Below are 51,953 nucleotides of genomic sequence, written 5' to 3' on the forward strand. Positions count from 1 at the left end.
CGGCGGCTCCGCGCCGGCCACGCAACTCGTCCGCGAGTTGGCGCCACTGCGCGGCGTTGCTCTCGAACTCCGGTGAAAAACGATCGACGACGCTCGATAGGACGGCCACGCGAAACTCCCTGCGCCCGGAGTCGCACCGGGCGCGCAGATCATGCCGCAAGCGGGCCGGAAGGCAATCGCGAGCGGATGCACACGGCGCCTTGGCGCGCCGTCACGAGCCTGCGGGGATGCGCAGCGGGCACAACGGATCGGGAACGCCCCTGCGCTAAACTCCGCTGCAGGAGGGCGGCATGACGCATCAGATTCTGGCGCTCGCGATGGCGGCGCTCTGCGGTTGGGCAGGCAGGTCCATGCGGCAGCCCGGGGCCGGAACGGCGTCGCGCGTGCTCGGCCTGCTCGCTTTCGGGGCGGCGACGGCCCTGGTGGACGACGCGCTCGGCGGCCTGCTGCTCGGCGCCCTCACCTCCGGGCCGGTTCCAGCCGGCGCGGAATCAACTCTCGAAGAGCTGCTCGGAAAGCTCTGAGCCGACTCGCGAAAGCGCTCAGCCCTTCGGTTTCGGTTGAACCGGCTCCACTGGGCCGCCAGCCTCCTTCCAGGCCTTAAAGCCGCCGCCCACATGCGCCACCGGCTTCAGGCCCATCTCGCGCGCCGTCCGGGCCGCCAGCGCCGAGCGCCAGCCGCCCGCGCACATGAAGACGAAGCGCTTGTCCTCGGCGAACACCGGCTTGTGGTAGGGGCTTTCCGGGTCAATCCAGAATTCCAGCATGCCGCGCGGGCAGTGCACCGCGCCGGGCACGCGCCCTTCCCGCTCCAGCTCGCGCGGGTCGCGGAGATCCACCAGCACCGTGTCGTCGCGGCCAAGAAGGCCGATCGCGTCGGCCGCCGGCACGGTGTCCACCACGGCGTTGGCCTCGGCGAGCAGGGCCTTGTAGCCCTTGCTGATGGTCTGCGGCATGCGTCTCTCCCCTGATGGGCCAGGAGGATGGGTCGGCGTCGCGACCCGCGTCAACCGCGCAAGCACGGCCTTGGCTGTGCGCCACCGCATTCACAACAACGAGGCGGCTTGCACGGCCCCGTCGCGCCGCGCCATTCTGCGGCATGATCTTTTCCAAGCTCGACCTCGCCGCCATCGCGTTTTTCCTGGTCGCCTGGGTCGGCTATGTGCTGCTCGTGGAGGGCAACCGGCTCGGCCGGCGCAGCCTCAACGGCATCATGCACGAGTTTCGCCGGCGCTGGATGGAGCGGATGCTGGCGCGAGACGTGCGCATCATCGACACCCAGATCATGGCCAGCCTGCAAAACGGCTCGGCCTTTTTCGCCTCCACGTCCCTGCTGGCGGTAGGCGGCTCCCTGACGCTGCTGCGCGCCGCCGACGACGTGCTGCGGGTGTTCGGCGACCTGCCCTTCGGCATCGAAACACAGCGCGGGCTCTGGGAGATGAAGGTGATCGGGCTCGCAGTGATCTTCGTCTACGCGTTTTTCAAATTCGCGTGGAGCTACCGCCTGTTCAACTACGCGGCGATCCTGCTCGGCGCGACGCCGCCCGTTGAGGCGGCCGACGATCCCGCCGCGCTGATGCACGCCCACAGCGTCGCCGGCATGACCACGGCGGCGGGGCGGCACTTCAACCGCGGCCAGCGCGCGTTCTTTTTCGCGCTCGGCTATCTCGGCTGGTTCTGGTCGCCGACGGTGTTCATTCTGTCGACCTTCGCGGTGCTGGTCGTGATGGCGCTGCGCCAGTTTCGGTCCGACGGCATGCGGGCGGCGCTCTCCGCGTCCGACGCTGGCGCGACTTGACCCGACCTGCGCTTGGGCGCACGCAAGCGCGATGACGACTCAGCCGACTGCCCCCGCCAAGATCCCCGCCGAAACCCTGGAGGCCACGATCCTGTCGCTCGCGGGCGACCGCGGGGCCGAGAAGACGATCTGCCCATCCGAAGTGGCGCGCGAACTCGGCGGCCCGCATCCGGACGGCTGGGGGCCCTTGATGATCCCGGTGCGCCGCGCGGCCGTGCGCCTCGCTCATGCGGGGCAGATCGTGATCTACCGCAAGGGCAAGCCGGTCGACCCGGACGACTTCAAGGGCGTCTACCGCATCGGCCTTCCCCGGCAGGATTAAGCCGAAACAGCCTCAGCCCGGGAACAGCTCCCGCGTGTGCCCGGCGGCGCGCTCCACCGCCAGGCCAATCCACTCCCGGGTTGCCGTTTCAAAGCGCTTCAGCCCGTCGCCGACCGCGAGCGCCATCTTGATGTCGCCGGGCCCCGCCGTACGATAATCGACCGGGAACGGCACGACGTCGAAGCCGGCCGCCCGGAACAAGCCCATCGAACGCGGCATGTGGTAGGCGGAGGTGACCAGCAGCCAGCGCTGGCCGCCCTGCGGCTTCACGAGATCGCGGGTGAACAGCGCGTTCTCGTAGGTGTTGCGGGAGCGCCGCTCAAACGTGATGCGCCCCGGAGCAAGGCCAAGCTCGCCGATATGCTGCTCCAGCACGGCGGCTTCGGTGCTGTCCTGGTCTACCAAGTCGCCGGATCCGCCGGTGAACACCACCGGCTTTTCCGGATATCGCCGGGCGAGATCCGCCATGGCGACGAGGCGCTCGGCTCCTTCGTTCATCAGCAATTGTCCGCGCCCGCGCGAGTTCGCCGGCTCCGGCGCGCCGCCGAGCACGATCACGCCCACAAACGGCTGGCCATCGTCTCGCCACGCTGGGAAGCGCTGCTCGAGCGGCAGGATCAGGAACGTGCCGACCGGCAGGAGGCCGATCACAAGCAGCAATGATGCGCCCGCAACGGTCAGCGCCCGGCCCGCGCGCCGGAAGCGCGTGAAGCCGAGCAGCCCGCCGGCGAGCGTCGCCAGGGCGAGCAGGTTCGTGGGTCCGGCCAGCAGCCAGAGGACCTTCGAGAGAACGAAATACATCTGGCCCCCTCGCCCGGCGCTGGTCCCGGCGGCTCAGCCCTTGTTGGCCTTGAACGCCTCGTAACGCGCCTTGGTCTCCGCATTGGCGGGGTAGAGCCCCGGCAGCGGCACGCCGCGGCCGACCTCGGTCATGATCCAGGCTTCGAGCCGCTCCTGCTCGGGGCCTTCCTTGAGCACGGTTTCGAGATAGGCGGCAGGGATGCACACCGCGCCGTCCGCGTCGGCCACGATGACGTCGTCCGGGAACACCGCGACGCCGCCGCAGGCGATCGGCTCCTGCCAGCCCACGAAGGTCAGGCCCGCCACCGAGGCCGGGGCGGCCGTGCCCTGGCACCACACGGGCAGGCCGGTCGAGAGCACGCCCGAGATGTCGCGCATAACGCCGTCGGTGATCAGCGCCGAAACGCCGCGCTTGGCCATGCGGAAAGCGAGGATGTCGCCGAAGATGCCGGCGTCCGTGACCCCCATGGCGTCCACCACCGCGATGCAGCCTTCGGGCATGTCCTCGATGGCTGCGCGGGTAGAGCGCGGCGACGACCAGGATTCGGGCGTCGCGAGGTCCTCGCGCGCCGGCACGAAGCGCATCGTGAACGCCTTGCCGGCGATACGCTTGCCCTGCGCGGTAGGCAGCGGCATCGGCCCACTCATCCAGAGCCGCCGCAGACCCTTTTTCAGCAGCACCGTCGTGATGGTGGCGGTGGAGATCTCCTGGAAGGCGGCAAGCGTGGCGGCGTCGAGAGACATGGCGGATCAATCCTGGATAATGGGCGGCGGAGAGTGGCGCCGGGCCGGCCGCCGCGCAAGGCGCGCCCGCGCGGGCTGGACGGCGCGGCGCGCATGGCTGCGGCTCAGCTATCCCACTGGGGCGCAAAGGCCGGGTTGATCATGCGCCCATCGGGCCGGGCCATCCGCGAGATGGCCGCCATTTCCTCGTCTCCGAGCGAAAAGTCCCAGATGTCGTAATTCTGCTGGATGCGGACCGGATGCGACGACTTCGGGATCGCGATCACGCCGTCCTGCTGCACGTGCCATCGCAGCACCACCTGCGCGCCGGTCTTGCCATGCGCGACCGCGATCTCCTGGACGACCTTCTCCTCGGTGTCTGTTCCCTTGCCGATCGGCGAGTAGGAGGTGAACGCCAGGCCGTGGCGGCGGGCTTCGGCGAGCAGCCGGTGTTGGCTCAGCGTGGGATGGTACTCGCATTGCAGCGCCACCAGCGGCTCGTCGCAGAGCCGCACGGCCTCGTCCAGCAACGCAATGGGGAAGTTGCACACCCCGATGTGTCGCGCCAGCCCGCGGCGCTTGGCGTCGCAAAGGGCGCCGAGAGAGTCGGCGAGCGGGATCTCGGGATTCGGCCAATGGATGTGCAGCAGGTCGACGTGATGCAGCCCGAGCTTCTTCAGGCTGGCCTCGGCCGACGCCTGGAGCGCGCCGGGCGCGATATCGGTCCACCACACCTTGGTGGTGACGAAAACCTCGTCGCGCGGCAGGCCGGCGACGCGCAGCCCCTCGCCGACTTCGGCTTCGTTGCCGTACATCGCGGCCGTGTCCACGTGCCGATAGCCGACGCGCAGCGCCTCCAAGACCGCGTCCACGCAGGCCTGGCCCTCCGACCGAAACGTCCCCAACCCGAGTGCGGGGATACGGGCGCCGTGGGCTTCGACGATGATGGGCTGGGACATGCGGCGATCCTCCGGGTTGTTGCGGGCCAATCTAGGCCGGCTCGCCCCGAAGTCACCCCACGCAGCGCGCAGGGCGCCCGTGCGGCTCAGCAGCGTGACGCTGGCCGGGCACGCGGGAGAAGGTTCACCTCGCCGTCATTGCGAGGAGCGAAGCGACGAAGCAATCCAGACGCCGGGCGGTAGGCTTCGAGCTACATGGCCCAGCATCAGCTGGATTGCTTCGCTTCGCTCGCAATGACGGGAGGGGAACGCACCGTCTTGTCCCGGCCATCCACGCCGGAGCCCAGCGCTTGGATCCCCGGGTCGAGCCCGGGGATGACGGTGGAGGGATTCTGCGAACCTGAGAGGCAGAGGCGCGCGACTGCTCCCATGACTGTCCCGAGTAGCTCCAAAGCTGGGACTTCGGCCCAGCGAGGGAGAGTGCGTCAGGCTGTGAGACCCGGTTACGTCAGAACGGCAGGTAGCTGCGCACCGAAGCGGTGGCCTCGACCTCCGCCACTGCCGCAGGCGGCATGAGGCCGGGAGGCGCGCCGGAGGGCGGCGCCATGTCGGGTGCGATGCGACGGGCGGGCGCAGCCCCGGGGCGCTGTGTGGAATCCAGGAACGCCATCCACTGCTTCTCGCTGCCGTGGAAGGCGTTGCGGTCCACGTCGCCGCGGATGCCCGGCACGCGGCCTGTGGTGGTCCACTGCCACAGCGCGTATTGGCGGTCCGAATAGCGCTCGTGCGGCTCGGCCGCGACGCTGCGGATCCAGAACGGGTACTCGTTCAACTCGCCGCGCAGCACCTCCTCGTGGAAGGTGATGTCCGTGTAGATGATCGGCCGCTTGCCGGTATGGCGCTCCAACTCGGCCAGCATGATCTTGATCTTCTCAAGCGCTACGTCGCGCGGCACCTTTTTCGGGCAGGTCTGCGAGTGGCCGTTCCATTCCACGTCCAGCACTGGCGGCAGCGCGTCCGGATCGGTCGGGATGTGCTGCACGAACCACTTGGCCTGCTCGGCCGCCGGCCGGCACCAGTACACGAAGTGATAGGCCCCAACCGGCACGCCCGCCGCCTTGGCGCCGGCCCAGTTGCGGTTGAACGCCGGGTCGAGATGGTCGCCACCCTCGGTCGCCTTGATGAAGGCAAACTTGGTGCCGGCATCGCGTACGGAGTTCCAGTCGACCTCGCCCTGCCAGCGCGACACGTCGATGCCGTGGATCGGCAACGTCTTCGCCCGCGCCACGCCGGGATGCGGCTTGACGTCCCCTTTGCGGGGATAGTGGTCGGGGGCCATCGTGCAGCCCGCGAGAAGGAGGGAGAAGGCGACAGCGACCGCGCCGAATACGCCGGTGGTCGGTCCGCGAGAAAGGATACGCATCAAAGCTCGCCGCTCGGTGGACGGGAACGCGATACCCAGCAAATCGACCAAAGGTCTTAAGAAACAGGAAACACCACACCGGAGCCGGTTGCAATCACCCCAGGCCGAACCAGAGCGTCGCAATCCCCAGAAACGAGAAAAACCCCACCACATCCGTCACCGTGGTGACAAAGACGCCGGACGACACGGCCGGATCGGCGCCGACCTTCTCAAGCGTCAGGGGGATGAGGATGCCGCCCAGCGCGCCCGCCACCAGGTTGACCAGCATGGCGATGCAGATCACCGCGCCGATGTTCCAGTCCTGGAACCAGAGCGACGCCACCGCGCCGGTGAGCAGGCCGAAACCGATCCCGTTCAGGAGGCCCACGAGGCTTTCGCGCAGCGTCACCCGGAAGGCGTTGCCGGCGCCGAGCTCGCGCACCGCCAACGCCCGCACAGCCACCGTCATGGTCTGCGTCGCCGCGTTGCCGCCCTGGCTGGCCACGATGGGGGCGAGCACGGCCAACGCCACCATTTTCTGGAGTTGCCCCTCGAACAGCCCCAGCACGGCCGAGGCCACGAAGGCCGTGATCAGGTTCACGAACAGCCACACGAACCGGCTGCGCGCGATGGTCATCACGGTGTCGGAGAGCTCCTCGTCCCAGCGCACGCCGCCGAGCGCCTTCACGTCCTCGTCGGCCTCTTCCTGGATCACGTCCACGACGTCGTCGATGGTCACGACCCCCACCAGACGCTCGGCCTCGTCCACCACCGGGGCGGACACGAGATTGTAGCGCTCGAACAGGCGAGCCACCTGCTCCTGGTCCTCGGTGGCGTGTACGCGCCGCCGATCCGTGCTCATCAGCGCGTCGACGCGCTCGATGCGCGGGCTGCGGACCAGCTTGTCGAGAAAGATTTGCCCGAGCAGCCGGTGGCCCGGATCCACCACGAAGACCTCGAAAAAGCTCTGCGGCAGATCCTCGGTGGCGTGCAGATGGTCCAGCGTCTGTCCGGCCGTCCAGAACGGCGGCACGGCCACCAGCTCCGTCTGCATCAGGCGCCCGGCCGAATCCTCCGGATAGTCCAGGCTCTTTTGCAGGGCGACGCGCTCGGAGGCGGGCAGGCCTTCGAGAATTTCGTTCTGCTCGTCCTTGTCGAGATCCTCGAGGATATAGACCGCGTCGTCCGACTCGAGGTCCTTCATGCCCTCGATGACGGTCTTGGTCGGCAGCTCGTCGAGCAGCTCCTCGCGGATGCTGTCGTCGACCTCGGTGAGCGCGGCGAAATCGAAGACGTCGCCGAGCAGCCCGATCAGGCGGGCGCGTGCGTCGGCCGGCAGCGCCTCGATCAACGCGCCCTGGTCGGCCTCGTGGAACGGGCGGACGAGATCGCGGACCTTCTCGGCGTCCCCGGCCTCAACGGCTTGCGCGACGGCGTCCACGTAATCGCGGCTGACGTCGCCCTCCTCGTCGCGAAACGCGAGGATCCGCTCAGCCGACTTGGCGCCGTCGTCGAGGTCCAGCATGCGCATCCGTCCCCGAGTCGGAGGTGGGCCCGGGGCCTTGTATCACTCGCGGCGCCCCGCGCAACGCGCCTCTCCGCCGCAAGAAGCGAGCTACGGATCCTTAGAGGATTTCGGGCAGCGTGATTGTCCTCGCCAGCCCGGACCCCGAAGGCCGATGTCCACACTTCCCAAGCACATGCCGGCGCTCGATGGCTTGCGCGGAGTGGCGATCCTGATGGTGATCCTCCATCACGCAGCCGAGGGCCGCTACGGCGCTCTCGCCATCTACGAACGTTCGGGGAGCCTGCCCATGTTGCAGTTGCCCGAATGGCTCTCTGCCATCGCCGAAAACGGCATGCATGGGGTGCAACTCTTTTTCGTCGTGAGCGCCTTCACGCTCACCTGCCGCATGAGCCAAAACGGCGGAAGCCTCGCTCACTACGCCCTGCGACGGCTGGCCCGGATCGGCCCAGGCTACTGGATCGCCCTGCTGGGCTACGGCGCATTGGCCGGCTTCGGTCCCACCCTGCGCGCGCCCGACGGGCTGAGCCCGATGGACCTGCTCATCGGCGCCCTGTTCGGAAGCGTCTGGCAAGGCGGCGCCGCATTGGCGGTTGTGCCTGGCGGTTGGTCGATCTCCTGCGAGGTCGCCTTCTACGTCGCGTTGCCGGTGATCCTCGTGGTTCTGGACGGACGATTGCTGCGTGCTCTTCTGCTTTGCGCGGTCGCGACTTTGCTGGCTCTTCAGCTCCAGCTCCGTGGCGAAGCAGCAGGAACCTGGACGTTCGAAGCGTTCGTGAACCCGTTGGCGCAAGCGCCGGTCTTTGTGTTCGGAGTCGCGGCCGCGCTGGCTGCGCGCCGCTTCGGGTGGAGGCCTCCGCCCGGGCTGGCGCTGGCGCTGGTCGCCATGTTGGCGCTGCTTCCGGCCGCGCACAACGTCGTGTTCGCCATGATCGCGGCCGCCGCCACTGCGCTCGCGGCCCGCCGACCGCCGGCGCTGCTCGCCAGCCGGCCGCTTCGAGCCGTCGGCGAAGTCAGCTACAGCATGTACCTCGTTCATTTCGCGCTGGCCCTGCCCTGCCTCGAAATCGCCGAACGAGTCGCGCCAAGGTCCGACTGGACGACGCTCGCGGTCTCGTTTCCTCTGCTCGTCATGGCCAGCTTCGCGGTCGCGCTCGTAACGCATCGGTGGATCGAGAAGCCGTTCATCATCTGGGCCGGGCGGTTTGGATCAGCGCCGGCGCCGTACGCGGCGAGCGGCTTTGCCGCGCCCCCGCCTTCAACTGTGCCGGAGGTCGGCCGCGCATGACGTTCCACCCATCCAGACGCGCGGTTGCGGCAGGCCTGCTCGCCTTGACAGGAGCCCGCCCGTCCCTCGCTTCGACGTGCGCTCCCGACCGCCTCGGAACCGCCCGCATGCTCCCGGTGGGGACGCGCGGCGGCCTGCAGGTTGGCTTGAAGACATACCCGGCCGCCTTGCCGCTCGGACCTCGCGAGGTTGTCCTGACGTTCGACGACGGGCCCTCCCCCGGAACCACCCCACAGGTGCTGGACGCGCTCGCCTGCGAGGGCGCCAAGGCGACGTTCTTTCTGATTGGCCGTAACGCCGAAGCCCATCCGGCGCTGGTGCGGCGCATCCGGGAGAACGGCCACACGCTGGCCTGCCACACCTGGTCCCATCCCTGGACCATGCGCAACCTGTCCGGCGCCGCACAGATTCGCGAGGTCGAGCACGGCTTCGCGGCGATCGCGGCCGCGATCGGCGCACCTGACGCCAGACCCGGCCAGGGCGGCGTCGCGCCGTTTCTGCGTTATCCGGGCTTTGCCGACACGCCTGCCGCCAACGCCTGGGCGGCCGAGCGCGACATCGGCGTTTTCGGCTGCGATCTGTGGGCCTCCGATTGGGTCCACATGACGCCGGATTTCCAGCTCGCACGCATGATGGACCGCCTGCGCCACGCCGGGCGCGGCGTGATCCTGTTTCACGACACGCAGGCGCAAACCGCCGCCATGCTGCCGGCGTTCTTGCGCGCGCTGAAGGCGGAGGGTTATGCGCTGGTTCACCTGCAGCCGGGATCAGGTCGAACCGAGACAGTCGCCGCGCCGGCGGGATGGACAAGCGAGACGGAACGCATCATCGCCGGGATTCGGCTGCACCGTGGGGTGTAGGACCCCAAAACGAAACGGCGGCCCGGACCTTTCGGTCCTGCCGCCGTTCGGAGCCCGGGGGCTCGAAGAGCACTGGTGCGGTCGAGAGGACTCGAACCTCCACAACGGTTAAGTTACTAGCACCTCAAGCTAGCGCGTCTACCAATTCCGCCACGACCGCAACGTGTTTCAGGTGGGCTTCCAAGGAGGTCGCCCGACCGGAACGGCGCTCCGTGTAACAGAAGGATTCCGGGTCCACAAGCGCCGTGTGTGCGGCGCGCCGGGAAAAGCGGGCTCCGATCAGGCCTGCTCTTTCTCGCTTGGCGGGCGACGTAGGAGCTCCTTGACCTCGACCGTGATCACCGCGCCGTTCACCACCACGTTGCCGCGCGCGATCGGCATGTCGTTGGCGAGGATCTCGACCTCGTCGCCTTCGGCCGAATCGAGCGCGATCACCGCGCCGCGGCCCATGCGCAGAAGTTGGTGGATCGGCATCCGGGAGCGTCCGAGAACGATGGAGATGTCTACGCCGACAATGTCGAGACCGTTGGTCACTCAGTTGCTCCAACTACGCGAACGAAACCGGGGCGGGGCGCTGGTGGAAGCGGCGCTCCGGGGTGCATAGATGACTGGCGCGGCCATGTTCGGGCCGGCGATCCCGTCACCTGGTCTCAATGAGCCAATAACAGGGTTAATGCGCGGTGAAGATCAGGGACGAACTGGTTGAGCGCTTCTGGCCGGCCGAGGGCGGGGCGCCCGTCGAGTGGGTCGTCACGCCGGGCCCCGTGGCCTACGAAGACGCCCTGCGCGTCATGGAGGCCCGCGCCGACGCCATTGCGGCCGGGACCGCGACAGAGTGCGTCTGGCTGCTGGAGCACCCTCCCCTTTACACGGCGGGCACGTCGGCGCGCGACGGCGACCTCGTGGACGAGCGGTTCCCGGTGCACCGGACCGGGCGCGGCGGGCAATTCACGTATCACGGCCCTGGGCAACGGGTGGCCTATGTGATGCTGGACCTGAAGCGCCGCCGGCCCGACGTGCGCGCCTTCGTGGCGGCGCTGGAGGCCTGGGTGATCGACACGCTTGCGGCGTTCAACGTGCGCGGCGAACGGCGCGAGGACCGCGTTGGCGTTTGGGTCCGCCGGCCCGAAAAGGCGCCGGGCGCCGAGGACAAGATCGCGGCCATCGGCATCCGTGTGCGGCGCTGGGTTACGTTTCACGGGATCAGCCTCAACGTCGAGCCGGACCTGTCGCATTTCGGCGGCATCGTGCCGTGCGGCATCGCCGAGGAACTCTACGGCGTGACCAGCCTCGTCGACCTCGGCCTCCCGGTGACGCTGCACGACGCCGACGTGGCGCTGCGGGCCGCGTTCGAAAACGTTTTCGGCCCGACCGCGACGTCGCAGGTCGGCTAGGGACGCTTGATTGCGCCTGCGGGCAACGCGGAATGGCATGACGCTTTTTTCCGCCGCGTCTTCGTCGTACATCTCCCCCATGGCTTCATCACCACGCACGACTCGCCCGGCCGCAGAGCCTGCGCCGGACGTCTTCGACGACGAGGCGCTCCAGGACGATCTCGACGCCGAGGCGGAGCTCGACCAACTCGGCGAGCAGGGCCTCGACGACGACATCGCCGAGCAGGCCGGGCTCGACATCGATTTCGAGGGCCCCACCGCCAATTCACGCGTGAAGCACGGCGTGGAGGTGATCCGCGCATTCTGGCAGACCCTTCCCAACGGCCCAGGCGTCTACCGCATGATCGATGCGGACGATGGCGTCCTCTATGTCGGAAAGGCCCGAAGCCTGAAGAAGCGCGTCGCCAGCTATGCGCGCGGCGTCGGCCATTCAACGCGCATCCTGCGGGTGATCGCCGAAACGGCGCGGATGGAGTTCGTCACCACGCAGACCGAGACCGAGGCGCTGCTGCTGGAAGCCAACCTCATCAAGCAGCTGAAGCCGCGGTTCAACGTGCTGCTGCGCGACGACAAGTCGTTTCCCTACATCCTGCTCACGGGCGACCACGTTTCCCCCCAACTCACCAAGCATCGCGGCGCGCGCAACCGGCCGGGCGATTATTTCGGGCCTTTCGCCAGCGTCTGGGCGGTGAACCGCACCCTCAACGCGCTGCAGCGCGCCTTTCTGCTGCGGTCCTGCACGGACAGCTACTACGAGAACCGCACCCGGCCGTGCCTGCTGCACCAGATCAAGCGCTGCTCCGGCCCGTGCACGGGCGAAGTCGGGCATGTCGAATATGCCCGCCTCGCCGCCCAGGCCCGCGACTTCCTGCGCGGCAAGAGCAAGGGCGTGAAGGCGCAGCTCGCCGCCGACATGCAGAAGGCCTCGGACGAGCTCGAATTCGAGCGCGCGGCGCGCTACCGCGATCGCCTCGCGGCGCTGTCGGCCATCCAGGGCTCGCAGGATATCAACCCGCAGAACACCGAGGAGGCGGACGTTTTCGCCCTCCACGAGGAGGCAGGGCAGTTTTGCGTCGAGGTGTTCTTTTTCCGGAATTTTCAGAACTGGGGCAATCGCGACTACTTTCCCAAGGCCGACAAAACGACGCCCGCCACCGAAGTGCTGGCCGCCTTCATCGCCCAGTTTTATGACGACAAGCCCCCGCCCCGGCTCGTTTTGCTGTCGCACGAGATCGACGAACGCACGCTGCTCGAGGAGGCGCTTACGGCGACTGCCGGCGGGCGCGTGGAGGTCAACGTGCCCAAACGCGGAGAGAAGCGCGACCTCGTGGAGCACGCCGCCAAGAACGCCCGCGAGGCGCTGGGCCGGCGGCTCGCCGACACCTCGTCGCAGCAAAAGCTGCTCGGCGCCGTCGCGCAGGCGTTCGGCCTCCCCACCGCGCCGCGGCGCGTTGAGGTCTACGACAACTCGCACATCATGGGGACAAACGCCGTAGGCGGCATGGTGGTGGCGGGCCCGGCCGGGTTTTCGAAAGCCCACTACCGGACCTTCAACATCAAGTCCGAAGAACTCACGCCCGGCGACGACTACGGCATGATGCGCGAGGTGCTGAAGCGCCGTTTTTCGCGGCTCATGAAGGAGAACCCGCGCGATGCTGCGGCAGCCGCACAAGCGCCCGAGCGCGAGCGTGACATCGGCGAGATGCCGGCGTGGCCGGACCTCGTTCTGATCGACGGCGGCCGTGGCCAGCTCGACGCCGCGCGCCAGACGCTGGAGGAGATCGGCCTCACGGACGTGCCGCTGGTGGGCGTCGCAAAAGGCCCGGACCGCGACGCCGGCCGCGAAACCTTCTTCGTGCCGGGCCGCGACCCGTTCAAGCTCGCGCCGCGCGATCCGGCGCTGTATTTCATCCAGCGACTGCGCGATGAGGCCCATCGCTTCGCCATCGGCACGCACAGGGCAAAGCGAAAGCGGGAGTTCACCAAGAGCCCCCTCGACGAGATTTCGGGCATCGGCCCGGCGCGCAAGCGCGCGCTGCTGCTGCATTTCGGCACCGCCAAGGCCATCGCGCGCGCATCGCTGGACGACCTCGCCCGGACGCCGGGCGTCAACGCCGCGACCGCCAAGGCGGTCTACGATCACTTCCACGAGGGGCGCGGTTGATGCCGACGAGCAACCCGGCGCGAGCGCGACAGCTAAACGCCCCGGGTCGGTTGACGCCCCTCCCCTCGGCATGTTTCCTCGGCCCCAACTGATGCTGGCGAGCGACATGCGGCGGGCAAACCCCCTCAATCTCCCGAACATCCTGACCTATGGCCGCGTGTTCGCGGTGCCAGTCGTCGTGGCCTGCATGTTCTGGCCCGAGGAATTCTGGATGCGGTGGACGGCGCTGTTCGTCTTCGCGGTCGCGGGAATCACCGACTTCTTCGACGGTTATTTGGCGCGCGCCTGGCAGCAGCAGTCGACGTTGGGCCGCATGCTGGACCCGATCGCCGACAAGCTTCTGGTGTCGGCGACGTTGCTGATGCTGGTGGCGGACCGCACCATCACGAGCTGGTCGATCTGGGCCGCCATCGTGATCCTTTCGCGCGAGATCCTGGTTTCGGGCCTGCGCGAATATCTGGCCGAATTGCGCGTCAGCGTGCCGGTGTCCACCGTGGCCAAGTGGAAAACCACGCTGCAACTGATCGCGATAGGCTTTCTGATCGTCGGCCCCGCAGGCGAGCACGTGCTGCCCGGCACGGTGGCGATCGGGCTTGGCCTGCTCTGGGTCGCGGCGATCCTGACGCTCTACACGGGCTATGATTATTTCCGCGCCGGCATTCACCACATCGTGGACCACGGCGCCTGAGGGCCGTTTCATGAAGATCGTCTACTTCGCCTGGGTCCGCGAACGCATCGGCAAGCCCGAGGAAGAGCTGACGCCGCCCGAGAACGTCAGGACGGTCGCGGACCTCGCAGCCTGGCTGGCGAGCCTCGGCGAGGAATACGCCTATGCGTTCGAGAACCCAACCATTGTGCGGGCGGCGATAGACCGCAAACACGTGAAGCCCGAGACGCCAATCGCGGGCGCCCGCGAGATCGCGTTCTTCCCGCCCATGACGGGCGGCTGAGATGGCGCAGGCGCCGCTCACCGTCCGCATCCAGGCCGAACCCTTCGACGTCGCGGCCGAACTGGCGGGGATCGCCGCAGGCCGCACGGATGTGGGCGCCGTGGTCAGCTTCACGGGGCTTTGCCGGGCCGAGGGCGGCGCCTTGGCCGCGCTGGAGCTGGAGCATTACCCCGGCATGGCCGAGGAGGAGATGCGCCGGGTCGCCGCCGAGGCCGCGGAGCGCTGGCCGCTGCAGGGCCTCGTCGCGATCCACCGGCACGGCAAGATCGCGCCGGGCGAGCCGATCGTCCTGGTCGTCACGGCCTCCGCCCACCGCGCCGCTGCGTTCGAGGCGGCCGAATTCCTGATGGACTATCTCAAGACCCGCGCGCCCTTCTGGAAAAAGGAGCATCGCGTCGACGGATCACAGGGCGATTGGGTCGAGGCCAAGGACGTGGACGACAAGGCCGCGGAACGCTGGGCGCGATAGCGCGGACCAGCGCGAAGCGCCACCCTCCCTTGAGGGGGAGGGTGTGGCTGCGGCCTTAATGTCCGAGCACCCGTCCGGCCACCGCGTCCAGCTTTGCGAGAAGGGCCGGATCCCGAGCCGACGGCGCAGTCATGATCGCGGTGTCCAGCGCCTTGTGCGATCCCGCCGGGCAGTCCTCGCGCTCGCGCGGGAAATCGGCAGCGAGCCGGGCCACCACACGGCGAGCCTTCTCGGTGTTGCGGTGCATCACCTTGATGACGTCGGCGACATCCACGGCGTCGTGCTCGGGATGCCAGCAGTCGAAATCAGTCACCATCGCAAGCGTCGCGTAGGTGATCTCGGCCTCGCGCGCCAGCTTGGCCTCGGGCATCGCCGTCATGCCGATCACGTCGTAGCCGAGGTGGCGGTAGGTGTTGGACTCCGCATAGCTGGAGAACTGCGGCCCCTCCATGCACACATAGGTCCCACCCCGGCGGCAGGCCACGCTCTCCTTCTCGGCGGCCGCGGCCAACCGCGCCACGAGCCCCGGACCGACGGGATGCGCCATGGACACATGCGCGACGCACCCCGCCCCGAAAAACGAACTTTCCCGGCGATGGGTGCGATCCACGAACTGGTCGACGAGCACGAACAGCCCCGGTTGCAGGTCCGGCTTGAACGACCCACAGGCCGAGAGCGACACCAGGTCGGTCACCCCTGCCCGCTTCATGGCGTCGATATTGGCGCGGTAGTTGATGTCGGACGGTGAGAGGCGGTGCCCGCGCCCGTGCCGTGGCAGGAACACGATTGACGTCTCGCCGATACGGCCGAAGCGGAGCACGTCCGACGGATCGCCCCACGGCGTCCCGACGGCTTCTTCGCGAAGGTCGGCCAAGCCAGGCAGGTCGTAGACGCCGGATCCCCCGATGATCCCGAGAACGGCCCTGCTCATGTGTCGGCTCCCTAAATCCAGCGCCGCACCCGGGCGGCGTAGTCGCGCCAGTCCTGGCCGAAGCGGCGCTCCAGATGCGCCTCCTCGCGCGAGATCGCGAGCCAGTTCACAGCCGCGATGGTGACAGGCACCAGCAGCAGCAGCCAACCCCAGCGCAACGCCAGCGCGAAGCCAAGAAGCGCGACCGTATTGGCCACATAAATTGGATTGCGCGACCACCGGTACGGCCCCGTCGTCACCAGCGCTTTGCTGGGCGCGTTGGGCAGCACGGTCGTCCCCTTTCGACGAAGGACAATGAAGCAACCGAGATCCGCCAGGATCGCGATCGCGAACAGCGCGACGCCGGCCCACTCGGGCACGATCCGCAGTTGCAGGTCGAGCCATATGAAGGGGTCGACCTGCTCCAGCCCCCAAGCCAGCAACATGGCGGCGGAATAAATCAGCGGCGGCCACGGGATCGTGTTGGGCCTTTCGCCGATGTCGTGCGCCATGCCCATCCCCCCTGCGGCTTTCGCCCAAACGCCTTGTGCGCGTCGCCCTCTACAAGCGGGCCGCGTCCGGGTTATCCTGCAGCAAACGGCTATCGCACAAGAGGAAACGCCAAGACCATGCTGGCCAACGCCCCACGTCCCTTCAACTTCGACCTTGGCGAAACCGCCGACGCCATTCGCGAAACGGTTGCGGGCTTTGCGCAAAGCGAGATTGCGCCCCGCGCCGACGCGATCGACAAGACCAACGAGTTCCCCCGCGACCTCTGGCCGCGGATGGGTGCGCTGGGCCTGCACGGCATCACCGTGGAGGAGGAATATGGCGGCTCCGGGCTCGGCTATCTCGAGCACGTCGTCGCCATGGAGGAAGTCAGCCGCGCGTCCGCGTCGGTCGGGCTGAGCTATGGCGCCCACTCCAACCTTTGCGTCAACCAGATGCGCCGCAACGGCTCCGAGGCGCAGAAGCGCAAATACCTGCCCAAGTTGATCTCGGGCGAGCATGTCGGCGCGCTGGCGATGTCCGAGCCCGGGGCGGGCTCCGACGTGGTTTCTATGCGCACACGAGCCGAAAAGCGCGGCGACCGCTATGTGCTCAATGGCTCCAAGATGTGGATCACCAACGGGCCGGTCGCCGGGACGCTGATCGTCTACGCCAAGACGGATCCTGACGCTGGCTCCAAGGGCATTACGGCCTTCATCGTCGAGAAGGGCATGAAGGGCTTCACCACCGCCCAAAAGCTGGACAAGCTCGGCATGCGCGGCTCCGACACGTGCGAACTCGTGTTCGAGGATTGCGAGATCCCCGAAGAGAATGTCCTCGGCCAGGTCGGCAAGGGCGTCAACGTGCTGATGTCGGGCCTCGACTACGAGCGCGCCGTGCTGGCCGCCGGCCCGCTGGGCATCATGCAGGCGGCGCTGGACGTGGTGATGCCCTACGTCCACGAGCGCAAGCAGTTCGGCAGGCCCATCGGCGAGTTCCAACTCGTGCAGGGCAAGCTCGCCGACATGTACGTCACCATGAACGCCTGCAAGGCCTATGTGTACGCCGTCGCCAAGGCCTGCGACCGGGGCGAAACCACCCGCGAGGACGCGGCCGGCGCTATCCTGATCGCGGCCGAGAAGGCGACCCTGATGGCGCTTGACGCGATCCAGCTGCTGGGCGGCAACGGCTACATCAACGACTACCCCACCGGCCGCCTGCTGCGCGACGCCAAGCTCTACGAGATCGGCGCCGGCACCAGCGAAATCCGCCGCATGCTGATCGGACGCGAGCTGTTCGCAAAGACGATGTGACCGCCAGCCCACCTCACCAAGGAAGCCCAAACATGCTCGTGATCTGGGGGCGTCTCAGCTCCGTCAACGTCCAGAAAGTCGTCTTTGCCGCCGATGCGCTCGGCCTTGTCTACCAGCGCAACGAGGCCGGCGGGGTGCACGGGGTAGTGGACACGCCGGGATACCGGGCCATGAACCCGAACGGCCTCGTCCCCACGCTGCAGGACGACGACACTGTGCTGTGGGAATCCAACGCAATAGTTCGCTACCTTGCCGCGAAGCACGGCGCGGGCACGTTGTGGCCCGTCGATCCGGTCGCTCGGGCCCGGGCGGATCGCTGGATGGACTGGCAGCAGACCACCCTGAATCCGGCTGTGGGCCCGGCGTTTGTGAACCTCGTACGCACGGCGCCGGAGAAGCGAGACATGGCGGCCGTTGAGGCTTCGCGGGTCAAGACCAATTCGGTGACCAAGGTTCTCGATGCTCACCTGGGCGAGCACGCATTTCTGGCGGGCGACTCGTTCACCATGGCCGAATGCGTCGTTGGTCCACAGCTGCACCGCTGGCTGAATATGCCCATCGAGCGCGAAAACCGGCCCAATTTGGAAGCTTGGTACAATCGCCTTACCGAAAATCCGGCTTCCCGAACCGCTTTTCCGCGTCCCATCACATGAGCTGTGGCGGGCATGGTTTCCAGACGTGCTTAGAGGGTTAACGGCCATCCGACTCCCTCGGGTAACCAAGTGAGATGATTGCAATCCGCATCCAGTAGAACAGCGTCAGTTGTGACTGGAACGGACGCGATGATTGTAAATACAGAAGATTTGATCACAGGCGTTGCAATTACGCTTGTCGGAGGACGCCACCTTAACGGAGCCGTCTACGGCTTTCCCATAGACGGGATGATGGAGCTGCTGGACCAGCCGGCTGATTTCATTCAACTCGTAGTGGAGGAGGGCGAGTTCGCCTATGTCAGCAAGAAGCAGATTGCCGTGCTGCGGTCGTCGAGCCGGCTGTCTGGGCTCAGGTTCCCGGCGCTGGCGGCGTCGCTGCACGAACTGCTCGACCTCCCAATCGATGCCACGCCCGACGTGGTCCGGCTCGCCTATCTGGACCGGGCCGCCCGCTACAACCCGGCGCAATATGGCGGACTAACCCTGCCCGAAGAGGTCAGGGATTACCTGGAAGCGATGCACGGCGCCCTGCGCGAAGCGTATCAGGTCTACATCACCCCGAGGCCGACGTAAGGATCCCTGCTGATCATCGTATCTAAACGTTCGTGGTCCAAGAATGCTGGACCTCAGACAGTGGTGACCGATGTTCGCAAAAGACAACAAGCGCCTGCCCGTGACCCTGACCCTTGCGGACGGGCGTACCCTCGTGGGGGCTATTACGGCGGGACTATCCGCCAGCATCGCATCGGCGTTGAACCGCGAAGGCTTGTTTCTCGAGTTCATCGCCGAGAACGGCGAACTGCTCTTCATCGGCAAGAACAGCATCATGATGGTTCGGGAAGGCGCAATAGGCAGATCCCTGGATGTCCCCGCCATCGCAATGGCCCCGGGCGCTTGATGTAAGACGTCAGGCGCGCACGGACGCGCGTGTATCTGGCGCTCAGATCGGCGCCCTGAACAGCGGCGCCCCAGGCTTGCGGGGCGCCGGCTCCCCATGCTCGAGCTCAAAGACATAGTCGGCCGGCAATCCGGCGGCACGAGCCGCCGCGACCACGCCCTCGAGATAGCCGGGCTTCGGCTTCCCGGGGCGATCCGTGCGGCCGACATACACCAGGGCGCGGCGTGCTCCGCCTGGCGTCACCACCGGTTGGTTGATCTTGGTGTAAAGGCCCGTATGCAGGCTCTCGTAGCGGTCGAGCGCCGGAATGTCCGAAAGCGCCAGATCCCACAGTACGCCGTGCACGGTTCGACGCGGGTCGCGCACCACCGACGCGTAGCCCTCCGCCATGATCATGAACCGATGCCGCGGCAGGCGGGCCAGGCCGACGATCGTCGACCGCGGACAGCGCTGCTCCATGGCGACGCGATCCATGTTGGAGCCATAGGCGAAATAAAGGGGCATGGATCAAGACTCGATGGAACGGCCAGTGGTGAGTCTAGAAGCGCTTGCGCCGTAATAGCGCGCAAGGACGGTAGGGACGAGGGTCCCTCCCCGAACCGGCGCAAACGCGCCGCCGAAGGCGGCGGCGCCACAACTCACTTGAATTCGATGATCACGGCGTCCACGGCCAGGCTGTCGCCTTCCTTGGCCAGGATCTTGGCCACGGTGCCGTCTTTTTCGGCGCGCAGCACGTTCTCCATTTTCATCGCCTCGACGATGCACAGCATTTCGCCGGCCTTGACCTCCTGCCCTTCCGCAACCGAGATCGCCTTCACCAGCCCCGGCATGGGGCACAGCAGGAACTTGCCGGTGTCGGCCGCGACCTTCTCGGGCATCAAGGCCGCGAGTTCGGCCTCCCGGCGCGTATAGACCCTCGCGGCCGCGTAGGCGCCCGCATGCGACAGCGCCACCCCGTTCAGCAGGGGCCGAACCTGCAGGGCGACCTCGTTGCCGTCGACCGTGCCCTGCCACACGGGCTCGCCCGGCCGCCAGCCCGACGACACCTCGTGCGAGTGGCCTTCACCGAAGCGCACCACCGTGGCGTAGCTCATGTCCTCGATGGCCACGTCGAAACGCTGGCCACCGAGCATCACCACCCGCTCGGTCTCGAACTGCACCGGCGCGGCGGCGCGTAGCTGGCCCGAAATGCCGCGCTTGCGTCCATTGAGCTTGTGATCGATCGCGGCCGCGACCGCGGCCATCAGGTGCGCGGTTTCGCCCTCCGGGGCGATTGGCTTGAAGCCCTCCGGGAACTCCTCGGCGATGAAGCCGGTCGAAAGGCGCCCAGCCTTCCAGCGTTCATGCGCCATCAACGCGGACAGGAACGGGATGTTGTGACGGATACCCTCGATCGCGAATGCGTCGAGCGCCCTGCCCTGCGACTCGATGGCCTCCAGCCGCGTCGGCGCATGTGTCACCAGCTTGGCAATCATCGGGTCGTAGTAGATCGAGATCTCGCCGCCTTCGTAGACGCCGGTGTCGTTGCGCACCATCACATCGCCGGTGCGGCCTTCGGCGGGCGGACGATAGCTCACGAGCCTGCCGGTGGACGGCATGAAGTTGCGCGTCGGGTCCTCGGCATAGACGCGGCTCTCCACCGCCCAGCCGTTCAGCTTCACGTCGTCCTGCGTGATCGAGAGCTTCTCGCCTGCCGCGACGCGGATCATCTGCTCGACGAGGTCGACGCCGGTGATCATCTCGGTGACCGGATGCTCGACCTGCAGGCGCGTGTTCATTTCCAGGAAGAAGAACGAGCGGTCCTGCCCGGCCACGAACTCGACCGTGCCGGCGGAATCGTAGCCCACCGCGCGGGCCAGCGCGCAGGCCTGCTCGCCCATGAGGCGGCGGGTCGCTTCGTCCAGCAGCGGCGACGGGGCCTCCTCGATCACCTTCTGGTTGCGGCGCTGAATGGAGCACTCGCGCTCGCCCAGATAGATGACGTTGCCGTGCTTGTCGCCCAGCACCTGTATCTCGATGTGGCGCGGGTCGACGATGAACTTCTCAACGAACACGCGGTCGTCGCCGAACGAGGACGCGGCCTCAGATTTGGCGCGCGCGAAGCCTTCCGCGACTTCATCGGCCGAATAGGCGATGCGCATGCCCTTGCCGCCGCCGCCCGCCGAGGCCTTGATCATCACCGGGTAGCCGATCTCGTCCGCGATCGTCACCGCGTGAGCGGGATCCTCGATTACGCCGAGATGCCCCGGTACGGTGGAAACCCGGGCGGCGTTGGCGAACTTCTTGGATTCGATCTTGTCGCCCATGGCCTCGATGGCCTTGGGATTGGGACCGATGAACACGATCCCGGCCGCCTCCAGCGCCTTCGGAAAAGCGGCGCGCTCCGACAGGAAGCCATAGCCCGGATGAACCGCCTCGGCGCCGGTCGCCTTGCAGGCTTCCACGATCTTCTCGATCAGCAGATAGGACTGGGCGGCGGCGGGCGGGCCGATATGGACGGCCTCGTCGGCCATCTCGACATGCAGCGCGTCCCGATCGGCGTCCGAATAGACCGCAACGGTCCTGATGCCCATGCGGCGGGCTGTCTTGATGACGCGGCAGGCGATTTCGCCGCGGTTGGCGATCAGAATTTTATTGAACATGCCCGTCCCGAGATCGAAGCCACGCTGGATTCGAGATCGTTTCTAGGCTGCGGGCGCGGGGTCGTCCACTCACCGAAGGACTGAGATGCAAACCGGCGCAGCCTCGCGGCCACGCCCGTCTACTCGTCAAAATCAGAGGAGGCGGCTCAGGCCGCGCGGCGCACCAGCGCGACTTCCGGGTCCTGCAGGGCCCTCAGGCCGCGATTCTCTTCGAGAGCGAGCGCGATCACCGCCTGGTCGACGCGCTCGGCTTCGCGAACCAGGTTGACCAGGAGCGGGCCTACGTTCAGAGCCGGGCCGCTACGAGCCATTTGCAGACACGTGATCAGCCAAGCGGCGTCCTCGTCGCGGATGTAGCCGGTGGGGCGACGCTCCCAGACCAGATGCGCGGTCAAGGCCTCGACGAAAAACTCGGCCCAGGCGTCGCAGGCTTGGCCCACCATCCGCTCCATGCGGATCAGCCCCTCGGCCTCTTCCTTGGAGATCCCTGCATCTTCGATCAGCCGCTGGATTTCGCGAACGTCATCCAGAGCAATCGATTGCTTCTCGATGGTCCGGATCACGACGTTCTGGATGCGGTTGGCGTTCATCTGTTTGACCTCCGCGGCTTTATTGTCGCCGCTCTTCTCTCTTTCGTGCAGTAATCATTGATCCACACGTATGGAGCGCAAGTTAAAGGTCTATGTCCTAACGAAAATTCAGGTTAAACAGGCCTGACCAGCCATACTTACTTGAGAATTAATCCGCGGGTGGGCTATTCACAGGGATCGTCCCGCAGGCTAGGCAGGAAGCCCGCCTGCGGAATGCGTCATGACCGCTCCCTTGCCCGTCTGCTTCACGCCGGACGCCCTGTATTTCCGCCCTGCGGTGTTCACGGCCGCGACGCTGCTGGCCCAGCCGGATGCCGAGGGGCTCGACATCCTGTTCCTCTGCGAGGACCGCGACGTCGCAAAGGGCTTTGAGGATCTCGACCCCGCCTTGCGCGGCCGCATCACCTTGCTGCCGGTGGATTGGACCCGGCACGTCGCGGACCTGCCGACACGCGGGCATTTCACCTCGGCGGTGAACCGGCGCCTCGCGCTGCATCGCATCCTGCCGGAGCGGTATGAGCGGTTCGTCTCGATGGACGCCGACATGCAGGTCGTCCGCCCGGGCCTCGCGCGCCTGGCCGGACTGAACCTGGACGGCCGCGCGCTGGCGGCGGCCTATGACATGATCTTCCTGAAGGACTTCGAGGACGGCCCGCTCACGGCCGAGTTCCGCGCCTATCGGGCCGAGCTCGGGCTCGCGCCGGACACGCCCTACTTCAACAACGGGCTGACGCTGATTGACCGGCACGCGTGGACGCTGGCCGGCGTCGCCGAGGAGGCTGCAGCAAGGCTACGGGCCGCGCCGGCGCGCTATCCGTTCCTGGAGCAAAGCGCGCTGAACAGCGTCATCCAGGGCGCCTTCGCGCCGCTCTCGCCGCGCTACAATTTCATGGGCGACTTTCTGCTGCTCGACCTCGAGGACGAGGTCGAGCCGGTGGTCCGCCATTTCGTGAACCGGCCGAAGCCGTGGGAAGCCGGCTACCCTGGCGCGCCCGCGCATGCCGAGGCTTACGCCAGCTGGTTCGCGGCGTCTCCCTGGCCCAGCTTCGCCGCCGAGCCTGCCGCGCCCCAGGCGGGCGATCCAACGCAAAAGGCCCGCATGGCGCCCTTCCGGGAGCGCCTGCGGGCCTTTCTTGAAACAGTGAGCTTCGCGGACGGCTGGCGCCCGCAAGCGTCGGCTTAGGCCGCCTTGGCGACCGCGCTTGCAGGCGTGAGGTCGCAGCACGGCTTCAACGCCGCGACCAGCAGCGCTTCCGCGCCCGAGAGCGCCGCGCCGCGCCGGCCGAGGCGCTCGGCGACCCAGCTGCGAGCCGGGTCCGCCGCCCGCGTGACGGCCTGCAATGTGGCCTCGGACGCGCCGCGCGCCACCCAGCCTTCGCAGGCGCTCACCCGCTCCTCGGTGAGAGCGGCGGTCACCACCTGCGCGAACAACGAGGGCGCCGCGACGCCGCTCTGCGCCGCCGCCAGCACGGTTGCGTCCAGCCAGAAGCTCCGGGCGAAGATCGACGCCTCCGCCGCGCCTGCGCCGGCCGAGAGCAGATGGTTGGCGACCGCCACCGCAAACAGCGCCGCGAAATCCTCGGAAGCGCCCTCGCGCGCGGTTTCGGCGATATCGAACAGCGCCTCCGCCTCCCGGCGCGTCACCGCGCGGTCGGCATGCGCCATCAGCACCTTGCGAACGCGGTGCGCCACCGCCGCACCATCGCGCGCCTCCATGCGGAGCGCCCTGAGCTCGGCCAGATGGACGGCCTCGGAATCGCCGGGCTCTTGCCGCTTGGGAATACAGAAATCGGGATCAAACGCCGCGAACACAGGCAACTCCACGCCAAAGGCCATTGCGGCCAATTTGGCGCTAATTGCTGTGAGCCGCCTTAACGAGAGGTTGCGATCGCGCCGGATGCTTGAGGGCCCGTAAAGGCCTGCACCCGGCAAAACAACCCATCCGAGCCTATCAGAGAGGCAGGTTGTCGTGCTTGCGCCAGGGCTGCTCGGCTTTTTTCTCCGCCAACATCGCAAGCGCGCGGGCCACTCGGCGGCGCGTGCCATGCGGCATGATGACCTCGTCGATGTAGCCACGCTCGGCCGCCACGAAGGGCGACAGGAAGCGCTCCTCGTATTCCTTGGTGCGCGCCGCGATCTTGTCGGCATCGCCGATGTCCTGGCGAAAGATGATCTCCACCGCGCCCTTGGCGCCCATCACGGCGATCTGCGCCGTGGGCCAGGCATAGTTCACGTCTGCGCCGATATGCTTGGACGCCATCACGTCGTAAGCGCCGCCGAAGGCCTTGCGGGTGATTACCGTGACCAGCGGTACGGTTGCCTGTGCGTAGGCGAACAGCAGCTTCGCGCCGTGCTTGATGAGGCCGCCATATTCCTGGGCTGTGCCGGGAAGGAAGCCGGGCACGTCCACAAGCGTCACGATCGGGATGCTGAACGCGTCGCAGAAGCGGACGAAGCGCGCCGCCTTACGGGAGGCGTCCGCGTCCAGCACGCCGGCGAGCACCATCGGCTGGTTTGCGACAACGCCGACGCTGCGGCCCTCGATGCGGGCGAAGCCGGTGATGATGTTCTTGGCGTAGCTCTCCTGAATTTCGAAGAAGTCGCCCTCGTCCGCGATCTTCGCGATCAGCTCCTTCATATCGTAGGGCTTGTTCGGATTATCCGGCACGAGGGTGTCGAGCGACATCTCGACCCGATCCTCGGCGTCAAAGCTCGGCCAGACCGGCGCGCCCTGCGTGTTGTTGGCGGGCAGGAAATCCATCAGGCGGCGAACCTGCAGGAGCGCCTCGAGGTCGTTGTCCCAGGCGCCGTCCGCTACGGACGACTTCGTGGTGTGAACCTTAGCGCCGCCGAGCTCCTCGGCCGTGACGGTCTCGTTGGTGACCGTCTTCACCACGTCCGGACCGGTCACGAACATGTAGCTCGTGTCGCGCACCATGAAGATGAAGTCCGTCATCGCGGGCGAATAAACGTCGCCGCCCGCGCATGGGCCCATGATCACAGAAATCTGCGGGATCACGCCGGAGGCCTGGACGTTCCGGCGGAAGACCTCGCCATAGCCGCCCAGCGCGGCCACGCCCTCCTGGATGCGGGCGCCGCCGGCGTCGAACAGCCCGATGATGGGAGCGCGCATCTTCAGCGCCATGTCCTGGATCTTGGTGATTTTGGCCGCATGCGTTTCCGACAGTGAGCCGCCAAATACCGTGAAATCCTTGGCGAAGATGAAGACCGTACGCCCGTTGATGGTGCCCCAGCCGGTCACCACGCCGTCGCCCGGCACCTTGTTGGCCTCCATGCCGAAATCCGTGCAGCGATGCTGCACGAAGGTGTCGAATTCCTCGAACGAGCCCTTGTCGAGCAGCAACTCCACGCGCTCACGCGCCGTCAGCTTGCCGCGCGCATGCTGTGCCTCGATGCGCTTCTGCCCGCCGCCAAGCTTGGCTTCCGCGCGCCGATCGTCGAGCCTTTCGAGAATGTCCTTCATGCGACCGTGCCTCCGTGGCCCGGCCGAGTCGGCCGCCCACAAAAAAACCTGCGTCCGGCTGCTTAGCATGCGCCGGACGCAGGTTGGAACTCGACGGATGGGGGAGACGGCGCAAAGCCCTCCCCCGCCCACGCTCACTCGACCGTCAGGCTGACTTCCACATTGTTGCGGGTTGCATTCGAGTATGGGCACACGATATGGGCGTCGTGCACCAATTGCTCGGCCTGCTGCCGTTCGATGCCTGGCAGCGAGATGTGCAGGTCGACCTTGATCGCGAAGCCGGTCGGGATCGGCCCGATGCCGACGTCAGCCGAGACCTTGGCGTCGTCCGGAACCTTGATGTTGCTCTTGCGGGCCACTGCCTTGATGGCCCCCAGGAAACAAGCCGAATAGCCTGCCGCGAAGAGTTGCTCCGGATTCGTGGCCTCGCCGCCGGCGCCGCCCATTTCCTTGGGGACGGACAGCTTCACGTCGATCACGCCGTCCGACGAAACGGCGCGGCCATCGCGGCCGCCGGTCGCGGAAGCGTGGGCGGTGTACACGACCTTCGGTTGGTCCATGGGGGGATCTCCTGATTGAGCGGCGGGCGCCGCAAAATGTTGACTTGGAGATCATAGGGCGTGGGACCGCCAAGGCAGCCCCATTGGCGCTCCGCTCACGCAGAATGGATCAGGCGCAGCAATGTGGCGGCCGCTTCCATCTCGCCCCAGCGCTTGGCCCGACGCTCAAGCGCATCATCGTCGAGGCCCCAGACTTCCATCTGAAAGTCTTCGTCCAAATGCGCGGCCGCCCAGGCCTGGGCAGGCGTGAGCCGCCCGCGCGCCACCGCGACGGCGAGCAACGAGGAACCAGTGAGGCTTGTGATGGTGGAGAGCGCCGCGAGCGCGATCGGATCGCGTACAGCCGCAACCTCGCGCCGAACCGCATCCAGCGCGCTTGACGGCTGCTCGATGAACATGACGCCTTCGGCCAGGAAAAACCGTGCGCCCAGATCCTCGCGCGCCCAGTCCAGCACAGGATCCCACGCCTCGGCCTGTCGCCGCACCAAGCGGGGCGGCTCGCCGGCCCTATAGCAGAGCAGATCGGACCCGGCATAGCGGACGATTTCGTCCACGACGTCATCGCGCATGCGCGCCACGCCGTCGATGCCGCTGTTGACCAGCTTGGTCATCGGCATGGTCGCGGGGTTGATCTCATTACCCTGCGCCGCCCATTCGCCGGCCACGGCCTCTCCGGCGTGCCGGTTCGGCAGCGCGAGAGGCGCCTTGGCCGGCGTGCGCGCCGGGCGTCCGTCCAGGGTGAGGACGAAGCCGCCGTCCTTCTCGACCACGCTCGCCTCCTTGTAGAAGCGTCGCGGCAAGGACGGCGCCGCGGAGGCCGATCGCGCGGCGCGCACCGGATTGTGGCCATTGGCGTCAGGGAACCAGGCGTTCTGATCGTTCGACATGGCCGGGACATGGCGTCCCCGGGCGACGTTGTCCAGCCCGATCAGCGCCGCGAGCCACCCCAAAGCGACCTTTCGAGTTCGGCGAAACTCTCGACCACCGTTTCCGCCCCGGCCTCCAGGAGCGCGTCGGGCGGATGATGGCCCCAGCTCACCCCAATGGCCCTGGCGCCGGCCGCCTTGCCCATCAGCATGTCGAAAGTGGTGTCGCCGACCATGATGGTCTCGTGAGGCCTGGCGCCGGCCGCCGCCATGGCTTGCAGCGCCATCGCGGGATCGGGCTTCGAGGGCGCATCGTCGGCGGTCTGTACGGTGACGAAGAGCTCGCCCCAGCCATGCCCGACCAGGATGCGGTCCACCCCTCGCCGCGATTTACCCGTCGCAACGCCAAGCTTAACCTGCGCCTTGGCGGACAGGTTGCGCAGGATCTCGTCGGCTCCGGCGAAAACCGTTTCCCGATACCCCGGCGCAGACACTCGCCGACGGAACGCCTCGCGATAGAGAGCGACCAGCTGGTCGACGGGCCCCTCGTCGCCCACGAGGCGCTGAAACGTCGGGCGCAACGACAGCCCCACCAGGGCCAGCAACTCGGCGCTGGCCGGCGACAGCAGACCTGCCGCAGCGAATGCTTCTTGGTGGGACATCAGGATCGACTCCCGGCTGTCCACCAAAGTGCCGTCCAAATCAAACAAGACGAAAAGCAACGCGGGTGGTTCCTCGTTACGCCACAAGTGGTTGTACCCACAACCTGTGTACAACTTAAAGTACATTTACGATTAGCTCACCACAAAACAGGCTGAACCGGGTGAAATGAGCTGAGCAAGGCCGAAGATACGATCGGTTAAATCCTGATACCTATAGTCAACTCATGCCACAACGAATGGCAGATGCAAACAGGAGCTAACGCAATGACCAGCATTTTCAAGTCTTTCATCCAGAACGAGTCCGGCGCGACCGCCATCGAGTACGGCCTGATTGCTGGCCTGGTTGCCGTTGGCATTATCACGGCTCTGTCCGGTCTCCGGAACAATCTCTCGACCACGTTCAACAACATCGGATCGAAGGTCAACGCCTGCTCGGACGGCACTTGCTGATCTGAACCGATCGACGGCCCCGGCGAAAGCCGGGGCCACATCGGGGGTTGGTATGCTGAAGCACACAAAGAGTTTTGTTGACGACGAGCGCGGAACGACGGCCATGGAGTATGGGCTGATCATCGCCTGCATCGTCATGGTGCTGTTCCCCGCTATGCAATATGCGAAAAACGCAATCGCCAATTCGCTGGAATTTGCGGGCAAAACCGCCCTCGAAGGCACGAAGTAACGGCTCTACAACTCCGGCGCATCCTCGATCGGGTCATACCGCGCCGTGTCGAACCCCAGCAGGTTCCAGCTTTGGCGCATGTGCGGCGGCAACGGCGCCGTGACGTCCACCGGCTTGCCCGAGCGCGGATGCGGGATCACGATCCGCCGCGCCAACAAATGAAGCCTGTTCTGAATGCCGCCTGGCAATTCCCAGTTCTCGATATCGAAATACTTGGGATCGCCCACGATCGGGTGCCCGATGTGCACCGTATGCGCGCGCAATTGGTGAGTGCGTCCGGTTACCGGCTTCAGCGACAGCCAGGCGAGCTTCTGGGCCGCCGTCTCTACCACCGCGTAATATGTCACCGCATGCGTCGCGCCCTCGGCGCCGTGCTTGGCGACATGCATCTTGGCGTCGCCATCCTCGTCCTCACCCTTTGCGAGGTAGGTCGAGATCCGTCCCTGCTTTACGCGAGGCACGCCGGCCACCAGCGCCCAGTAGGTTTTGCGTGTGTCGCGCGAGCGGAAGCTCTTGGCCAGCGCGGACGCCGCAAAGCGGGTCTTGGCGATCACCAGGCACCCTGACGTATCGCGATCAAGGCGATGCACCAGCCGGGGCGTCTGGCCCTTGGAGTCGGTAAGCGCCTCCAGCATCTTGTCGACGTGGTTGGTCATGCCCGAGCCGCCTTGCACGGCAAGGCCCATGGGCTTGTCGATCACAAGCATGTCGTCATCCTCGTAGAGGGTGATCGACTTCAGGTAGGCTCGCGTTTCCTCGTCGGCCTTCGAAGCGCGGGGGCCGGTTTTGGGCGGCGTCAGCGACAGCGGCGGGATGCGCACCGCCTGTCCCTCCTCCAGCCTGTCCTTGGTTTCCGCCCGTTTGCCGTTGACGCGCAACTCGCCCTTGCGGACCACGCGTTGAATATGGCTGAAAGACAGGCCCGGGAACCGCGCCTCGAGAAAACGGTCAATCCGCATCCCGGCCTCGTCCGCCGTCACCGTGACGGTCTGGACCTTGGTCATCACCGCCTCTTCGGCGACCACCTCGACCGGAGCCTCCTGCTCGGGCTGCTGCTCTACCGCTCTTTCCCGCGCCCGCCGCTCGGTCCGCGCCTGGTTCTGGGACGGCGCCCAGCCCTTTGTGCGGCGCGGCGCCTGGCCCTCGGTCGGCATCTCGCGCGCGGCGACGTCGTCCGGTGCGAAGCTCCTGGCGCGCCCTCCGTCGATACTAGCCTTGCGGGGCGGTCGGCCAGAAGGGGCTGCAGCGGCGCTGCGGGACGCGGGACGCGCTGGACGCGGGCCGCCTGCAGCCGTGCGTGGGCCCGAGCCGGGCTTCACGCGCCCTGCACGGCCGCCCGTGGCGCCGGGACGCTTGGGTCCGCCCTTGCTCATGTAAAACTCCTGACGAGGGCAAGGCCGCCTGCGAGGCCCAGGATGGACAAGATCACCGAAGCGCCAACATAGGCCGCGGCCGCGCCGCCAGCGCCGCGCTCCCAAAGAAAGACGGCGTCGAGCGAGAAAGCCGAAAAGGTCGTGAACCCGCCGCAGATGCCGGTGGTGAGAAACAGCCTCGCCGGCTGCGACCACGACGCGTCAGCCCGAAACGCCAGCCAACCGATCAGCAGGCCCATCGCAGTAGATCCCGCCACGTTGATCAGCAGCGTGTGCCACGGGAATGCCGTTCCGGCCACGCGCGTGACCGCCATGTTGACGCCATGCCGCATGGCGGCCCCGATACCGCCGCCGAGGAAAACAAGAAGGGTCGATTGCATGGGAGGTCCATTCCGGCGCTCGGCGCACAGGAGGGTACCTAGCAAAGTCGCGGCGGTCTGAACACCCCGGGCGCCTCGCGCCTACTCGCCGCGCTCGCCGCGCAACTTGCGCCACCACTCCATGCGCTTGCCGACCTCACGCTCGAACCCGCGCTCCACGGGCTCGTAAAACTGCTGCCGTCCCAGCTTGTCCGGCCAGTAATCCTGGCCCGAGAAGGCGTCCGGCTCGTCATGGTCATAGCGGTAGCCGGCGCCGTATTCCTCCTGCTTCATCAGCTTGGTGGGCGCGTTCAGGATGGTTTTTGGCGGCGTGAGCGAGCCGTGCTCCTTGGCGGTGCGCAGCGCAGCCTTGTAGGCCTTGTAGACGGCGTTCGATTTGGGCGCCGTCGCCAGATAGACGGTGGCCTGCGCGAGCGCGAGTTCGCCCTCCGGCGAGCCGAGATAATCGTACGCGTCCTTGGCCGCATTGCAGATCACGAGCGCCTGCGGGTCGGCCAGGCCGATGTCTTCCACCGCCATGCGGACGAGGCGGCGGCCGATGTAGAGCGGGTTCTCGCCGGCGTCGAGCATGCGGGCCAGATAGTAGAGCGCCGCGTCCGGGTCGGACCCCCGCACGGTCTTGTGCAGCGCGCTGATAAGGTTGTAGTGCCCGTCCTGGCCCTTGTCGTAGATCGGGGCGCGGCGCTGCACAATCCGCGACAGGCCGACGGCGTCGAAGTTTTCGCCGGGTTTGGCGGCTCGCCAGATTTCCTCTGCGAGCGTCAGGGCCGCGCGCCCGTCCCCATCCGCCATGCCGACCAGCGCCACCCGGGCGTCTTCGTCCAGCGGCAGCTTGCGGCCTTCGACCTCCTCGGCGTGGGCGAGCAGCCGCGCGACGGCGTCCTCGTCCAGCGACCGGAACGTCAGGACCCGCGCGCGGGACAGCAGCGCCGCGTTGAGCTCGAAAGATGGATTTTCGGTGGTGGCGCCCACCAGCGTGATGGTTCCGTCTTCCATCACGGGCAGGAAGGCGTCCTGCTGCGAGCGGTTGAACCGGTGGATCTCGTCAACGAACAAAAGCGTGCCGCGCCCGGTGGAGCGACGTCCACGTGCGGCCTCGAACACCTTCTTGAGGTCGGCGACGCCGGTGAAGATCGCCGAGATCGGCTCGAAATGCAGCGTCGTCTCATGCGCGAGCAGCCGCGCCACGGTGGTCTTGCCGGTGCCGGGCGGCCCCCAGAAGATCAGCGATCCGAGCGAACCCGACTCGATGAGCCGCGTGAGGGCGCCGTCGGCGCCGACCAGATGGTCCTGGCCGACGACCTCGCCCAGCATGGTCGGCCGCAGCCGGTCGGCCAGCGGCCGGGGCGCGCCTTTCTCCAGGCCAGCGGCTTCAAAGAGGTTGGACATCATGCAGAGATAACGACGACGGACGGCGTGCGCCAGCGCGGCGTCAGCCGCCTACCGCCGTGGTCAACACCTCACCGGCGCGCTGCACCACCAACTTCCAGTAGTACTGCCGCGGCTTGGCTAACTTCTCGAGGTCACGCGTCGTTGCGACCTTGTTCTCGTCGACCTCCAGGATGACATCGCCCTTCTTGAGGCCGAGTTCGGCCGCGGGGGAGCCCTGCGCGATGTCGGCGACGATCACGCCATTGACGCCGATTTCGGCTGACAATTCCTCAGCGACAGCCGGCGAGGCATTCATCACCGTGGCGCCGGCGAGCGGCCAGCGGCCCTTCAGGACGACGGTGTCGCGCGGACGGGTTTCCGGGGCCACGCTGAGCTTGACCGGAACCGTCAGCTTCTTGCCGCCACGCAGCACGGTAAGCGTCGCCGTCCCGCCAAGCGGCTTCGTTGCGAAACGAAAGCCGAAGCCGTCCGGATCGTCGACCTCCTGCCCGTCAACGGAAAGGATTACGTCGCCCGCCTTCAGCCCCGCTTCGGAGGCCGGGCTCTTGTCGACCACCGAAGCGACCAGCGCTCCGATCGGACGATCGAGCCCAAGGCTCTCGGTGAGATCAGACGAGACGGCCTGCAGCTTGCCGCCGAACCAGGGACGTCGCACGCTCTTGCCACCGCTGCGGGCCGACGCGACCACGACTTTGACCATGTTGGACGGAATTGCGAAGCCGATGCCATGGCTGCCGCCCGACTGCGAGAAGATGGCCGTGTTGACGCCGATGAGCCGGCCGTTGACATCCACAAGAGCGCCGCCGGAGTTGCCCGGGTTGATGGCCGCGTCTGTCTGAATAAAGAACTGGTAGTCGGAGACACCGACCTGCGTGCGCGCTAGCGCCGACACGATGCCGGACGTCACCGTTTGGCCGACGCCGAATGGATTGCCGACCGCCAGCACGAGGTCGCCGACCTCCAGCGCGTCGGAATCGCCAAGATCCAGCGCCGTGAAGGGCTCGGACGATTTGATCTTCAGGATGGCCAGATCAGTTCGGGGGTCGCGCAGAACGATATCCGCCTCGAACTCCCGCTTGTCAGACAGTGCGACCTTCACCTCCGTCATTCCCTCGATGACGTGCTGGTTGGTGACCACGAAGCCGCTGGAATCCACGATCACGCCCGAGCCAAGCGAGCGCTGCGTCCGCTCGCGCGGCGCGCCCTGGTCGCCCCCGCCAAAGAACCGGCGGAAAAACGGATCGTCCATCAACGGATTGCGCGGCATCTTTTCCACGCGGCTCGCATAGACGTTGACGACCGCCGGCTTCACCCGGTGAACGAGCGGCGCGAAGCTCATCTTCATCTGCGCCTGCGTATCCGGGATACGGCCCTGCGGCGCGATCGTCTGGCCTTGGGCGCCTCCGGCCGCCACGCCAAGCGCCGCCAGCGCGAGCAGGGCCTTGATCATCGTGCGCATCGGCTGCTTCCCGTCCAGGGTTGATGGTGAGCCGGATATAGCGAGGCGCCCGGCCGGGAGAAAGGGTGTTGGCGCATACCGCGCGACCCCATCCGAACGCAAACGGGCGGCCAAAGGCCGCCCGTGAACGTGTCAATGAATGGAGAGGCGCTTACGCGGCTTCTTCCACCGTCTCGGTCAGCATGCTCGGGCCCGAATCCTGGCCGCGGGCGTCGACGTCGCGATCCACGAACTCGATTACCGCCATGTCCGCGTTGTCGCCGAAGCGGAAGCCGGCCTTCATGATGCGCGTGTAGCCGCCCGGACGCTCCTTGTAGCGCGGGCCCAGCACGTCGAAGAGCTTCTTGACGAGCTGTACGTCCTTGATCTGCGCGATCGCCTGGCGGCGGGCGTGCAGGTCGCCGCGCTTGCCGAGCGTCACCAGCTTCTCGATGACTGGACGCAGGTCCTTGGCCTTCGGCAGCGTGGTGATGATCTGCTCGTGCTTGATCAGAGCCTGGCACATGTTCGCAAACATGGCCTTGCGGTGCTCGGCCGAGCGGTTGAACCGGCGGCCCCTAAATCCATGGCGCATAGGATCTCTCCTTGATAATTCGGCCGCCGTGCCACGGGTCGGCCGTCTTCATTATGGGTCAGGCGACGGTTGATCCGTCGCCCGCCCGGCAGAACGGTTGGCTCAGTAGTGCTCTTCGAAGCGCTTGGCCAGCTCTTCGATGTTCTCCGGCGGCCAGCCGGCGATTTCCATGCCGAGATGCAAGCCCATGCCGGCGAGCACTTCCTTGATCTCGTTCAGCGACTTGCGGCCGAAGTTCGGGGTGCGGAGCATCTCCGCCTCGGTCTTCTGGATCAGGTCGCCGATGTAGACGATGTTGTCGTTCTTCAGGCAGTTCGCCGAACGGACCGAAAGCTCCAGCTCGTCGACCTTCTTGAGCAGCGCCGGGTTGAAGGCGAGCTCCGGCATCGCGGTCTTTTCTTCCTCGCGACGCGGCTCCTCGAAGTTCACGAACACTTCGAGCTGGTCCTGAAGGATGCGGGCGGCGTAGGCCACCGAATCCTCAGGCGACACGCCGCCGTTGGTCTCAACGACCAGCGTCAGCTTATCATAGTCGAGGATCTGGCCCTCGCGGGTGTTCTCGACGCGGTAGCTGACCTTCTTGACGGGCGAGTAGAGGCTGTCGACCGGGATCAGGCCGATCGGCGCGTCTTCCGGACGGTTGCGGTCGGCCGCAACGTAGCCCTTGCCCATCTTGACCGTGAACTCCATGCGGATCTCCGCGCCCTCGTCGAGGGTGCAGATCACGAGCTCGGGGTTCAGGATCTGGCAATCGCCAGGGGTCTGGATGTCGCCGGCCTTGACCTGGCCGGGGCCCTGCTTGCGCAGCGTCAGGCGCTTCATGCCCTCGGCCTGCATCTTGATCGAGATCGCCTTGATGTTCAGGACAATGTCGGTGACGTCCTCACGCACGCCCGGAATGGACGAGAACTCGTGCAGCACGCCGTCGATATGGACGGAGGTGATCGCCGCGCCCTGGAGCGAGGAGAGGAGGATGCGGCGCAGGGCGTTGCCGAGCGTCACGCCAAAGCCGCGCTCGAGCGGCTCGGCCACGAGCGTGGCCACCCGCTTGCCGTCGTCGCCCGGAGTGACTTCGAGCTTGCCCGGCTTGATCAGGTCTTGCCAATTCTTCTGGATCACGGGTGTTGTCCCTCATGAAAGAGCGCGAGGCATATCGGTCCGTCGACCCTGGCCCCGCGTTCACGATGACGCATGGAAACGTCTCCCCGGCCCGTCGGACGGGGAGACGCAGACGTTTCAAGTGTCAGACGCGACGACGCTTGCGCGGACGGCAGCCGTTGTGAGGAATCGGCGTCACGTCGCGGATGGAGGTCACCGTGAAGCCGGCGGCCTGCAGCGCGCGCAGCGCCGACTCACGGCCCGAACCCGGACCCGTGACTTCGACTTCAAGGGTGCGCATGCCGTGCTCGGCGGCCTTGCGGCCTGCGTCCTCGGCGGCCACCTGGGCGGCGTACGGGGTCGACTTGCGCGAGCCCTTGAAGCCCATCATGCCGGCCGACGACCAGGCGATGGTGTTGCCCTGCGCGTCCGTGATCGTGATCATCGTGTTGTTGAACGAGGCGTTCACGTGAGCGACGCCCGACACGATGTTCTTGCGTTCGCGACGACGAACGCGTGTTGCTTCCTTGGCCATGGTCTTGATCCTTCTTGCGCGCCCGTCATGCCAGGCGCTCGGGATGGAGGTGGTCGGGAATTCGGACCGCGAGCCTTCAGGCTCGCAGCCCTCCATGGATTGCGAACCTTAAGGCTCGCGGTCCAGATCGGGATCAGGCGGCCCGAAGGCGCCCGAGAATTACTTCTTCTTGCCGGCGATCGGCTTGGACTTGCCCTTGCGGGTGCGCGCATTGGTGTGCGTGCGCTGGCCGCGGACCGGCAGGTTGCGGCGATGGCGCAGGCCGCGGTAGCAGCCCAGATCCATCAGGCGCTTGATGTTCATCGCCACTTCGCGGCGAAGATCGCCCTCGACCGTGTAGTCGCGGTCGATCATCTCGCGGATCTGAAGAACTTCGTTGTCGGTCAGCTGCGCGACGCGGCGCTCGGCTGGGATGCTGAGTGCGGTGGTGATCTCCTCGGCCTTCCGCGCGCCGATGCCGTGGATGTACTGAAGAGCGATCACGACGCGCTTGTTCGTCGGGATGTTGACGCCTGCGATACGTGCCATTTCGGCCGTCTCCATGTTGCCGGGCTCGCGCCCGTTTCAGGGCTCTCGCCCCGGCCGGGGTTTCCCCGGCGGTTGATGTTCCGCGCGTCCGGTGGAGGCCGGCCCCTGCGCGGTTGGCTTCACAAACAAACAGACCCCCGCCGCCCCGCCGGGAGGCCTCGGGAGTCCAATTCGTGAAACCGGATGAACGGGTGGTTAGGGGATCGGGCCGGCGGTGTCAAGCAAAGCTGACCTAGCCGGCGAGGCCCTACCCTCCAATCGCGTCCTTCACGGCCTGCGTGACGCTGTCGATCGGCTGCATGCCGTCGATGCGCTTCAGACGGTTCGTCTCCTCGTAATAGGGAGAGACGACGGCGGTGTCGCGGTTGTAAGCCGCGAGGCGGGTCTTGAAGACCTCCGGGTCATCGTCCTTGCGCACCGGCAGGCCGGCCGCGGCCGTCTCCTCGGCGCGCTTGACGATGCGGTGCACCAGCGCGTTCTGGTCGACGACGAGCTCCACCACAGCGTCGAGCTTGAGGCCCTTCGCCTCGAGCATCTGGTCCAGGGCTTCGGCTTGCGCGACCGTGCGCGGGAAGCCGTCAAGGATGAAGCCCCGCTTGGCGTCCGCCTCTTCGATGCGATCGGCCACGATGCCGATCACGATGTCGTCCGAGACCAGCCCGCCCGACTCCATCACCGCCTTGGCCTTGAGGCCTATCGGCGTCTCCGCCGAAACCGCCGCGCGCAGCATGTCGCCCGTCGAGAGCTGGGGAATGCCCAGCCGCTCCACCAGCCGCACAGCCTGAGTGCCTTTGCCCGCCCCCGGCGGCCCCAACAGAATCAATCTCAACGACGCCTCCCCCGCAGCTTCGCCTTCTTCACCAAGCCCTCATACTGATGGGCCAAGAGATGGCCGTGGACCTGCGCCACGGTATCCATCGTCACGCTCACCACAATGAGAAGCGACGTGCCACCGAAATAGAACGGCAGAGCGAATTGCGAAATCAGCAGTTCGGGCAACATGCAGATGATGACGAGGTAGCCGGCGCCCAGAACCGTGATGCGGGTCAGCACCTTGTCGATGAAATCGGCCGTGCGCTCGCCGGGCCGGATGCCCGGGATGAAGCCGCCATGCTTCTTCAGGTTGTCCGCGGTCTCCTGCGGGTTGAACACGATCGCGGTGTAGAAAAACGCGAAGAAGATGATCAGCGCCGCGTAGGCTAGCATGAACAGCGGCCGGCCATGGCCGAGATAGGCGGACACATTGGCGAGGAAGCCGGTTCCGCCCTGCTGGGCCGAGAAGCCCGCGATGGTGGTCGGAAGCAGCAGCAGCGACGACGCGAAGATCGGCGGGATGACGCCCGACGTGTTGAGCTTCAGCGGCAGGAACGAGGTCTGCCCCTCATAGACGCGGTTGCCGACCTGGCGCTTCGGATAATTGATCAGCAGCCGGCGCTGCGCCCTCTCCATGAACACGATGAAGGCGATCACGGCCGCCGACATCACCAGCACGCCGAGGATCAGCAGGGTCGAGACCGCGCCCTGCCGGCCGAGCTCGAGGGTGCCGACGATCGCGGAGGGCAACTCGGCGACGATGCCGGCGAAGATGATCAGCGACGAGCCGTTGCCGATGCCGCGCGCCGTGATCTGCTCGCCGAGCCACATCAGGAACATGGTGCCACCGACCAGCGTGATGGTGGTCGAGACCTCGAAGAACAGGCCGGGATCGGCAACCACGTTGCCCGAGCCCTGCAGGCCCTTGGCGATCCCGTAGGCCTGGAACGTCGCGAGCACGACCGTGAGGTAGCGCGTGTACTGGTTGATGATCTTGCGGCCGCCCTCGCCTTCCTTCTTCAGCGCTTCCAGGCTCGGGACGATGGACGTCAGCAGCTGGATGATGATGGAGGCCGAGATGTACGGCATGATGTTCAGCGCGAAGATCGCGAGGCGGCCCACGGCGCCGCCGGAGAACATGTTGAACAGCCCCAGCACGCCCTGCTGCTGCTGCTTGAAGATGTCGTTCAGCGCATCGATGTTGATGCCCGGCAGCGGGATGTAGGTGCCGAGCCGATACACGATCAGGGCGCCCAGCGTGAACCAGATCCGCTTCTTGAGCTCGTCGGCCTTCGCCAGGGCTCCGAAATTCAGGTTCGCTGCAAGCTGTTCAGCCGCGGATGCCATACTGCGCTCCGATATCGGAAAGGAGTGGGGACACGCGGCCCCCGAAAATGCAAACGCCGGGCGATGCGGACATGGTCCGCCGCCCGGCGATCTCAATCACGAGCTGATCCTAGATAGGATCAGGCCGCCGATTCCGCCACGGCGGCCGCGAGGATCTTCAGCGATCCCCCAGCCTTCTCGATGGCGGCCTGCGCCGACTTCGACGCGCCGAACACTTCGAAGGAGAGCGTCGTGGTGAGCTCGCCCATGCCAAGGATCTTCACGCCGTCGCGCGGCTTGGAGACCACGCCGGCGGCGACGAGCGCCTCGACGGTGACAGGCTGGCCGGCGTCAAGCTTCTTGGCGTCAACCGCTTCCTGGATCCGGCCGAGGTTCACCTCGTTCAAATCGTTGGAGAAGGGGTTCCAGAAGCCGCGCTTGGGCAGGCGACGATAGAGCGGCATCTGGCCGCCCTCGAAGCCCTTTACGGCGACGCCGGTGCGGGCCTTCTGACCCTTCACGCCGCGTCCGCCGGTCTTGCCCTTGCCGGAGCCGATGCCGCGTCCAACGCGCATACGGCCCTTCTTGGCGCCTTCGTTATCGGAGATTTCGTTGAGCTTCATGGTCCGCGCTCCTCACTCGACGACGCGCACGAGGTGCTTGACCTTCTCGATCATGCCGCGCACCGAAGGGGTGTCGGTCAAGGTCGAGCGGCGGCGGATCTTGTTCAGCCCGAGGCCCACAAGGGTCGCACGCTGCGACGCCTCGCGACGGATCGGGGAACCGGTCTGTTCGACCGTTACGGTCTTGTCAGCCATGGATGCCTCCCCTTACGCGTCGGCGCCGGCGCCGTCAGAATCGCCGCGGCGAGCCTGGAGGACGCTGACCTTGAGGCCGCGGCGAGCCGCGACCGAACGCGGCGAATCTTCGCTCTTGAGAGCGTCGAAGGTCGCGCGGACGAGGTTGTAGGGGTTTGACGAGCCGAGCGACTTCGACACGACGTCGTGCATGCCGACGGCCTCGAAGACGGCGCGCATCGGGCCGCCCGCGATGATGCCCGTGCCGGCCGGAGCCGCGCGCAGGATCACCTTGCCGGCGCCATGGCGGCCGGCGACGTCGTGATGCAGGGTCCGGCCCTCGCGCAGCGGCACGCGGATCAGCGCGCGCTTGGCGGCTTCCGTAGCCTTGCGGATGGCTTCCGGCACTTCGCGAGCCTTGCCGTGGCCGAAGCCGACGCGGCCCTTCTGATCGCCGACGACGACGAGAGCGGCGAAACCGAAGCGACGGCCGCCCTTCACCACCTTGGCGACGCGATTGATGTGGACGAGGCGGTCGACGAATTCGGAATCGCGCTCTTCGCGATCCCGGCCGCCCTGACGCCCGTGGGGTTCTCTAGCCATTGTGTCTCTCTCACTTGCGCGGACGAACCCTCCGGGCCCGCCGCTCGCTCGATTGATGGTCGCACCCTTTACAGGGCCCGACGGCGGAAGGCCACCCTCTTCGGGTGGCCATCGCGCATTTCTCGATGAAGATCACTGGCCGCGCCATGGGCGCAGCCCGCGGATCAGAAGTCCAGACCGCCTTCGCGGGCCGCCTCGGCGAGCGCCTTGACGCGGCCGTGGTACATGTAGGAGCCGCGGTCGAACACGACCTGCTCGACGCCCGCAGCCTTGGCGCGCTCGGCGACGAGCTTGCCCACGGCGGCGGCGGCCGAGATGTCGGCGCCCGTCTTCAGGCCCGACTTGACGTCCTTTTCCATCGTCGAAGCCGCCGCGAGGGTGACCCCGTTCGCGTCGTCGATGACCTGGGCGTAGATCTGCTTGGAAGAGCGGAACACCGACAGGCGCGGACGCCCGCTGGAGACCTTCTTAAGGGAACGGCGCACACGAGCCAGACGGCGCTCGGCGGCCTTGATGTTCTTAGGCATGGCCGATCCTTACTTCTTCTTGCCTTCCTTGCGGAAGATGAACTCGCCCGAGTAACGAACGCCCTTGCCCTGGTAGGGCTCCGGACCGCGGAAGTCGCGGATCTCGGCGGCGGTCTGTCCCACGCGCTGCTTGTCGATGCCCGTGACGACGATCTCCGTCGGCTTGGGCGTCACGATCGCGATGCCGGCCGGGATTTCGTAGTCAATGTCGTGGCTGTAGCCGAGCGACAGCTTCAACACCTTGCCGGCGACCGCGGCCTTGTAGCCCACGCCGGTGATGTCGAGCTTCTTCTCGTAGCCCTTGCTCACGCCCTCGATGAGGTTCGCGACCTGCGAGCGGGACATGCCCCACATCGCCCGGGCGCGCTTCGTCTCGGTGCGCGGCGTGACCGAGATCGCGCCGTCGTCCAGTGTGACGGTGACGTCCTCGGGCGCCAGGAAGGACAGTTCGCCCTTCGAGCCCTTGACCTTCACCAGGTTGCCGTCGAGGCTGGCCGTAACACCGGCCGGCACCGCAACGGGCTTCTTTCCAATACGAGACATTGTGGTCTCCCCGTGACTGCGTTGCGCCTGAAGCCGATCAGAAGACCGTGCAGAGCACTTCGCCGCCGACGTTCTTCTCCCGGGCCTCATGATCGGCCATGACGCCCTGCGGCGTGGAGATGATCGTGATGCCGAGGCCATTGGCCACGCGCGGCATCGCGTCGACTGCGGAGTACACGCGACGGCCAGGCTTCGACACGCGAGCGATTTCGCGGATCACCGGGGCGCCGTCGAAATACTTGAGCTCGATCTCGAACTCCGTACGGCCGTTGCCGTACTCGGTCGTCGAATAGCCGCGGATGTAGCCTTCCGACTGCAAGACGTCGAGAACGCGCGCGCGGAGCTTGGAGCCGGGCGTGTTCACCGAGCCCTTGCGGCGCAGCTGGGCGTTACGGATGCGGGTGAGCATGTCACCAACGGGATCATTGATCGCCATGGTCGGTCCTCCTCACCAGCTCGACTTGGTCAGACCCGGGATCACGCCCTGCGAGCCGAGCTCGCGCAGCGCAATGCGGGACATCTTCAACTTGCGATAATAGGCGCGCGGACGGCCCGTCACCTCGCAGCGGTTGCGCACGCGGGTCGGGTTCGCGTTGCGCGGCAGCTCGGCGAGCTTGAGGCGCGCCTCGAAGCGCTCCTCCATGGACTTGGACTCGTCGTTCGCGACTTCGAGAAGGCGCGTCCGCTTGCCCGCGAACTGCTTCACGAGGCGCATGCGGCGCTTGTTCTTCTCGACAGAGCTCTTCTTGGCCATCTGTTTCTCCTGGTTTCCGCGTTTAAGAGCGAGCTCTTACTGCCGGAACGGGAAGTTGAAGGCGCGCAGCAGGGCGCGAGCCTCGTCGTCGGTCTTGGCGGTGGTGCAGACGATGATGTCCATGCCCCACACGGCCTCGGCCTTGTCGTAGTTGATCTCCGGGAAGATGATGTGCTCCTTGATGCCCATCGCGTAGTTCCCCCGGCCGTCGAACGACTTGGGGTTCAGGCCCCGGAAGTCGCGGACGCGCGGCAGGGCGATGTTTACGAGACGGTCGAGGAACTCGTACATCCGCACCTTGCGGAGCGTCACCTTGGCGCCGATCGGCATGTTCTCACGGACCTTGAAGGTCGCGATCGCCTTGCGGGCCTTGGTGATCACCGGCTTCTGGCCGGCGATCAGGGCGAGATCGGCCGCGGCCGACTGCACCTTCTTGGTGTCCTGGGTGGCTTCGCCGACACCCATGTTCAGCACGACCTTCTCGATGGTCGGCACTTCCATGATGTTCTTGTAGCCGAACTCCTCGATGAGCTTCGGCCGCACCACTTCGGCGTAGATCTTGCGCAGGCGGGGCTCGTCGCCCGCAATGTTCACGTTAGCCATCGATCAGATCTCCCGAACGCTTGGCGAAACGCACCTTGCGCCCGTCCTCGAGCACCTTGAAACCAACCCGGGTCGGCTTGCCGTCCTTCGGGTCGACAACCGCGAGGTTCGACAGGTGGATGGTCGCCTCTTTCGAGATGATCCCGCCTTCCTGGTTCGCGGTCTGGCGCTGATGCTTCTTCACCAGGTTGACGCCGCGCACGATGGCCCGGGTCTCCTTGGGCATCACCTGCACGACTTCCCCAGTCTTGCCCTGGTCACGGCCGGTGATGACGACGACCTTGTCGCCCTTCTTGATCTTCGCGGCCATCACAACACCTCGGGCGCGAGTGAGATGATCTTCATGTGGTTCTTGGCGCGGAGCTCGCGGGGCACCGGTCCGAAGATGCGGGTGCCGATCGGCTCCTTCTGGTTGTTGATCAGCACGGCCGCATTGCGGTCGAAGCGGATCACCGAACCGTCGGGACGCTTGATGTCCTTCGCGGTGCGCACGACGATCGCCTTCATGACGTCGCCCTTCTTCACGCGGCCGCGCGGAATCGCCTCCTTCACGGAAACGACGATGACGTCACCAACTCCAGCGTACTTGCGCTTGGAGCCGCCGAGGACCTTGATGCACATCACACGACGGGCGCCCGAATTATCGGCGACGTCGAGATTCGTCTGCATCTGGATCATGGTCTTGATCCTTTCTGTGTCTCAGACCGGTTTCCGGCGATCTCAGGCTCGCCGGACTTCGCCTGACGGGGATCTGCGTCCCCCGTTTGTGCGTGCTTCCAAGAGCATTTTTCCGCGCCGAAGGGAACCCCTCAGCGCGGCGAAATGTCAGGAAAATCGGATTTAGTTTTAGGACGCGGTCGCGGTGTCGACCACGATCCAGGTCTTCAGCTTCGAGATCGGCTTCGATTCCTCGATACGGACCTCGTCGCCAGTCTTGTACTTATTGGATTCGTCGTGAGCGTGATAGTTCTTCGTCCGCCGCACCGTCTTCTTGAGAAGCGGATGCGTGAAGCGGCGTTCCACCTTCACGACGACGGTCTTGTCCTGCTTGTCGCTGACGACGACGCCCTGCAGAATGCGCTTCGGCATCGGTCTCTCCTCAAGCCTTGCCAGCTTCGGCCAGCTTCGCAGCCGCCGTGGTCTTGATCCGCGCGATGTCGCGACGGACCTCCTTGATGCGGCCCGTGTTCTCCAGCTGGCCGGTGGCCTTCTGGAAACGCAGGTTGAACTGCTCTTTCTTCAGCTTCAGGAGCTCGTCCTGGAGCTGGTCCTTCGACATCGCAGTGAGGTCGGAGAGCCTCTGCTTCTGTTTCATGTCGCCCTCCTTACTCGGCGATGCGCTGGATGAAGCGCGTCTTGATCGGCAGCTTCGCGGCCGCCAAGGTCAGCGCCTCGCGAGCCGTGTCGACCGGCACGCCGTCGATCTCGAACATGATGCGGCCGGGCTTGACGCGGCACGCCCAGAATTCGGGAGCGCCCTTGCCCTTACCCATACGCACTTCGGTCGGCTTCGACGACACCGGAACGTCCGGGAACACGCGGATCCAGACGCGACCAGCGCGCTTCATGTGACGGGTGAGCGCACGGCGGGCGGCCTCGATCTGGCGAGCCGTCACGCGCTCCGGTTCCATGGCTTTCAGGCCGAACTGGCCGAAGTCCAGGTTCGTTCCGCCCTTCGCAGCGCCGCTGATGCGACCCTTGAACTGCTTGCGGAACTTGGTCTTCTTGGGCTGAAGCATTTCTGTGTTTCCTCAACCAATCCGTCAGGCCGCGTGATCGCGGCGACCGCCGGACCGCTGGCCACCCTCGTCGGCCATGCGCTTGTCCTGAGCCATCGGGTCGTGCTCGAGGATCTCGCCCTTGAAGATCCACACCTTGATGCCGCAGGTGCCGTAGGTGGTGAACGCCGTCGCCACTCCGTAGTCCACGTCCGCACGCAGCGTGTGCAGCGGAACGCGGCCCTCACGGTACCATTCCTGGCGCGCGATTTCGGCGCCGCCAAGGCGGCCGGAGCAGTTGATGCGGATGCCCTCGGCGCCCAGACGCATCGCCGACTGAACGGCGCGCTTCATGGCGCGGCGGAACGCCACGCGACGCTCGAGCTGCTGGGCGATCGAGTCGGCCACCAGGGTGGCGTCGACCTCGGGCTTGCGCACCTCGACGATGTTGATGACGACCTCAGAGTGGGTCATCTTGGTGACCGACTTCCGCATCTTCTCGATGTCGGCGCCCTTCTTGCCGATCACGACGCCCGGACGAGCCGAGTAGATCGTGACGCGGCACTTCTTGTGCGGGCGCTCGATGACGATCTTCGAGATCGCGGCCTGCTTCAGCGACTTCATCAGCGCCTTGCGGATCGCGATGTCCTCGTGCAGCAGACGGCCGTACTCGCCCTTGCTGGCGACCCAGCGGCTGTCCCACGTGCGGTTGACGCCGAGGCGCAGGCCGATCGGATTGACCTTCTGACCCATCTGTCTCTCCTCAGGCCTTGGCTTCGGTTTCGCGCACGATGATCGTGAGGTTCGAGAAAGGCTTCTCGACACGACCGGCGCGACCGCGGGCGCGGGCGTGGAAGCGCTTCATCACCAGCGCCTTGCCAACGAAGGCCTGGGAGACGACGAGATCGTCGACGTCCAGGTCATGGTTGTTCTCGGCGTTCGCGATGGCGCTCTCCAGGCACTTCCGGACGTCCTTGGCGATGCGCTTCCTCGAGAATTCGAGGTCAGCGAGCGCCGTGGCGACCTTCTTGCCCCGGATGAGACCGGCGACCAGGTTCAATTTCTGCGGCGACACCCGGAGCATCCGGGCGACGGCCTTCGCTTCATTATCCGGAAGCGCGCGGGGTGTTGCAGCCTTGCCCATGGCTTAGCGCCTCTTGGCCTTCTTGTCCGCCGCATGCCCGTAGAAGGTACGGGTAGGCGCGAACTCGCCGAACTTGTGGCCGACCATCTCCTCGGAAACATTCACCGGGATATGCTTCTGGCCGTTGTAGACGCCGAAGGTGAGGCCGACGAACTGCGGCAGGATCGTGGAACGACGGCTCCAGATCTTGATCACCTCTGAGCGGGTCGAGGCCCGCGCGGCATCCGCCTTCTTCAGGAGGTAACCGTCGACGAACGGGCCCTTCCAAACGGAACGAGTCATCGTGGACCCCCTTACTTCTTCTTACGGGCGTGGCGGGACGACACGATGAAGGTGTCGGTCCGCTTGTTCGAACGCGTCTTCTTGCCCTTGGTCGGCTTGCCCCAGGGCGTGACCGGATGCCGGCCGCCCGAGGTGCGGCCTTCGCCGCCGCCGTGCGGATGGTCGATCGGGTTCATGGTCACGCCGCGGTTGTGCGGACGCCGGCCGAGCCAACGCTGACGACCGGCCTTGCCGATCGAGGTGTTCATGTGATCGGGGTTCGACACCGCGCCGACGGTCGCGAAGCAGCCGCCATGGATCAGCCGCTGCTCGCCCGAGTTCAGGCGAACGATGACGTAACCCTGGTCGCGGCCCACGATCTGGGCGTAGGTGCCGGCCGAACGCGCCATCGCGCCGCCCTTGCCGATCTTCATTTCCACGTTGTGCACGATCGTGCCCACCGGGATGTTGCCGATCGCCATGGCGTTGCCGGGCTTGATGTCGGCCTGCTCGGCCGAGATCACCTCGGAACCCACCGCCAGGCGCTGCGGCGCCAGGATGTAGGCGACCGTGTCGTCGGCGTAGCGCAGCAGGGCGATGAAGGCCGTGCGGTTCGGATCGTACTCGATCCGCTCCACCTTGGCCGCCATGCCGAGCTTCTCGCGACGGCGGAAGTCGACGATGCGGTAGGTCTGCTTGTGGCCACCGCCGCGGAAGCGGACGGTGATGCGACCCGTGTTGTTGCGGCCGCCCGCGGAAGACTTGCCCTCGGTCAGCGTCTTGACCGGCTTGCCCTTGTAGAGCTCGCTGCGGTCGACGATGACGAGCTGGCGAAGGCTCGGCGTAGTCGGCTTGAAGGTTTTGAGCGCCATTGTTCCTTACCTCTCGCTCAAAGCCCGGTCGTGACGTCAATCGACTGGCCATCGGCCAGGGTCACGACGGCCTTCTTCACGTCCGACTGCGTGCCGACCGTGCCCTTGAAACGCTTCACCTTGCCCTTGCGGACCAGCGTGTTCACGGCCTCGACCTTCACGTCGAAGAGCTTCTCGACCGCCGCCTTGATCTGCGGCTTCGAGGCGTCCTTGCGAACCTTGAAGACAACCTTGTTCTGCTCGGACTGGTTGGTCGCCTTTTCGGTGATCACCGGGCCGAGAATGATGTCGTAGTGACGCGGATCGGTGCTCATTTGAAGCGCGCCTCCAGCGCGTCGACAGCAGCCTTGGTCAGCACGAGCGTGTCGCGCCGCAGGATGTCGTAGACGTTGATGCCCTGGATCGGGAGGACATCGATGTTTGGGATGTTCCGCGCAGCGAGCGCGAAGTTCTGGTTCAGCTCGGCGCCGTCGATGATCAGCGCGTTGCCGAGACCCATGGCGGCGAAGCGATCGCGCAGCGCCTTGGTCTTCGGCTCGGCCACGGAGGCCTGGTCGACGACCATGATGCCGCCGTCCCGGGCCTTGGCCGAGAGAGCGTGGCGAAGCGCCAGCGCACGCACCTTCTTGGGCAGGTCGTGCTCATGCGAGCGAACAACCGGACCAAAGGCGCGACCACCGCCGCGGAACTGCGGCACGCGGGCCGAGCCGTGGCGGGCATTGCCGGAGCCCTTCTGCTTGTAGAGCTTCTTGCCGGTCCGCCAGATCTCGGCGCGACCCTTGGTCTTGTGAGTGCCGGCCTGCCGCTTGGCGAGCTGCCACAACACGTAACGCTGGATCAGGTCCTGGCGCGGCTCGAGACCGAAGATCTCGTCCGAAAGCTCGACCGAGCCGGCGTCGCCGCCCTCGAAGTTCTTGATATCGAGCTTCATCACGCGTTCTCCTGACCTTCGGTCGCGGGAGCCGCCGTCTCGGAGCCGTTCGGAATCCGGAACGCGCCGGGCTTGGGAGCTTCGGCCGGGAGAGCGCGCTTAACCGCGTCCCGCACGAAGATCCAACCACCCTTGACGCCCGGAACCGCGCCCTCGACGAGGATCAGACCGCGCTCGACGTCCGTCTGCACGACACGCAGGTTCTGCGTGGTCACGCGCTCGACGCCGAGATGACCGCCCATCTTCTTGTTCTTGAACGTCTTGCCGGGATCCTGGCGACCGCCCGTCGAACCCAGCGAGCGGTGCGAGACCGACACGCCGTGGGTGGCGCGAAGGCCGCCGAAGTTCCAGCGCTTCATGCCGCCGGCGAAGCCCTTACCCGTTGTGGTGCCCGTCACATCGACGAACTGGCCAGCGACGAAGTGGTCCGCCGTGATTTCGGCACCCACCGGGATCAGCGTGTCCGTGGACACGCGGAACTCGACGAGCTTGCGCTTCGGCTCCACCTGGGCGATCGCGAAGTTGCCGCGCTCCGCCTTGGAGACGTTCTTGACCTTGGCCATGCCGGCGCCGACTTGCAGCGCGGTATAACCGTTCTTGTCCTCCGTCCTGTGCCCGACCACCTGACAGTGGTCCAGCTTGAGGACGGTGACCGGCACATGTTCACCTGCATCCGTGAAGATGCGGGTCATGCCGAGTTTCTGGGCGATGACGCCTGACCGCATGGTGTGGTCCCCGTGTCCCGCTCTGGCCTTAGAGCTTGATCTCGACATCGACGCCGGCCGCCAGGTCGAGCTTCATCAAAGCATCGACGGTCTGGGGGGTCGGGTCGAGGATGTCGAGCACGCGCTTATGGGTGCGGATCTCGAACTGCTCACGCGACTTCTTGTCGACGTGCGGTGAGCGGTTCACTGTGAATTTCTCGATACGCGTCGGAAGGGGAATGGGCCCCCGCACCTGCGCTCCGGTCCGCTTTGCAGTCGAGACGATCTCACGAGTCGACGAGTCGAGCACGCGATGATCGAACGCCTTGAGGCGGATTCGGATGTTTTGGCCGTTCATTGTCGTCTGCCCTCGGGCTGATCCCGTGCGGATGGTCGGCGCGCTCGCGAGGTCGCGAACGCGCCCTTATCGTTACGCGATGATGGTGGCCACCACGCCGGCGCCGACGGTGCGGCCGCCTTCACGGATGGCGAAGCGCAGCTTCTCCTCCATGGCGATGGGCGCGATCAGCTCGACTTCCATGGTGACGTTATCGCCCGGCATCACCATCTCGGTGCCCTCGGGCAGCTTCACCATGCCGGTCACGTCCGTGGTGCGGAAGTAGAACTGCGGCCGGTAGTTGGTGAAGAACGGGGTGTGGCGACCGCCCTCCTCCTTGGTCAGGATGTAGGCTTCGGCCGTGAACTTCGTGTGCGGCTTCACCGAGCCGGGCTTGGCCAGAACCTGGCCGCGCTCGACTTCCTCGCGCTTCGTGCCGCGCAGCAGGCAGCCGACATTGTCGCCCGCCTCGCCCTGGTCCAGCAGCTTGCGGAACATTTCCACGCCCGTGACCGTGGTCTTGATCGTCGGCTTCAGGCCGATGATCTCGATTTCCTCGCCGACCTTCACGACGCCGCGCTCGATGCGCCCCGTCACCACGGTGCCGCGGCCCGAGATCGAGAACACGTCTTCCACCGGCATCAGGAACGGCTGGTCCTTGGGACGCTCCGGCTGCGGGATGTAGCTATCCACGGCCTGCATCAGCTTCAGGATCGCGTCATGGCCCACGGCCTTGTCGCCGTTGTCCAGCGCCACCTTGGCCGAGCCCTTCACGATCGGGATGTCGTCGCCCGGGAAGTCGTACTTCGACAGAAGCTCGCGCACTTCCATCTCGACGAGCTCGATGAGCTCCTCGTCGTCCACCAGGTCGACCTTGTTCATGAACACCACCAGCGCCGGAACGCCGACCTGGCGGGCGAGCAGGATGTGCTCGCGCGTCTGCGGCATCGGGCCGTCGGCGGCCGACACCACCAGGATCGCGCCGTCCATCTGCGCCGCGCCCGTGATCATGTTCTTCACGTAGTCGGCATGGCCGGGGCAATCCACATGCGCGTAGTGGCGCGCCGTGGTCTCGTACTCCACATGCGCGGTCGAGATCGTAATGCCGCGCGCCTTCTCTTCCGGCGCCTTGTCGATCTGGTCATACGCCGTGAACGTGGCGCCGCCCGTCTCGGCCAGAACCTTCGTGATCGCCGCCGTCAGCGACGTCTTGCCGTGGTCGACGTGACCAATCGTGCCGATGTTGCAGTGCGGCTTCGTCCGCGCGAATTTTTCCTTGGCCATGGCCGTGCTCCGTGGATCCGAAGAGAAGAGATGGGCGAGCTGTTCAGGGGTATGCGGTTAGGCGTACTTGGCCTGGACCTCGGCGGCGATGGCCGAGGGAACCTGCTCGTAGTGATCGAATTGCATCGTGTACGAGGCGCGCCCCTGGCTCATCGAGCGAAGGGTGTTCACGTACTGGAACATGTTGGCGAGCGGCACCATGGCGTTGATCACGACGGCGTTGCCGCGCATGTCCTGCCCCTGGATCTGCCCGCGACGCCCTGTGAGATCGCCGATGACCGAGCCGGTGTAGTCTTCCGGCGTCACGACCTCGACCTTCATGATCGGCTCAAGCAGCACCGGTCCGCCCTTCTGGAGGGCCTCACGGAACGCCGCGCGGGACGCGATTTCGAAGGCCAGGGCCGACGAGTCGACGTCGTGGTAGGCGCCGTCGACCAGCTCCACCTTCACGTCCACCACCGGGAAGCCGGCGAGCGGCCCCGAGTTCATGACGCTGTCCAGGCCCTTCTCGACGCCGGGGAGATACTCCTTCGGCACCGCGCCGCCGACGATCTTCGAGACGAACTCGAAGCCCTTGCCGACTTCGTTGGGCTGAACCACGAACTTCACGCGGGCGAACTGGCCCGTGCCGCCGGTCTGCTTCTTGTGGGTGTAGTCGATCTCGTACTTCTTCGAGAGCGTCTCGCGGTACGCCACCTGGGGGGCGCCCACATTCGCGTCGACCTTGTAGGTGCGGCGCAGGATGTCGACCTTGATGTCGAGATGCAGCTCGCCCATCCCCTTGAGGATGGTCTGGCCGGACTCGAAGTCCGTGGACACGCGGAACGACGGGTCCTCGGCGACGAGCTTGGCCAGGGCCACGCCCAGCTTCTCCTGGTCAGCCTTAGACTTCGGCTCGATCGCCATCTCGATCACGGGCGCAGGGAACTCCATGCGCTCGAGGATCACGGCCTTGTTCATGTCGCAGAGCGTGTCGCCCGTGCGGGTGTCCTTGAGGCCAGCCATCGCGACGATGTCGCCGGCGTAAGCCTCCTTGATGTCTTCGCGGTTGTTCGCATGCATCAGCAGCATGCGGCCGATCCGCTCCTTCTTGTCCTTGGTCGAGTTCAGCACGGTCGTGCCGGACTCGATCTTGCCGGAGTAGATGCGGCAGAACGTGATGGTGCCGACGAAGGGGTCGTCCATGATCTTGAACGCGAGCAGCGAGAAGGGCTCGTCGTCCGAAGCGGTGCGAACCGTCTCTTCCTCGGTCTTGAAGTCGATGCCCTTAATGGCTTCGCGGTCGAGCGGCGAAGGCAGGTAGTCGACAACCGCGTCGAGCAAGGGCTGCACGCCCTTGTTCTTGAAGGCCGAGCCGCACAGCACCGGGTTCCACACGCGGCCGACGACCGCCTTGCGGATCAGCGACTTCAGGGTCGCCTCGTCCGGCTCCTGGCCGTCCAGGTAGGCCGCCATGGCGTCGTCGTCGAGCTCGACGGCGGCCTCGACCAGCTTGAAGCGGTATTCCTTGGCCTTGTCGGCGAGGTCAGCCGGGATCTCTTCGTCGTGGAACTTCGCGCCCAGGCCCTCGTCTTCCCAGACAACCGCCTTCATGCGCACCAGGTCGATGATGCCCTTGAAGTTGTTCTCGGAGCCGATCGGCAGCTGGATGCAGACCGGCTTGCCGGCCACGCGGGTGACGATCTCGTCGACGCAGTTGTAGAAGTCCGCGCCGATCTTATCCATCTTGTTGACGAACACGATGCGCGGCACGTTGTACTTGTCGGCCTGACGCCAGACCGTCTCGGTCTGCGGCTCGACGCCCTGGTTGCCGTCCAGCACGCAAACGGCGCCGTCCAGCACGCGCAGCGAACGCTCCACCTCGATGGTGAAGTCGACGTGCCCGGGGGTGTCGATGATGTTCAGGCGCTTGCCGTTCCAGAACGTCGTCGTGGCCGCCGACGTAATGGTGATGCCGCGCTCCTGCTCCTGCTCCATCCAGTCCATCGTCGCGGCGCCTTCGTGCACCTCGCCGATCTTATGGGACTTGCCGGAGTAGTAGAGGATCCGCTCAGTCGTGGTCGTCTTCCCGGCATCAATGTGGGCCATGATGCCGAAATTACGATAGTCCTCGATGGCGTGAATGCGCGGCATTGTCGTGTGTCCTGGTGTCTTGCCGAAAGGTCGCCGTTACCAGCGGTAGTGCGAGAAGGCGCGGTTGGCTTCCGCCATCCGGTGCGTGTCTTCGCGCTTCTTGACGGCGTTGCCACGGTTGTTCGAGGCGTCGATCAGCTCTGAGGAGAGGCGATCAACCATCGTCTTGTCGTTGCGGGACCGGGCAGCCTGGATGAGCCAGCGGATCGCGAGAGCCTGACGGCGCTCCATGCGAACCTCGACCGGAACCTGGTAGGTGGCGCCGCCGACGCGGCGGGACCGAACTTCGATCGCCGGAGCGACGTTCTCGAGCGCCTGCTTGAAGGCGGCGAGCGGATCAGTCTTCAGCTTGGTCTCGACGATTTCGAGAGCGCCATAGACGATCTGCTCGGCGACCGACTTTTTGCCGTCGTACATGATCGAATTCATGAACTTGGTGACGACCAGATCGCCGAACTTGGGATCGGGGATGATTTCACGCTTTTCAGCGCGGTGACGACGCGACATGTCCGGGTCTCCGTCGGATTACTTCGGCCGCTTCGCGCCGTACTTCGAACGGCGCTGCTTGCGGTTCTTGACGCCCTGGGTATCCAGCACGCCGCGGATGATGTGGTAGCGCACGCCCGGCAAGTCCTTCACGCGGCCGCCACGAATGGCTACGACGGAATGTTCCTGCAGGTTATGGCCTTCGCCGGGGATGTAACCGATGACTTCGAAGCCATTCGTGAGACGGACCTTCGCGACCTTGCGGAGCGCGGAGTTCGGCTTCTTCGGCGTCGTCGTATAGACGCGCGTGCACACACCACGCTTTTGCGGGCTCGCCTCGAGGGCCGGAACCGTGTTCCGGGCCTTCACGGGGCTCCGCGGCTTGCGGATGAGCTGGCTAATGGTCGGCATCGTTTGCTCGTTCCAGTCCAGGCTAG

At 66.1% G+C, this 51,953-nt stretch carries 70 protein-coding genes and 1 tRNA gene (1 of these 71 running past the window's edge); 17 read left to right on the forward strand and 54 right to left on the reverse strand.

Annotated features, from left to right (window positions below; genetic code table 11):
• On the reverse strand, positions 1-109 hold the 5' portion of the coding sequence (locus IEV99_RS15820; RefSeq protein ID WP_188518712.1) for a carboxyl transferase domain-containing protein. The gene continues 1,499 nt to the left of window position 1, outside the view; only the first 109 of its 1,608 coding nucleotides appear in the window; the start codon lies at positions 107-109; the stop codon falls past the left edge of the window.
• Between the two features lie 181 nt (positions 110-290).
• On the opposite strand from IEV99_RS15820, the gene IEV99_RS15825 reads away from it, so the two are divergent.
• Positions 291-524, forward strand: coding sequence for a hypothetical protein (locus IEV99_RS15825; protein WP_188518713.1), 234 nt, complete (start codon positions 291-293; stop codon positions 522-524).
• Between the two features lie 18 nt (positions 525-542).
• Here the strand turns inward: IEV99_RS15825 and IEV99_RS15830 are convergent, their stop codons facing one another.
• Complete coding sequence (locus IEV99_RS15830) at positions 543-956, reverse strand: rhodanese-like domain-containing protein (RefSeq protein ID WP_188518714.1); 414 nt, start codon at positions 954-956, stop codon at positions 543-545.
• A 143-nt stretch (positions 957-1,099) separates the two neighbouring features.
• Between IEV99_RS15830 and IEV99_RS15835 the strand changes: the two genes are divergently transcribed.
• Positions 1,100-1,798 carry a DUF599 domain-containing protein gene (locus IEV99_RS15835; protein WP_188518715.1) on the forward strand — a complete coding sequence of 233 codons (699 nt, stop codon included), beginning with the start codon at positions 1,100-1,102 and terminating at the stop codon, positions 1,796-1,798.
• A 31-nt stretch (positions 1,799-1,829) separates the two neighbouring features.
• Complete coding sequence (locus IEV99_RS15840; protein ID WP_188518716.1) at positions 1,830-2,120, forward strand: DUF3253 domain-containing protein; 291 nt, start codon at positions 1,830-1,832, stop codon at positions 2,118-2,120.
• A 12-nt stretch (positions 2,121-2,132) separates the two neighbouring features.
• On the opposite strand, the gene IEV99_RS15845 is transcribed toward IEV99_RS15840, so the two are convergent.
• The 5 genes from IEV99_RS15845 to mgtE all read right to left on the reverse strand — a co-directional run bounded on the left by IEV99_RS15845 (position 2,133) and on the right by mgtE (position 7,470).
• A complete protein-coding gene (locus IEV99_RS15845) occupies positions 2,133-2,921 on the reverse strand; it encodes a YdcF family protein (RefSeq protein ID WP_188518717.1) in 789 nt (262 codons plus the stop codon).
• A 33-nt stretch (positions 2,922-2,954) separates the two neighbouring features.
• Positions 2,955-3,665, reverse strand: coding sequence for a ribonuclease activity regulator RraA (locus tag IEV99_RS15850; protein ID WP_188518718.1), 711 nt, complete (start codon positions 3,663-3,665; stop codon positions 2,955-2,957).
• A gap of 104 nt (positions 3,666-3,769) precedes the next feature.
• Entirely contained in the window at positions 3,770-4,603 is an 834-nt protein-coding gene (locus IEV99_RS15855) for an aldo/keto reductase (protein WP_188518719.1), read from the reverse strand.
• Between the two features lie 448 nt (positions 4,604-5,051).
• On the reverse strand, positions 5,052-5,966 hold the full coding sequence (locus IEV99_RS15860) for a glycoside hydrolase family 25 protein (protein WP_188518720.1): 915 nt from the start codon (positions 5,964-5,966) through the stop codon (positions 5,052-5,054).
• A gap of 94 nt (positions 5,967-6,060) precedes the next feature.
• A complete protein-coding gene (gene mgtE, locus IEV99_RS15865) occupies positions 6,061-7,470 on the reverse strand; it encodes a magnesium transporter (protein WP_188518721.1) in 1,410 nt (469 codons plus the stop codon).
• Positions 7,471-7,624: 154 nt separating this feature from the next.
• Between mgtE and IEV99_RS15870 the strand changes: the two genes are divergently transcribed.
• Both IEV99_RS15870 and IEV99_RS15875 read left to right on the forward strand, forming a co-directional pair.
• The gene (locus tag IEV99_RS15870; protein ID WP_188518722.1) at positions 7,625-8,758 is read left to right on the forward strand and encodes an acyltransferase family protein; all 1,134 of its coding nucleotides are present in this window, start codon (positions 7,625-7,627) and stop codon (positions 8,756-8,758) included.
• A gap of 107 nt (positions 8,759-8,865) precedes the next feature.
• A complete protein-coding gene (locus IEV99_RS15875) occupies positions 8,866-9,618 on the forward strand; it encodes a polysaccharide deacetylase family protein (protein WP_244643893.1) in 753 nt (250 codons plus the stop codon).
• A gap of 73 nt (positions 9,619-9,691) precedes the next feature.
• On the opposite strand, the gene IEV99_RS15880 is transcribed toward IEV99_RS15875, so the two are convergent.
• Both IEV99_RS15880 and IEV99_RS15885 read right to left on the reverse strand, forming a co-directional pair.
• Positions 9,692-9,778 (reverse strand) — tRNA-Leu (locus tag IEV99_RS15880).
• A gap of 119 nt (positions 9,779-9,897) precedes the next feature.
• A complete protein-coding gene (locus IEV99_RS15885; protein ID WP_188518724.1) occupies positions 9,898-10,152 on the reverse strand; it encodes a FliM/FliN family flagellar motor switch protein in 255 nt (84 codons plus the stop codon).
• Between the two features lie 146 nt (positions 10,153-10,298).
• Here IEV99_RS15885 and lipB point away from each other — a divergent pair, with 146 nt between their 5' ends.
• From lipB to IEV99_RS15910, 5 genes are all read left to right on the forward strand, one after another.
• Complete coding sequence (lipB, locus tag IEV99_RS15890; protein ID WP_188518725.1) at positions 10,299-11,012, forward strand: lipoyl(octanoyl) transferase LipB; 714 nt, start codon at positions 10,299-10,301, stop codon at positions 11,010-11,012.
• 79 nt (positions 11,013-11,091) lie between these two features.
• Positions 11,092-13,176 (forward strand): excinuclease ABC subunit UvrC, encoded by a 2,085-nt coding sequence (uvrC, locus tag IEV99_RS15895; protein WP_188519697.1) that lies wholly within the window; start codon positions 11,092-11,094, stop codon positions 13,174-13,176.
• 106 nt (positions 13,177-13,282) lie between these two features.
• Positions 13,283-13,864 carry a CDP-diacylglycerol--glycerol-3-phosphate 3-phosphatidyltransferase gene (gene pgsA, locus IEV99_RS15900; RefSeq protein ID WP_188518726.1) on the forward strand — a complete coding sequence of 194 codons (582 nt, stop codon included), beginning with the start codon at positions 13,283-13,285 and terminating at the stop codon, positions 13,862-13,864.
• Positions 13,865-13,874: 10 nt separating this feature from the next.
• Complete coding sequence (gene moaD / locus IEV99_RS15905; protein ID WP_188518727.1) at positions 13,875-14,126, forward strand: molybdopterin converting factor subunit 1; 252 nt, start codon at positions 13,875-13,877, stop codon at positions 14,124-14,126.
• A 1-nt stretch (position 14,127) separates the two neighbouring features.
• A complete protein-coding gene (locus IEV99_RS15910) occupies positions 14,128-14,595 on the forward strand; it encodes a molybdenum cofactor biosynthesis protein MoaE (RefSeq protein WP_188518728.1) in 468 nt (155 codons plus the stop codon).
• 55 nt (positions 14,596-14,650) lie between these two features.
• Here the strand turns inward: IEV99_RS15910 and IEV99_RS15915 are convergent, their stop codons facing one another.
• Together IEV99_RS15915 and IEV99_RS15920 are read right to left on the reverse strand one after the other, a co-directional pair.
• Positions 14,651-15,526: an S-methyl-5'-thioadenosine phosphorylase gene (locus IEV99_RS15915; protein ID WP_188518729.1), complete on the reverse strand. Its 876-nt coding sequence runs from the start codon at positions 15,524-15,526 to the stop codon at positions 14,651-14,653.
• 11 nt (positions 15,527-15,537) lie between these two features.
• Positions 15,538-16,017 carry a methyltransferase family protein gene (locus IEV99_RS15920; protein ID WP_188518730.1) on the reverse strand — a complete coding sequence of 160 codons (480 nt, stop codon included), beginning with the start codon at positions 16,015-16,017 and terminating at the stop codon, positions 15,538-15,540.
• A 117-nt stretch (positions 16,018-16,134) separates the two neighbouring features.
• Between IEV99_RS15920 and IEV99_RS15925 the strand changes: the two genes are divergently transcribed.
• From IEV99_RS15925 to IEV99_RS15940, 4 genes are all read left to right on the forward strand, one after another.
• Positions 16,135-17,307: an isovaleryl-CoA dehydrogenase gene (locus IEV99_RS15925; RefSeq protein WP_188518731.1), complete on the forward strand. Its 1,173-nt coding sequence runs from the start codon at positions 16,135-16,137 to the stop codon at positions 17,305-17,307.
• A gap of 32 nt (positions 17,308-17,339) precedes the next feature.
• Positions 17,340-17,960, forward strand: a complete 621-nt coding sequence (locus IEV99_RS15930) for a glutathione S-transferase family protein (RefSeq protein ID WP_188518732.1) — start codon at positions 17,340-17,342, stop codon at positions 17,958-17,960.
• A 231-nt stretch (positions 17,961-18,191) separates the two neighbouring features.
• On the forward strand, positions 18,192-18,533 hold the full coding sequence (locus tag IEV99_RS15935) for a hypothetical protein (protein WP_188518733.1): 342 nt from the start codon (positions 18,192-18,194) through the stop codon (positions 18,531-18,533).
• 70 nt (positions 18,534-18,603) lie between these two features.
• A complete protein-coding gene (locus tag IEV99_RS15940; RefSeq protein WP_188518734.1) occupies positions 18,604-18,858 on the forward strand; it encodes a hypothetical protein in 255 nt (84 codons plus the stop codon).
• A gap of 42 nt (positions 18,859-18,900) precedes the next feature.
• On the opposite strand, the gene IEV99_RS15945 is transcribed toward IEV99_RS15940, so the two are convergent.
• The 3 genes from IEV99_RS15945 to IEV99_RS15955 form a co-directional block, all read right to left on the reverse strand.
• Positions 18,901-19,362 carry a gamma-glutamylcyclotransferase family protein gene (locus IEV99_RS15945; protein ID WP_188518735.1) on the reverse strand — a complete coding sequence of 154 codons (462 nt, stop codon included), beginning with the start codon at positions 19,360-19,362 and terminating at the stop codon, positions 18,901-18,903.
• Between the two features lie 134 nt (positions 19,363-19,496).
• Positions 19,497-21,500, reverse strand: coding sequence for an acetyl-CoA carboxylase biotin carboxylase subunit (locus IEV99_RS15950; protein WP_188518736.1), 2,004 nt, complete (start codon positions 21,498-21,500; stop codon positions 19,497-19,499).
• A gap of 146 nt (positions 21,501-21,646) precedes the next feature.
• Positions 21,647-22,090, reverse strand: coding sequence for a hypothetical protein (locus tag IEV99_RS15955; protein WP_188518737.1), 444 nt, complete (start codon positions 22,088-22,090; stop codon positions 21,647-21,649).
• A gap of 220 nt (positions 22,091-22,310) precedes the next feature.
• Here IEV99_RS15955 and IEV99_RS15960 point away from each other — a divergent pair, with 220 nt between their 5' ends.
• Positions 22,311-23,273 carry a glycosyltransferase family 8 protein gene (locus IEV99_RS15960; RefSeq protein WP_188518738.1) on the forward strand — a complete coding sequence of 321 codons (963 nt, stop codon included), beginning with the start codon at positions 22,311-22,313 and terminating at the stop codon, positions 23,271-23,273.
• On the opposite strand, the gene IEV99_RS15965 is transcribed toward IEV99_RS15960, so the two are convergent.
• The 5 genes from IEV99_RS15965 to IEV99_RS15985 form a co-directional block, all read right to left on the reverse strand.
• Positions 23,270-23,902: a hypothetical protein gene (locus IEV99_RS15965; protein ID WP_188518739.1), complete on the reverse strand. Its 633-nt coding sequence runs from the start codon at positions 23,900-23,902 to the stop codon at positions 23,270-23,272. The two genes, IEV99_RS15960 and IEV99_RS15965, sit on opposite strands and share 4 nt — an antisense overlap.
• Before the next feature lie 139 nt (positions 23,903-24,041).
• Positions 24,042-25,574 (reverse strand): acyl-CoA carboxylase subunit beta, encoded by a 1,533-nt coding sequence (locus tag IEV99_RS15970; RefSeq protein WP_188518740.1) that lies wholly within the window; start codon positions 25,572-25,574, stop codon positions 24,042-24,044.
• Positions 25,575-25,708: 134 nt separating this feature from the next.
• Positions 25,709-26,134, reverse strand: a complete 426-nt coding sequence (locus IEV99_RS15975; protein WP_188518741.1) for an organic hydroperoxide resistance protein — start codon at positions 26,132-26,134, stop codon at positions 25,709-25,711.
• Between the two features lie 95 nt (positions 26,135-26,229).
• Positions 26,230-27,021: an ATP12 family chaperone protein gene (locus tag IEV99_RS15980; RefSeq protein ID WP_188518742.1), complete on the reverse strand. Its 792-nt coding sequence runs from the start codon at positions 27,019-27,021 to the stop codon at positions 26,230-26,232.
• A gap of 41 nt (positions 27,022-27,062) precedes the next feature.
• Positions 27,063-27,776, reverse strand: coding sequence for an HAD-IA family hydrolase (locus tag IEV99_RS15985; RefSeq protein ID WP_308469388.1), 714 nt, complete (start codon positions 27,774-27,776; stop codon positions 27,063-27,065).
• Positions 27,777-27,926: 150 nt separating this feature from the next.
• Here IEV99_RS15985 and IEV99_RS15990 point away from each other — a divergent pair, with 150 nt between their 5' ends.
• Both IEV99_RS15990 and IEV99_RS15995 read left to right on the forward strand, forming a co-directional pair.
• Complete coding sequence (locus IEV99_RS15990) at positions 27,927-28,112, forward strand: Flp family type IVb pilin (RefSeq protein WP_188518744.1); 186 nt, start codon at positions 27,927-27,929, stop codon at positions 28,110-28,112.
• 52 nt (positions 28,113-28,164) lie between these two features.
• The gene (locus tag IEV99_RS15995; protein WP_188518745.1) at positions 28,165-28,341 is read left to right on the forward strand and encodes a Flp family type IVb pilin; all 177 of its coding nucleotides are present in this window, start codon (positions 28,165-28,167) and stop codon (positions 28,339-28,341) included.
• 5 nt (positions 28,342-28,346) lie between these two features.
• Here IEV99_RS15995 and IEV99_RS16000 read toward each other — a convergent pair whose 3' ends face one another.
• The 35 genes from IEV99_RS16000 to rpsL all read right to left on the reverse strand — a co-directional run bounded on the left by IEV99_RS16000 (position 28,347) and on the right by rpsL (position 51,927).
• Complete coding sequence (locus tag IEV99_RS16000; RefSeq protein ID WP_188518746.1) at positions 28,347-29,714, reverse strand: RluA family pseudouridine synthase; 1,368 nt, start codon at positions 29,712-29,714, stop codon at positions 28,347-28,349.
• Positions 29,711-30,094 carry a fluoride efflux transporter CrcB gene (gene crcB / locus IEV99_RS16005; protein WP_188518747.1) on the reverse strand — a complete coding sequence of 128 codons (384 nt, stop codon included), beginning with the start codon at positions 30,092-30,094 and terminating at the stop codon, positions 29,711-29,713. Before crcB ends, IEV99_RS16000 begins: the two co-directional genes overlap by 4 nt.
• Before the next feature lie 81 nt (positions 30,095-30,175).
• The gene (locus IEV99_RS16010) at positions 30,176-31,483 is read right to left on the reverse strand and encodes a replication-associated recombination protein A (protein WP_188519698.1); all 1,308 of its coding nucleotides are present in this window, start codon (positions 31,481-31,483) and stop codon (positions 30,176-30,178) included.
• A 43-nt stretch (positions 31,484-31,526) separates the two neighbouring features.
• The gene (locus IEV99_RS16015) at positions 31,527-32,945 is read right to left on the reverse strand and encodes a DegQ family serine endoprotease (protein WP_188518748.1); all 1,419 of its coding nucleotides are present in this window, start codon (positions 32,943-32,945) and stop codon (positions 31,527-31,529) included.
• A gap of 151 nt (positions 32,946-33,096) precedes the next feature.
• Positions 33,097-33,519: a 50S ribosomal protein L17 gene (gene rplQ / locus IEV99_RS16020; protein WP_188518749.1), complete on the reverse strand. Its 423-nt coding sequence runs from the start codon at positions 33,517-33,519 to the stop codon at positions 33,097-33,099.
• 102 nt (positions 33,520-33,621) lie between these two features.
• Complete coding sequence (locus IEV99_RS16025) at positions 33,622-34,638, reverse strand: DNA-directed RNA polymerase subunit alpha (protein ID WP_188518750.1); 1,017 nt, start codon at positions 34,636-34,638, stop codon at positions 33,622-33,624.
• A gap of 124 nt (positions 34,639-34,762) precedes the next feature.
• Complete coding sequence (rpsK, locus tag IEV99_RS16030) at positions 34,763-35,152, reverse strand: 30S ribosomal protein S11 (RefSeq protein ID WP_188518751.1); 390 nt, start codon at positions 35,150-35,152, stop codon at positions 34,763-34,765.
• Positions 35,153-35,311: 159 nt separating this feature from the next.
• Entirely contained in the window at positions 35,312-35,680 is a 369-nt protein-coding gene (gene rpsM / locus IEV99_RS16035; RefSeq protein WP_188518752.1) for a 30S ribosomal protein S13, read from the reverse strand.
• Between the two features lie 247 nt (positions 35,681-35,927).
• Complete coding sequence (locus IEV99_RS16040) at positions 35,928-36,509, reverse strand: adenylate kinase (RefSeq protein ID WP_188518753.1); 582 nt, start codon at positions 36,507-36,509, stop codon at positions 35,928-35,930.
• Positions 36,506-37,840, reverse strand: a complete 1,335-nt coding sequence (gene secY, locus IEV99_RS16045; RefSeq protein ID WP_188518754.1) for a preprotein translocase subunit SecY — start codon at positions 37,838-37,840, stop codon at positions 36,506-36,508. Before secY ends, IEV99_RS16040 begins: the two co-directional genes overlap by 4 nt.
• A gap of 119 nt (positions 37,841-37,959) precedes the next feature.
• On the reverse strand, positions 37,960-38,442 hold the full coding sequence (rplO, locus tag IEV99_RS16050; RefSeq protein ID WP_188518755.1) for a 50S ribosomal protein L15: 483 nt from the start codon (positions 38,440-38,442) through the stop codon (positions 37,960-37,962).
• Positions 38,443-38,454: 12 nt separating this feature from the next.
• Positions 38,455-38,637, reverse strand: coding sequence for a 50S ribosomal protein L30 (gene rpmD, locus IEV99_RS16055; RefSeq protein WP_188518756.1), 183 nt, complete (start codon positions 38,635-38,637; stop codon positions 38,455-38,457).
• Positions 38,638-38,649: 12 nt separating this feature from the next.
• Entirely contained in the window at positions 38,650-39,219 is a 570-nt protein-coding gene (gene rpsE, locus IEV99_RS16060) for a 30S ribosomal protein S5 (RefSeq protein ID WP_188518757.1), read from the reverse strand.
• Positions 39,220-39,383: 164 nt separating this feature from the next.
• On the reverse strand, positions 39,384-39,746 hold the full coding sequence (rplR, locus tag IEV99_RS16065) for a 50S ribosomal protein L18 (protein ID WP_188518758.1): 363 nt from the start codon (positions 39,744-39,746) through the stop codon (positions 39,384-39,386).
• Positions 39,747-39,755: 9 nt separating this feature from the next.
• The gene (rplF, locus tag IEV99_RS16070; RefSeq protein ID WP_188518759.1) at positions 39,756-40,289 is read right to left on the reverse strand and encodes a 50S ribosomal protein L6; all 534 of its coding nucleotides are present in this window, start codon (positions 40,287-40,289) and stop codon (positions 39,756-39,758) included.
• A 37-nt stretch (positions 40,290-40,326) separates the two neighbouring features.
• Entirely contained in the window at positions 40,327-40,725 is a 399-nt protein-coding gene (gene rpsH / locus IEV99_RS16075) for a 30S ribosomal protein S8 (protein ID WP_188518760.1), read from the reverse strand.
• 12 nt (positions 40,726-40,737) lie between these two features.
• Complete coding sequence (gene rpsN / locus IEV99_RS16080) at positions 40,738-41,043, reverse strand: 30S ribosomal protein S14 (RefSeq protein ID WP_188518761.1); 306 nt, start codon at positions 41,041-41,043, stop codon at positions 40,738-40,740.
• Between the two features lie 36 nt (positions 41,044-41,079).
• Positions 41,080-41,646 carry a 50S ribosomal protein L5 gene (rplE, locus tag IEV99_RS16085; RefSeq protein WP_188518762.1) on the reverse strand — a complete coding sequence of 189 codons (567 nt, stop codon included), beginning with the start codon at positions 41,644-41,646 and terminating at the stop codon, positions 41,080-41,082.
• Positions 41,639-41,956, reverse strand: a complete 318-nt coding sequence (gene rplX / locus IEV99_RS16090) for a 50S ribosomal protein L24 (protein WP_188518763.1) — start codon at positions 41,954-41,956, stop codon at positions 41,639-41,641. Before rplX ends, rplE begins: the two co-directional genes overlap by 8 nt.
• Positions 41,956-42,324 (reverse strand): 50S ribosomal protein L14, encoded by a 369-nt coding sequence (gene rplN, locus IEV99_RS16095; RefSeq protein WP_188518764.1) that lies wholly within the window; start codon positions 42,322-42,324, stop codon positions 41,956-41,958. The genes rplX and rplN overlap by 1 nt, the downstream gene beginning before the upstream one ends.
• Before the next feature lie 168 nt (positions 42,325-42,492).
• Positions 42,493-42,735, reverse strand: a complete 243-nt coding sequence (gene rpsQ / locus IEV99_RS16100) for a 30S ribosomal protein S17 (protein ID WP_188518765.1) — start codon at positions 42,733-42,735, stop codon at positions 42,493-42,495.
• Positions 42,736-42,745: 10 nt separating this feature from the next.
• Positions 42,746-42,961, reverse strand: a complete 216-nt coding sequence (rpmC, locus tag IEV99_RS16105) for a 50S ribosomal protein L29 (RefSeq protein ID WP_188518766.1) — start codon at positions 42,959-42,961, stop codon at positions 42,746-42,748.
• A 10-nt stretch (positions 42,962-42,971) separates the two neighbouring features.
• Complete coding sequence (gene rplP / locus IEV99_RS16110) at positions 42,972-43,385, reverse strand: 50S ribosomal protein L16 (protein WP_188518767.1); 414 nt, start codon at positions 43,383-43,385, stop codon at positions 42,972-42,974.
• Positions 43,386-43,409: 24 nt separating this feature from the next.
• On the reverse strand, positions 43,410-44,117 hold the full coding sequence (gene rpsC, locus IEV99_RS16115) for a 30S ribosomal protein S3 (RefSeq protein WP_188518768.1): 708 nt from the start codon (positions 44,115-44,117) through the stop codon (positions 43,410-43,412).
• A 10-nt stretch (positions 44,118-44,127) separates the two neighbouring features.
• Positions 44,128-44,508, reverse strand: a complete 381-nt coding sequence (gene rplV, locus IEV99_RS16120) for a 50S ribosomal protein L22 (protein WP_188518769.1) — start codon at positions 44,506-44,508, stop codon at positions 44,128-44,130.
• Between the two features lie 3 nt (positions 44,509-44,511).
• Positions 44,512-44,790 carry a 30S ribosomal protein S19 gene (rpsS, locus tag IEV99_RS16125; RefSeq protein WP_188518770.1) on the reverse strand — a complete coding sequence of 93 codons (279 nt, stop codon included), beginning with the start codon at positions 44,788-44,790 and terminating at the stop codon, positions 44,512-44,514.
• Positions 44,791-44,801: 11 nt separating this feature from the next.
• The gene (gene rplB, locus IEV99_RS16130; RefSeq protein WP_188518771.1) at positions 44,802-45,641 is read right to left on the reverse strand and encodes a 50S ribosomal protein L2; all 840 of its coding nucleotides are present in this window, start codon (positions 45,639-45,641) and stop codon (positions 44,802-44,804) included.
• Between the two features lie 17 nt (positions 45,642-45,658).
• The gene (locus IEV99_RS16135) at positions 45,659-45,955 is read right to left on the reverse strand and encodes a 50S ribosomal protein L23 (protein WP_188518772.1); all 297 of its coding nucleotides are present in this window, start codon (positions 45,953-45,955) and stop codon (positions 45,659-45,661) included.
• Complete coding sequence (gene rplD / locus IEV99_RS16140) at positions 45,952-46,572, reverse strand: 50S ribosomal protein L4 (protein ID WP_188518773.1); 621 nt, start codon at positions 46,570-46,572, stop codon at positions 45,952-45,954. Before rplD ends, IEV99_RS16135 begins: the two co-directional genes overlap by 4 nt.
• Positions 46,572-47,297, reverse strand: coding sequence for a 50S ribosomal protein L3 (gene rplC, locus IEV99_RS16145; protein ID WP_188518774.1), 726 nt, complete (start codon positions 47,295-47,297; stop codon positions 46,572-46,574). The genes rplD and rplC overlap by 1 nt, the downstream gene beginning before the upstream one ends.
• Before the next feature lie 28 nt (positions 47,298-47,325).
• A complete protein-coding gene (rpsJ, locus tag IEV99_RS16150) occupies positions 47,326-47,634 on the reverse strand; it encodes a 30S ribosomal protein S10 (RefSeq protein WP_188518775.1) in 309 nt (102 codons plus the stop codon).
• 72 nt (positions 47,635-47,706) lie between these two features.
• Positions 47,707-48,897: an elongation factor Tu gene (tuf, locus tag IEV99_RS16155; RefSeq protein WP_188518776.1), complete on the reverse strand. Its 1,191-nt coding sequence runs from the start codon at positions 48,895-48,897 to the stop codon at positions 47,707-47,709.
• Between the two features lie 57 nt (positions 48,898-48,954).
• Positions 48,955-51,030: an elongation factor G gene (gene fusA, locus IEV99_RS16160; RefSeq protein ID WP_188518777.1), complete on the reverse strand. Its 2,076-nt coding sequence runs from the start codon at positions 51,028-51,030 to the stop codon at positions 48,955-48,957.
• A 36-nt stretch (positions 51,031-51,066) separates the two neighbouring features.
• Positions 51,067-51,537 carry a 30S ribosomal protein S7 gene (rpsG, locus tag IEV99_RS16165; protein WP_188518778.1) on the reverse strand — a complete coding sequence of 157 codons (471 nt, stop codon included), beginning with the start codon at positions 51,535-51,537 and terminating at the stop codon, positions 51,067-51,069.
• Positions 51,538-51,555: 18 nt separating this feature from the next.
• Positions 51,556-51,927, reverse strand: coding sequence for a 30S ribosomal protein S12 (gene rpsL, locus IEV99_RS16170; protein ID WP_106340435.1), 372 nt, complete (start codon positions 51,925-51,927; stop codon positions 51,556-51,558).
• Between the last annotated feature and the right edge of the window lie 26 nt (positions 51,928-51,953).

Origin of the sequence: Alsobacter metallidurans, assembly GCF_014636935.1 — a bacterium.
Lineage (GTDB): Bacteria > Pseudomonadota > Alphaproteobacteria > Rhizobiales > Beijerinckiaceae > Alsobacter > Alsobacter metallidurans.

Bases quoted from the DNA above. Each gene is read 5' to 3' on its own strand.
- IEV99_RS15825 (WP_188518713.1), top strand. From the start codon at position 291: ATGACGCATCAGATTCTGGCGCTCGCGATGGCGGCGCTCTGCGGTTGG.
- IEV99_RS15830 (WP_188518714.1), bottom strand. From the start codon at position 956: ATGCCGCAGACCATCAGCAAGGGCTACAAGGCCCTGCTCGCCGAGGCC.
- IEV99_RS15835 (WP_188518715.1), top strand. From the start codon at position 1,100: ATGATCTTTTCCAAGCTCGACCTCGCCGCCATCGCGTTTTTCCTGGTC.
- IEV99_RS15840 (WP_188518716.1), top strand. From the start codon at position 1,830: ATGACGACTCAGCCGACTGCCCCCGCCAAGATCCCCGCCGAAACCCTG.
- IEV99_RS15845 (WP_188518717.1), bottom strand. From the start codon at position 2,921: ATGTATTTCGTTCTCTCGAAGGTCCTCTGGCTGCTGGCCGGACCCACG.
- IEV99_RS15850 (WP_188518718.1), bottom strand. From the start codon at position 3,665: ATGTCTCTCGACGCCGCCACGCTTGCCGCCTTCCAGGAGATCTCCACC.
- IEV99_RS15855 (WP_188518719.1), bottom strand. From the start codon at position 4,603: ATGTCCCAGCCCATCATCGTCGAAGCCCACGGCGCCCGTATCCCCGCA.
- IEV99_RS15860 (WP_188518720.1), bottom strand. From the start codon at position 5,966: ATGCGTATCCTTTCTCGCGGACCGACCACCGGCGTATTCGGCGCGGTC.
- mgtE (WP_188518721.1), bottom strand. From the start codon at position 7,470: ATGCTGGACCTCGACGACGGCGCCAAGTCGGCTGAGCGGATCCTCGCG.
- IEV99_RS15870 (WP_188518722.1), top strand. From the start codon at position 7,625: ATGTCCACACTTCCCAAGCACATGCCGGCGCTCGATGGCTTGCGCGGA.
- IEV99_RS15875 (WP_244643893.1), top strand. From the start codon at position 8,866: ATGCTCCCGGTGGGGACGCGCGGCGGCCTGCAGGTTGGCTTGAAGACA.
- uvrC (WP_188519697.1), top strand. From the start codon at position 11,092: ATGGCTTCATCACCACGCACGACTCGCCCGGCCGCAGAGCCTGCGCCG.
- pgsA (WP_188518726.1), top strand. From the start codon at position 13,283: ATGCGGCGGGCAAACCCCCTCAATCTCCCGAACATCCTGACCTATGGC.
- moaD (WP_188518727.1), top strand. From the start codon at position 13,875: ATGAAGATCGTCTACTTCGCCTGGGTCCGCGAACGCATCGGCAAGCCC.
- IEV99_RS15910 (WP_188518728.1), top strand. From the start codon at position 14,128: ATGGCGCAGGCGCCGCTCACCGTCCGCATCCAGGCCGAACCCTTCGAC.
- IEV99_RS15915 (WP_188518729.1), bottom strand. From the start codon at position 15,526: ATGAGCAGGGCCGTTCTCGGGATCATCGGGGGATCCGGCGTCTACGAC.
- IEV99_RS15920 (WP_188518730.1), bottom strand. From the start codon at position 16,017: ATGGCGCACGACATCGGCGAAAGGCCCAACACGATCCCGTGGCCGCCG.
- IEV99_RS15925 (WP_188518731.1), top strand. From the start codon at position 16,135: ATGCTGGCCAACGCCCCACGTCCCTTCAACTTCGACCTTGGCGAAACC.
- IEV99_RS15930 (WP_188518732.1), top strand. From the start codon at position 17,340: ATGCTCGTGATCTGGGGGCGTCTCAGCTCCGTCAACGTCCAGAAAGTC.
- IEV99_RS15935 (WP_188518733.1), top strand. From the start codon at position 18,192: ATGGAGCTGCTGGACCAGCCGGCTGATTTCATTCAACTCGTAGTGGAG.
- IEV99_RS15940 (WP_188518734.1), top strand. From the start codon at position 18,604: ATGTTCGCAAAAGACAACAAGCGCCTGCCCGTGACCCTGACCCTTGCG.
- IEV99_RS15945 (WP_188518735.1), bottom strand. From the start codon at position 19,362: ATGCCCCTTTATTTCGCCTATGGCTCCAACATGGATCGCGTCGCCATG.
- IEV99_RS15950 (WP_188518736.1), bottom strand. From the start codon at position 21,500: ATGTTCAATAAAATTCTGATCGCCAACCGCGGCGAAATCGCCTGCCGC.
- IEV99_RS15955 (WP_188518737.1), bottom strand. From the start codon at position 22,090: ATGAACGCCAACCGCATCCAGAACGTCGTGATCCGGACCATCGAGAAG.
- IEV99_RS15960 (WP_188518738.1), top strand. From the start codon at position 22,311: ATGACCGCTCCCTTGCCCGTCTGCTTCACGCCGGACGCCCTGTATTTC.
- IEV99_RS15970 (WP_188518740.1), bottom strand. From the start codon at position 25,574: ATGAAGGACATTCTCGAAAGGCTCGACGATCGGCGCGCGGAAGCCAAG.
- IEV99_RS15975 (WP_188518741.1), bottom strand. From the start codon at position 26,134: ATGGACCAACCGAAGGTCGTGTACACCGCCCACGCTTCCGCGACCGGC.
- IEV99_RS15980 (WP_188518742.1), bottom strand. From the start codon at position 27,021: ATGTCGAACGATCAGAACGCCTGGTTCCCTGACGCCAATGGCCACAAT.
- IEV99_RS15990 (WP_188518744.1), top strand. From the start codon at position 27,927: ATGACCAGCATTTTCAAGTCTTTCATCCAGAACGAGTCCGGCGCGACC.
- IEV99_RS15995 (WP_188518745.1), top strand. From the start codon at position 28,165: ATGCTGAAGCACACAAAGAGTTTTGTTGACGACGAGCGCGGAACGACG.
- IEV99_RS16000 (WP_188518746.1), bottom strand. From the start codon at position 29,714: ATGAGCAAGGGCGGACCCAAGCGTCCCGGCGCCACGGGCGGCCGTGCA.
- crcB (WP_188518747.1), bottom strand. From the start codon at position 30,094: ATGCAATCGACCCTTCTTGTTTTCCTCGGCGGCGGTATCGGGGCCGCC.
- IEV99_RS16010 (WP_188519698.1), bottom strand. From the start codon at position 31,483: ATGTCCAACCTCTTTGAAGCCGCTGGCCTGGAGAAAGGCGCGCCCCGG.
- IEV99_RS16015 (WP_188518748.1), bottom strand. From the start codon at position 32,945: ATGCGCACGATGATCAAGGCCCTGCTCGCGCTGGCGGCGCTTGGCGTG.
- rplQ (WP_188518749.1), bottom strand. From the start codon at position 33,519: ATGCGCCATGGATTTAGGGGCCGCCGGTTCAACCGCTCGGCCGAGCAC.
- rpsK (WP_188518751.1), bottom strand. From the start codon at position 35,152: ATGGCCAAGGAAGCAACACGCGTTCGTCGTCGCGAACGCAAGAACATC.
- rpsM (WP_188518752.1), bottom strand. From the start codon at position 35,680: ATGGCACGTATCGCAGGCGTCAACATCCCGACGAACAAGCGCGTCGTG.
- secY (WP_188518754.1), bottom strand. From the start codon at position 37,840: ATGGCATCCGCGGCTGAACAGCTTGCAGCGAACCTGAATTTCGGAGCC.
- rplO (WP_188518755.1), bottom strand. From the start codon at position 38,442: ATGAAGCTCAACGAAATCTCCGATAACGAAGGCGCCAAGAAGGGCCGT.
- rpmD (WP_188518756.1), bottom strand. From the start codon at position 38,637: ATGGCTGACAAGACCGTAACGGTCGAACAGACCGGTTCCCCGATCCGT.
- rpsE (WP_188518757.1), bottom strand. From the start codon at position 39,219: ATGGCTAGAGAACCCCACGGGCGTCAGGGCGGCCGGGATCGCGAAGAG.
- rplR (WP_188518758.1), bottom strand. From the start codon at position 39,746: ATGCCTAAGAACATCAAGGCCGCCGAGCGCCGTCTGGCTCGTGTGCGC.
- rplF (WP_188518759.1), bottom strand. From the start codon at position 40,289: ATGTCTCGTATTGGAAAGAAGCCCGTTGCGGTGCCGGCCGGTGTTACG.
- rpsH (WP_188518760.1), bottom strand. From the start codon at position 40,725: ATGGCGATCAATGATCCCGTTGGTGACATGCTCACCCGCATCCGTAAC.
- rpsN (WP_188518761.1), bottom strand. From the start codon at position 41,043: ATGGCCAAGAAGAGCTCTGTCGAGAAGAACAAGCGCCGCATGCGCCTC.
- rplE (WP_188518762.1), bottom strand. From the start codon at position 41,646: ATGGCTAACGTGAACATTGCGGGCGACGAGCCCCGCCTGCGCAAGATC.
- rplX (WP_188518763.1), bottom strand. From the start codon at position 41,956: ATGGCCGCGAAGATCAAGAAGGGCGACAAGGTCGTCGTCATCACCGGC.
- rplN (WP_188518764.1), bottom strand. From the start codon at position 42,324: ATGATCCAGATGCAGACGAATCTCGACGTCGCCGATAATTCGGGCGCC.
- rpsQ (WP_188518765.1), bottom strand. From the start codon at position 42,735: ATGCCGAAGCGCATTCTGCAGGGCGTCGTCGTCAGCGACAAGCAGGAC.
- rpmC (WP_188518766.1), bottom strand. From the start codon at position 42,961: ATGAAACAGAAGCAGAGGCTCTCCGACCTCACTGCGATGTCGAAGGAC.
- rplP (WP_188518767.1), bottom strand. From the start codon at position 43,385: ATGCTTCAGCCCAAGAAGACCAAGTTCCGCAAGCAGTTCAAGGGTCGC.
- rpsC (WP_188518768.1), bottom strand. From the start codon at position 44,117: ATGGGTCAGAAGGTCAATCCGATCGGCCTGCGCCTCGGCGTCAACCGC.
- rplV (WP_188518769.1), bottom strand. From the start codon at position 44,508: ATGGGCAAGGCTGCAACACCCCGCGCGCTTCCGGATAATGAAGCGAAG.
- rpsS (WP_188518770.1), bottom strand. From the start codon at position 44,790: ATGACTCGTTCCGTTTGGAAGGGCCCGTTCGTCGACGGTTACCTCCTG.
- rplB (WP_188518771.1), bottom strand. From the start codon at position 45,641: ATGGCGCTCAAAACCTTCAAGCCGACTACGCCGAGCCTTCGCCAGCTC.
- IEV99_RS16135 (WP_188518772.1), bottom strand. From the start codon at position 45,955: ATGAGCACCGATCCGCGTCACTACGACATCATTCTCGGCCCGGTGATC.
- rplD (WP_188518773.1), bottom strand. From the start codon at position 46,572: ATGAAGCTCGATATCAAGAACTTCGAGGGCGGCGACGCCGGCTCGGTC.
- rplC (WP_188518774.1), bottom strand. From the start codon at position 47,297: ATGCGGTCAGGCGTCATCGCCCAGAAACTCGGCATGACCCGCATCTTC.
- rpsJ (WP_188518775.1), bottom strand. From the start codon at position 47,634: ATGAACGGCCAAAACATCCGAATCCGCCTCAAGGCGTTCGATCATCGC.
- tuf (WP_188518776.1), bottom strand. From the start codon at position 48,897: ATGGCCAAGGAAAAATTCGCGCGGACGAAGCCGCACTGCAACATCGGC.
- fusA (WP_188518777.1), bottom strand. From the start codon at position 51,030: ATGCCGCGCATTCACGCCATCGAGGACTATCGTAATTTCGGCATCATG.
- rpsG (WP_188518778.1), bottom strand. From the start codon at position 51,537: ATGTCGCGTCGTCACCGCGCTGAAAAGCGTGAAATCATCCCCGATCCC.
- rpsL (WP_106340435.1), bottom strand. From the start codon at position 51,927: ATGCCGACCATTAGCCAGCTCATCCGCAAGCCGCGGAGCCCCGTGAAG.